Source organism: Limnohabitans sp. MMS-10A-192, from assembly GCF_003063335.1.
GTDB lineage: Bacteria > Pseudomonadota > Gammaproteobacteria > Burkholderiales > Burkholderiaceae_C > Limnohabitans_A.
Map to the genome: position 1 here is coordinate 110364 of NZ_NERX01000001.1, position 57671 is coordinate 168034.

Annotated in this window: 51 protein-coding genes (1 of these 51 only partly in view); 15 read left to right on the forward strand and 36 right to left on the reverse strand. The window is 61.6% G+C overall.

The window, feature by feature from the left end:
- Together B9Z43_RS00580 and lysS are read left to right on the forward strand one after the other, a co-directional pair.
- A protein-coding gene (locus B9Z43_RS00580; protein WP_108322237.1) for an LON peptidase substrate-binding domain-containing protein crosses the window boundary here: on the forward strand, positions 1-377 show its 3' portion. It extends 310 nt beyond the left edge of the window; the window shows 377 of its 687 coding nt (coding positions 311-687); the start codon falls outside the window, past its left edge; its stop codon occupies positions 375-377.
- Between the two features lie 88 nt (positions 378-465).
- Positions 466-2019: a lysine--tRNA ligase gene (gene lysS, locus B9Z43_RS00585; protein WP_108322238.1), complete on the forward strand. Its 1554-nt coding sequence runs from the start codon at positions 466-468 to the stop codon at positions 2017-2019.
- Between the two features lie 67 nt (positions 2020-2086).
- Here lysS and B9Z43_RS00590 read toward each other — a convergent pair whose 3' ends face one another.
- From B9Z43_RS00590 to B9Z43_RS00680, 19 genes are all read right to left on the reverse strand, one after another.
- On the reverse strand, positions 2087-2437 hold the full coding sequence (locus tag B9Z43_RS00590) for a hypothetical protein (RefSeq protein ID WP_233249948.1): 351 nt from the start codon (positions 2435-2437) through the stop codon (positions 2087-2089).
- 24 nt (positions 2438-2461) lie between these two features.
- Positions 2462-3547: a beta-N-acetylhexosaminidase gene (gene nagZ, locus B9Z43_RS00595; RefSeq protein WP_108322239.1), complete on the reverse strand. Its 1086-nt coding sequence runs from the start codon at positions 3545-3547 to the stop codon at positions 2462-2464.
- A 35-nt stretch (positions 3548-3582) separates the two neighbouring features.
- Entirely contained in the window at positions 3583-3981 is a 399-nt protein-coding gene (gene acpS, locus B9Z43_RS00600) for a holo-ACP synthase (RefSeq protein ID WP_108322240.1), read from the reverse strand.
- Positions 3978-4727 carry a pyridoxine 5'-phosphate synthase gene (locus tag B9Z43_RS00605; RefSeq protein ID WP_108322241.1) on the reverse strand — a complete coding sequence of 250 codons (750 nt, stop codon included), beginning with the start codon at positions 4725-4727 and terminating at the stop codon, positions 3978-3980. The genes acpS and B9Z43_RS00605 overlap by 4 nt, the downstream gene beginning before the upstream one ends.
- The gene (gene recO / locus B9Z43_RS00610) at positions 4724-5473 is read right to left on the reverse strand and encodes a DNA repair protein RecO (protein WP_108322242.1); all 750 of its coding nucleotides are present in this window, start codon (positions 5471-5473) and stop codon (positions 4724-4726) included. The genes B9Z43_RS00605 and recO overlap by 4 nt, the downstream gene beginning before the upstream one ends.
- 9 nt (positions 5474-5482) lie before the next feature.
- Positions 5483-6538: a GTPase Era gene (era, locus tag B9Z43_RS00615; RefSeq protein ID WP_199222223.1), complete on the reverse strand. Its 1056-nt coding sequence runs from the start codon at positions 6536-6538 to the stop codon at positions 5483-5485.
- Positions 6535-7239, reverse strand: coding sequence for a ribonuclease III (gene rnc / locus B9Z43_RS00620; protein WP_199222224.1), 705 nt, complete (start codon positions 7237-7239; stop codon positions 6535-6537). Before rnc ends, era begins: the two co-directional genes overlap by 4 nt.
- Before the next feature lie 7 nt (positions 7240-7246).
- The gene (lepB, locus tag B9Z43_RS00625) at positions 7247-8212 is read right to left on the reverse strand and encodes a signal peptidase I (RefSeq protein WP_108322244.1); all 966 of its coding nucleotides are present in this window, start codon (positions 8210-8212) and stop codon (positions 7247-7249) included.
- Positions 8212-10020, reverse strand: coding sequence for a translation elongation factor 4 (gene lepA, locus B9Z43_RS00630; protein ID WP_108322245.1), 1809 nt, complete (start codon positions 10018-10020; stop codon positions 8212-8214). The genes lepB and lepA overlap by 1 nt, the downstream gene beginning before the upstream one ends.
- Before the next feature lie 492 nt (positions 10021-10512).
- Entirely contained in the window at positions 10513-11985 is a 1473-nt protein-coding gene (locus B9Z43_RS00635) for a DegQ family serine endoprotease (RefSeq protein WP_108322246.1), read from the reverse strand.
- A gap of 53 nt (positions 11986-12038) precedes the next feature.
- A complete protein-coding gene (locus B9Z43_RS00640) occupies positions 12039-12530 on the reverse strand; it encodes a hypothetical protein (RefSeq protein WP_108418214.1) in 492 nt (163 codons plus the stop codon).
- A gap of 25 nt (positions 12531-12555) precedes the next feature.
- A complete protein-coding gene (gene fabF / locus B9Z43_RS00645; RefSeq protein ID WP_108322248.1) occupies positions 12556-13800 on the reverse strand; it encodes a beta-ketoacyl-ACP synthase II in 1245 nt (414 codons plus the stop codon).
- Positions 13801-13806: 6 nt separating this feature from the next.
- On the reverse strand, positions 13807-14043 hold the full coding sequence (gene acpP, locus B9Z43_RS00650; RefSeq protein WP_019427049.1) for an acyl carrier protein: 237 nt from the start codon (positions 14041-14043) through the stop codon (positions 13807-13809).
- Between the two features lie 63 nt (positions 14044-14106).
- Entirely contained in the window at positions 14107-14850 is a 744-nt protein-coding gene (fabG, locus tag B9Z43_RS00655) for a 3-oxoacyl-ACP reductase FabG (RefSeq protein ID WP_108322249.1), read from the reverse strand.
- Entirely contained in the window at positions 14847-15797 is a 951-nt protein-coding gene (fabD, locus tag B9Z43_RS00660) for an ACP S-malonyltransferase (RefSeq protein ID WP_108322250.1), read from the reverse strand. The genes fabG and fabD overlap by 4 nt, the downstream gene beginning before the upstream one ends.
- Before the next feature lie 79 nt (positions 15798-15876).
- Complete coding sequence (locus B9Z43_RS00665; protein WP_108322251.1) at positions 15877-16854, reverse strand: beta-ketoacyl-ACP synthase III; 978 nt, start codon at positions 16852-16854, stop codon at positions 15877-15879.
- The gene (gene plsX / locus B9Z43_RS00670; protein WP_108322252.1) at positions 16851-17915 is read right to left on the reverse strand and encodes a phosphate acyltransferase PlsX; all 1065 of its coding nucleotides are present in this window, start codon (positions 17913-17915) and stop codon (positions 16851-16853) included. The genes B9Z43_RS00665 and plsX overlap by 4 nt, the downstream gene beginning before the upstream one ends.
- 112 nt (positions 17916-18027) lie before the next feature.
- Positions 18028-18210: a 50S ribosomal protein L32 gene (rpmF, locus tag B9Z43_RS00675; protein WP_005794249.1), complete on the reverse strand. Its 183-nt coding sequence runs from the start codon at positions 18208-18210 to the stop codon at positions 18028-18030.
- Between the two features lie 139 nt (positions 18211-18349).
- Complete coding sequence (locus B9Z43_RS00680) at positions 18350-18895, reverse strand: DUF177 domain-containing protein (RefSeq protein WP_108322253.1); 546 nt, start codon at positions 18893-18895, stop codon at positions 18350-18352.
- Positions 18896-18921: 26 nt separating this feature from the next.
- Between B9Z43_RS00680 and B9Z43_RS00685 the strand changes: the two genes are divergently transcribed.
- Both B9Z43_RS00685 and B9Z43_RS00690 read left to right on the forward strand, forming a co-directional pair.
- Positions 18922-19542 (forward strand): Maf family nucleotide pyrophosphatase, encoded by a 621-nt coding sequence (locus B9Z43_RS00685; RefSeq protein WP_199222225.1) that lies wholly within the window; start codon positions 18922-18924, stop codon positions 19540-19542.
- Complete coding sequence (locus B9Z43_RS00690; protein ID WP_108322254.1) at positions 19539-20309, forward strand: SAM-dependent methyltransferase; 771 nt, start codon at positions 19539-19541, stop codon at positions 20307-20309. The genes B9Z43_RS00685 and B9Z43_RS00690 overlap by 4 nt, the downstream gene beginning before the upstream one ends.
- Positions 20310-20315: 6 nt before the next feature.
- On the opposite strand, the gene B9Z43_RS00695 is transcribed toward B9Z43_RS00690, so the two are convergent.
- The 4 genes from B9Z43_RS00695 to B9Z43_RS00710 are packed head-to-tail and all read right to left on the reverse strand — an operon-like array spanning position 20316 to position 23313.
- Entirely contained in the window at positions 20316-21302 is a 987-nt protein-coding gene (locus B9Z43_RS00695) for a S49 family peptidase (protein ID WP_108322255.1), read from the reverse strand.
- Between the two features lie 2 nt (positions 21303-21304).
- Positions 21305-21670, reverse strand: a complete 366-nt coding sequence (locus B9Z43_RS00700) for a Rieske 2Fe-2S domain-containing protein (RefSeq protein ID WP_108322256.1) — start codon at positions 21668-21670, stop codon at positions 21305-21307.
- A 13-nt stretch (positions 21671-21683) separates the two neighbouring features.
- Positions 21684-22352 (reverse strand): HAD family hydrolase, encoded by a 669-nt coding sequence (locus B9Z43_RS00705; protein ID WP_108322257.1) that lies wholly within the window; start codon positions 22350-22352, stop codon positions 21684-21686.
- On the reverse strand, positions 22324-23313 hold the full coding sequence (locus tag B9Z43_RS00710) for an RluA family pseudouridine synthase (RefSeq protein WP_233249950.1): 990 nt from the start codon (positions 23311-23313) through the stop codon (positions 22324-22326). Before B9Z43_RS00710 ends, B9Z43_RS00705 begins: the two co-directional genes overlap by 29 nt.
- A 593-nt stretch (positions 23314-23906) precedes the next feature.
- Here B9Z43_RS00710 and B9Z43_RS00715 point away from each other — a divergent pair.
- Positions 23907-26882 (forward strand): Rne/Rng family ribonuclease, encoded by a 2976-nt coding sequence (locus tag B9Z43_RS00715; RefSeq protein WP_108322258.1) that lies wholly within the window; start codon positions 23907-23909, stop codon positions 26880-26882.
- A 130-nt stretch (positions 26883-27012) separates the two neighbouring features.
- Here the strand turns inward: B9Z43_RS00715 and B9Z43_RS00720 are convergent, their stop codons facing one another.
- From B9Z43_RS00720 to hemC, 4 genes are read right to left on the reverse strand one after another with little or no spacing between them, the layout of a single operon-like run.
- Entirely contained in the window at positions 27013-28305 is a 1293-nt protein-coding gene (locus B9Z43_RS00720) for a heme biosynthesis protein HemY (protein ID WP_108322259.1), read from the reverse strand.
- Positions 28306-28310: 5 nt separating this feature from the next.
- Positions 28311-29351, reverse strand: a complete 1041-nt coding sequence (locus tag B9Z43_RS00725; protein ID WP_108322260.1) for a uroporphyrinogen-III C-methyltransferase — start codon at positions 29349-29351, stop codon at positions 28311-28313.
- Positions 29348-30139: a uroporphyrinogen-III synthase gene (locus B9Z43_RS00730; protein ID WP_108322261.1), complete on the reverse strand. Its 792-nt coding sequence runs from the start codon at positions 30137-30139 to the stop codon at positions 29348-29350. Before B9Z43_RS00730 ends, B9Z43_RS00725 begins: the two co-directional genes overlap by 4 nt.
- Positions 30140-30146: 7 nt before the next feature.
- Entirely contained in the window at positions 30147-31064 is a 918-nt protein-coding gene (gene hemC / locus B9Z43_RS00735) for a hydroxymethylbilane synthase (RefSeq protein WP_108322262.1), read from the reverse strand.
- A gap of 140 nt (positions 31065-31204) precedes the next feature.
- Here hemC and ppc point away from each other — a divergent pair, with 140 nt between their 5' ends.
- The 7 genes from ppc (at position 31205) to B9Z43_RS00770 (ending at position 40987) form a co-directional block, all read left to right on the forward strand.
- The gene (gene ppc, locus B9Z43_RS00740; protein WP_369910055.1) at positions 31205-34060 is read left to right on the forward strand and encodes a phosphoenolpyruvate carboxylase; all 2856 of its coding nucleotides are present in this window, start codon (positions 31205-31207) and stop codon (positions 34058-34060) included.
- A gap of 439 nt (positions 34061-34499) precedes the next feature.
- The gene (argH, locus tag B9Z43_RS00745; protein ID WP_108322263.1) at positions 34500-35948 is read left to right on the forward strand and encodes an argininosuccinate lyase; all 1449 of its coding nucleotides are present in this window, start codon (positions 34500-34502) and stop codon (positions 35946-35948) included.
- A 178-nt stretch (positions 35949-36126) separates the two neighbouring features.
- Positions 36127-36963 carry a class I SAM-dependent methyltransferase gene (locus tag B9Z43_RS00750; protein ID WP_158270039.1) on the forward strand — a complete coding sequence of 279 codons (837 nt, stop codon included), beginning with the start codon at positions 36127-36129 and terminating at the stop codon, positions 36961-36963.
- A gap of 97 nt (positions 36964-37060) precedes the next feature.
- Positions 37061-37549 carry a bacteriohemerythrin gene (locus tag B9Z43_RS00755; RefSeq protein WP_108322265.1) on the forward strand — a complete coding sequence of 163 codons (489 nt, stop codon included), beginning with the start codon at positions 37061-37063 and terminating at the stop codon, positions 37547-37549.
- 130 nt (positions 37550-37679) lie between these two features.
- The gene (locus B9Z43_RS00760) at positions 37680-38834 is read left to right on the forward strand and encodes an alpha-hydroxy acid oxidase (protein WP_108322266.1); all 1155 of its coding nucleotides are present in this window, start codon (positions 37680-37682) and stop codon (positions 38832-38834) included.
- Positions 38835-38949: 115 nt separating this feature from the next.
- Entirely contained in the window at positions 38950-40179 is a 1230-nt protein-coding gene (gene dinB / locus B9Z43_RS00765) for a DNA polymerase IV (RefSeq protein ID WP_108323019.1), read from the forward strand.
- A complete protein-coding gene (locus B9Z43_RS00770; RefSeq protein ID WP_108323021.1) occupies positions 40145-40987 on the forward strand; it encodes an enoyl-CoA hydratase-related protein in 843 nt (280 codons plus the stop codon). Before dinB ends, B9Z43_RS00770 begins: the two co-directional genes overlap by 35 nt.
- 246 nt (positions 40988-41233) lie before the next feature.
- Here the strand turns inward: B9Z43_RS00770 and polA are convergent, their stop codons facing one another.
- Complete coding sequence (gene polA / locus B9Z43_RS00775; RefSeq protein WP_233249951.1) at positions 41234-44092, reverse strand: DNA polymerase I; 2859 nt, start codon at positions 44090-44092, stop codon at positions 41234-41236.
- A gap of 96 nt (positions 44093-44188) precedes the next feature.
- On the opposite strand from polA, the gene B9Z43_RS00780 reads away from it, so the two are divergent.
- Together B9Z43_RS00780 and B9Z43_RS00785 are read left to right on the forward strand one after the other, a co-directional pair.
- Entirely contained in the window at positions 44189-45139 is a 951-nt protein-coding gene (locus tag B9Z43_RS00780; RefSeq protein WP_108322267.1) for a homoserine kinase, read from the forward strand.
- A gap of 12 nt (positions 45140-45151) precedes the next feature.
- The gene (locus B9Z43_RS00785; RefSeq protein ID WP_108322268.1) at positions 45152-45949 is read left to right on the forward strand and encodes a BPSS1780 family membrane protein; all 798 of its coding nucleotides are present in this window, start codon (positions 45152-45154) and stop codon (positions 45947-45949) included.
- Here the strand turns inward: B9Z43_RS00785 and B9Z43_RS00790 are convergent.
- Positions 45906-46382 carry a peptidylprolyl isomerase gene (locus tag B9Z43_RS00790; RefSeq protein ID WP_108322269.1) on the reverse strand — a complete coding sequence of 159 codons (477 nt, stop codon included), beginning with the start codon at positions 46380-46382 and terminating at the stop codon, positions 45906-45908. The two genes, B9Z43_RS00785 and B9Z43_RS00790, sit on opposite strands and share 44 nt — an antisense overlap.
- Positions 46383-46404: 22 nt before the next feature.
- Positions 46405-48864, reverse strand: coding sequence for a UvrD-helicase domain-containing protein (locus B9Z43_RS00795; protein ID WP_108322270.1), 2460 nt, complete (start codon positions 48862-48864; stop codon positions 46405-46407).
- Positions 48865-49075: 211 nt separating this feature from the next.
- Between B9Z43_RS00795 and B9Z43_RS00800 the strand changes: the two genes are divergently transcribed.
- A complete protein-coding gene (locus B9Z43_RS00800; RefSeq protein WP_108322271.1) occupies positions 49076-50053 on the forward strand; it encodes a GMP reductase in 978 nt (325 codons plus the stop codon).
- 267 nt (positions 50054-50320) lie between these two features.
- Here B9Z43_RS00800 and B9Z43_RS00805 read toward each other — a convergent pair whose 3' ends face one another.
- The 6 genes from B9Z43_RS00805 to B9Z43_RS00830 form a co-directional block, all read right to left on the reverse strand.
- Positions 50321-51052, reverse strand: coding sequence for a sulfite exporter TauE/SafE family protein (locus tag B9Z43_RS00805; RefSeq protein ID WP_108322272.1), 732 nt, complete (start codon positions 51050-51052; stop codon positions 50321-50323).
- A gap of 2 nt (positions 51053-51054) precedes the next feature.
- Positions 51055-51927 (reverse strand): alpha/beta hydrolase, encoded by an 873-nt coding sequence (locus B9Z43_RS00810; RefSeq protein ID WP_108322273.1) that lies wholly within the window; start codon positions 51925-51927, stop codon positions 51055-51057.
- 96 nt (positions 51928-52023) lie between these two features.
- The gene (locus tag B9Z43_RS00815; RefSeq protein WP_233249952.1) at positions 52024-54213 is read right to left on the reverse strand and encodes a TonB-dependent siderophore receptor; all 2190 of its coding nucleotides are present in this window, start codon (positions 54211-54213) and stop codon (positions 52024-52026) included.
- 69 nt (positions 54214-54282) lie between these two features.
- Positions 54283-55734, reverse strand: coding sequence for a DEAD/DEAH box helicase (locus B9Z43_RS00820; RefSeq protein ID WP_108322274.1), 1452 nt, complete (start codon positions 55732-55734; stop codon positions 54283-54285).
- A gap of 40 nt (positions 55735-55774) precedes the next feature.
- Positions 55775-56344: a dCTP deaminase gene (gene dcd, locus B9Z43_RS00825; protein WP_108322275.1), complete on the reverse strand. Its 570-nt coding sequence runs from the start codon at positions 56342-56344 to the stop codon at positions 55775-55777.
- 198 nt (positions 56345-56542) lie between these two features.
- Positions 56543-57640 carry a BMP family ABC transporter substrate-binding protein gene (locus B9Z43_RS00830; RefSeq protein ID WP_108322276.1) on the reverse strand — a complete coding sequence of 366 codons (1098 nt, stop codon included), beginning with the start codon at positions 57638-57640 and terminating at the stop codon, positions 56543-56545.
- Positions 57641-57671 lie beyond the last annotated feature (31 nt).

Here is a 57671-nt window from a genome sequence, read left to right on the forward strand (position 1 = left end):
TCCGCATTGAAGCCACGCAGCAGCGCAGCGACGGCCTGTGGTTGGGCCGGGTGCAATTCATGCCGCCCGAGCCCGCCGTGCAAGTGCCTGAAGACCTGCAACACCTGTCCACCCAAATGCACGAGGCCCTGACCCAGTTGAGCGCCCAGCCCAGCGTGGTGCCGCCATGGAACGAGGCCTGGCGGCTGCAGGACTGCAGCTGGCTGTCCCAGCGCTGGGGTGAGTTGCTGCCCCTGCCTTTGCAGATGAAATACCGCCTGTTTGCCCTGCAAGAGCCATTGATGCGACTGGAGTTGGTGGGCGATCTGGTGGCCCCGGCCGAACCATCCGCCAAGAACCCGAGCGGTCCCGGCGAAAAGCCCCCGGCAAACTCTTAAAATAGATAGCTTTGCGCCTTGGCGCAATCACAGTTCCCCGCAACCCCGGTTCAGGTGCACAGCGCACCCAGCCTAACCACCGCCCGCCATGTCCGATACGAACGCCAACGCCGCAGCCGCACCAGCCCCAGAAGATGAAAACCAGCTGATCGCCGAGCGCCGCGAAAAACTCAAGGCCATGCGCCAGGCGCAGGCCGACGGCAAAGGCGTGGCATTCCCCAACGACTTCAAGCCCGAGCACCACGCGGCCAACCTGCACCAGGCACACGGCGACAAAGTCGCCGAAGAACTGAACGGCGAAGGCGTGGCCAAGACCACCGCCAAAGTCGCAGGCCGCATGATGCTCAAGCGCGTGATGGGCAAGGCCAGCTTTGCCACGCTGCAAGACGCCACGGGCCGCATCCAGGTCTATGTGACCCGCGACGATGTAGGAGAAGACCTGTACGCTCTGTTCAAGCACTGGGACTTGGGCGATATCGTGGGCGTGGAAGGCCACCTGTTCAAAACCCGGACGGGTGAGCTGTCGATCCACGCCACCAGCATCCGCATGCTCACCAAGAGCCTGCGCCCCATGCCCGACAAGTTCCACGGCGTGGCCGACCAAGAGGTCAAATACCGCCAGCGCTATGTGGACCTGATGACCGACGAAGCCGCCCGCAAGCGCTTTGTGCTCCGCAGCAAGGCCGTGAGCGGCATTCGCGAATTCATGGTCCAGCACGGCTTTTTGGAAGTCGAAACGCCCATGCTGCACCCCATTCCCGGTGGTGCCAATGCCAAGCCGTTTGTGACGCACCACAACGCGCTGGACCAAGAGATGTTCTTGCGCATCGCGCCCGAGCTGTACCTCAAGCGCTTGTTGGTGGGCGGTTTTGAGCGTGTGTTCGAGATCAACCGCAACTTCCGCAACGAAGGCATCTCGGTGCGCCACAACCCCGAGTTCACCATGATGGAGTTCTACGCAGCGTACTGGAACTACCAGGACCTGATGGGCTTTACCGAAAGCCTGATCCGCGACGCGGCCATGACCGCTGCGGGCACGCTGGACCTGAGCTACAACGGCAAGCCGGTGGACCTGAACAAGCCTTTTGCCCGCATGACGATCCGCGAAGCCATCGTCAAGCACACCGAGGCGGGTGACAACGTGGACAACGCCGAATGGCTGATCAACGCCCTGAAAAAGCTGGGCATGAGCGAAGCCAAAGACAAGCTGTCCACACGGAGTCTCGCCAGCTTGCAGGTGTTCTACTTTGAGGAAACCGTGGAAGACAAGCTCTGGGAGCCGACCTTCATCATGGAGCACCCCACCGAAATCTCACCCCTGGCCCGTGCCAACGACACCCGCCCCGAAGTGACCGAGCGCTTTGAGCTCTACATCACTGGCCGCGAGTTCGGCAACGGCTTCAGCGAGTTGAACGATGCCGAAGACCAGGCCGCCCGCTTCCATGCCCAAGTGGCCGCCAAAGACGATGGCGACGACGAAGCCATGTACTACGACCACGACTTTGTGCGTGCCCTCGAATACGGCATGCCGCCCGCAGGCGGCTGCGGCATTGGCATCGACCGCCTGATGATGCTGCTGACCGACAGCGCCAGCATCCGTGACGTGATCTTGTTCCCTGCCCTGAGGCACGTGCAGGAATAAGCTCAGCGCACACACAAAAACAAACCCGGCCTGGGCCGGGTTTTTTCATGGGTGCATCTCTGCCTTATCAGCTTCGGCGTTCGGGTGGCTCACCATGTGGCAATCGCGGCGCGTCTTCGACCACCTCACGCACTTCGACATCAACCACCTGATCGTCGAAAGAGCGAGCCTGCGCACGGCCCCAAGCCTCTTCGGATCCGGGGGCGGTTTGCCCACGGAAACCGCCCTGGCCAAAGTTCTTGCGCATGGCACTGAACTGTTGCCAGACCATCACCACCTGCGGCTTGCGCCCAGTCAGCAGCCAGCGCAAGGTGGCCCACACAATGTATATGCCCAACGCCGCCACCAGGCCCAGCAAAAAGGCCAGGCCCATGAAGGTCATGAACAGGCGGAACACCCAAGTCAGCAAAGTGGCCACAAGTTTCTCTTTCTCAATACAACATCAAGGCAGGCGGTCAAGCGCCTGCATGTAATCGGCCGAGCGCACCAGCTCGTCCCAGGGGCGGGCGGGCGAGCGCGGCAGCAGGTTCAGGCGGCGCTCTTCACTGACCTCGTTGGGCTGCCATTGGCCTTTGACTTGTGCCTCGGCCAACTGGTCGAGCACTTCGTCGAGTTCTGCACCGCCATTCACCGCCGAGCGGTTGCACAGCAGCGCCAAGTCACAGCCTGCCTGCAGGGCAGTGATCACCGCCTCGGTGTAGCTGAGGGTGCGCCCGTCCATCTGGCGGGCGGCAGCCATCGACAGGTCGTCGGTGCAGACCACGCCCTGAAAGCCCAGCTGCGCACGCAGGATGTCTTGCAGCCAGCGTGGCGAAAAGCCTGCCGGGCGGCTGTCCACCTTGCTGTAGATCACATGGGCGGGCATCACCGCAGTGAGCACGCTGGTGAGCCAGCGGTAAGGCTGTGCATCGTCGGCCAGAATGGCTTTGAGGCTGCGCTTGTCCACCGGCAGCGCCACATGCGAGTCGGCCTTGACGGCCCCATGCCCGGGGAAATGTTTGCCGCAGTTGCCCATCCCTGCTTGCAAGAGGCCCTGCATCAGGCTGCGGGCCAGCAGGCTCACCACACGCGGGTCGCGGGCGAAGGCGCGATCACCGATGACGCCGCTTTCGCCATGGTCCAAATCCAGAACCGGGGTGAAGCTGAAATCGACGCCGCAAGCACGCAATTCGCTGGCCAGCACAAAGCCCGCCGAGGTGGCCGCTTCACAGGCTTTGAGCACGCCCGAGCCGGGCTGGCCTTTGTCGTCTTGCGACCACAACTCGCCCAAAGCACGCATGCTGGGCAAATGGGTGAAGCCGTCGGTGCGAAAGCGCTGCACACGCCCGCCTTCGTGGTCCACCGCGATCAAGAGGTCAGGACGGAGGCTTTTGATATCAGCACACAAGTCGGTGAGCTGTGCTCGGCTGTGCCAGTTGCGGCCAAACAAAATCATGCCACCGGTGAGGGGATGCGCCAGGCGGCGGCGGTCCACAGCCGTCAGGCTGTGGCCTTCGATGTCCAGAATGAGGGGGGCGTGGAGGCTCATGCGTGTCTCAGCAGTTCAGGGTCAACAAAGAAAAATCAAGAGGTCCGGGTTTCGACCACACAAAAACTCGCGGCGTATTCGGATTCGTCGGTCACCGTGATGTGGGCGCTCAGGTTTTTGGCTTCGAACCATTCTTTGAGCACCCCGTGCAAAACGATCACCGGCTGACCGCTGTGCAGCTTGCCTACTTCGCACAGCCGCCAGGTCATGGGCATGCGCATGCCCAAGCCAATGGCTTTGCTGAAAGCTTCCTTGGCCGAAAAGCGCGTAGCCAGGTAACGCACGCCCCGCTCGGGCCAACGCGCGCTGCGGGCCTTCCAGTTGGCCATCTCGGCATCGCTCAGCACCTTGGCGGCAAAGCGCTCACCGTGCCGATCCAGGCTGGCCTGGATACGGCGGATGTCGCAGATGTCGGTGCCAATGCCGTAGATCATTTTTTCAGGCCATCCAGATAAGCCTGCACGGTGGCGGCGTAACCGAGCTCCAGCGCATCGGCGATCAGGGCGTGGCCGATCGAAACCTCCTGCAAACCCTTCACCGCCGCCACGAAAGCGGGCAAGTTGTCGCGGTTGAGGTCATGCCCCGCGTTCAGGCCCAAGCCCACCTGGGTGGCGGCATCGGCGGCATCGGCATAGCGCTGCAACTGGGCCGCATTGTCTGGCGTGCCCCAGGTGGCCGCATAGGGCTCGGTGTACAGCTCCACCCGGTCAGCACCCACAGCGCGGGCTGCGGCCATCTGCTCAGGGATGGGGTCCATGAACAGGCTCACGCGCACGCCCAGCGCTTTGCACTCGTCGATCAATGGCTTCAAACGCTCAGCATCTTGCGGAAAGGTCCAGCCGTGGTCGCTGGTGAACTGGCCTTCGCTGTCGGGCACAAAGGTCACCTGGTGCGGACGCACGGTACGCACATGGTCCATCAAGTTGTGGAAGGGGTTGCCTTCGATGTTGAACTCGCGCTCGGGCCAGGCTCTCATCAACGCCGTCAGCTCGCTCACATCGCTGGCACGGATGTGACGCTCGTCAGGTCGGGGGTGGATGGTGATGCCCTGTGCACCCGCTTGCAGGCACAGCGCGGCCGCACGGGTCACGCTGGGGATGCCCAGGTGGCGCGAGTTGCGCAGCAGCGCGACTTTGTTGACATTGACCGACAGGGCCACGCGTGAGGCAGAAGTGTTCATAAGGTTTGCAGGTCCAGCATCATTTGACGGGTGCGCAAAGCGCCCACACCGCAATGGTAGTTGAGCATCAGGCGCATGGGGCGCTGCAATTGGACCAGCAAGTCCGCGCAGTCGCGCACCAAGGCGGTCATCGGGTTCGCATCGTCCAAAGCAGCTTGCAGCGCCAGCCACTGGCCGCCGGTCAAGGCGCTGCGGTCATCGGCGGGTACCCATTGCAGCCCGGCTTCAGGCACCAGGGCATAGTGTTCATCCGTCACCACGGCTTTGAGGGTCAGCGTCTGGGCATTGAGCGCTGGCAACAGGCCAATGTCCTTGAGCAAGATCAGCTCAAAGCCCCGCAAAGCCCATTGCAGGGCACTGGGCTCGCCACTGGCCAGCAGGCGCACGGCGGCGGCATAGACCTCGAACAAACGGGCATGCGGATCGTCACGCACCAGCAAACGCATGAGCAGTTCATTCAGGTAGTAGCCCGACAGCAGGGCCTCGCCCGTGGGCATCACATGGCCGCCCACCCATTCGGCCGACTTGAGGGTGCGGATGTCGCCATCGCCACCGAAGGTCAGCGACAAAGGCTGCAAAGGCAAGAGCACGGGGCGAAAGCTGGAGCTGGGGCGCTTGGCCCCTTTGGCCACCACCGCCACGCGGCCGTGGTGACGGGTGAACACCTCCAGGATCAGACTGGTTTCGCTCCAGTCGTAGCGGTGCAGCACATAGGCTGGCTCATCCGCGATCCTTAGGGTCGCCATGCTGGGTTTTTATTCGTAGCCGAAGGAGCGCACGCGGGCTTCATCGTCGGCCCAGCCAGAACGCACTTTGACCCACAGCTCGATGAAGACCTTGGCATCCAGCAGCTTTTCCAGTTCCATGCGGGTCTCGGTGCCGATGCGCTTGAGCTTTTCGCCCTTGTCACCGATCACCATGGCCTTGTGGCCCTCGCGCTCGACCACGATGGTGGCCGCAATGCGCAGCATGCGCTTGGAGGTGCGGCCTGGCTCTTCTTCGAACTTGTCGATCACCACCGTGGAGGTGTAAGGCAACTCATCGCCCGTCAGGCGGAACAACTTTTCGCGCACCATTTCGCTGGCGAGGAATTTCTCGCTGCGGTCGGTGAGTTCGTCTTCTGCGTGCCACCAAGCTTGTTCGGGCAAATACTTCTCGCAAATGTCCACCAAGCGCTCGATGTCTTTGGGCTGCTTGGCAGACATGGGCACAAACTCGGTGAAGGCGTGGCGCTCTTGCATCTCGCGCAACCAAGGCGCGATGTCGCCCCGGCGGTGCACGTTGTCGAGCTTGTTGGCCACCAGCAAGACCGGGATACCGGGCTTGAGCAGGGCCAACACCTTGGCATCGGCATTGGTGAAACTGCCCGCCTCCACCACGAACAGCACCAGGTCCACATCGCCCACAGCGCCCACCACGGTTTTGTTCAGCGACTTGTTGAGCGCCGTGCCATGGATGGTCTGAAAGCCGGGCGTGTCCACAAACACGAATTGGTTGGCCCCTTGCGTGCGGATGCCGGTGATGCGGTGGCGCGTGGTTTGCGCCTTGCGCGACGTGATGCTGATCTTTTGCCCCACCAAGGCATTGAGCAAGGTGGACTTGCCCACGTTGGGCTTGCCCACGATGGCGACCAGGCCGCAACGTTGACCTTCGACCGCCACAGGGGCCGCGATGGTCACAGCGGGCAAGGCGGCGGCTTCGCTGCTGTCACGCGGCTGAATGATCACGCCTGCGATTTGCACCGGGCGGCGCACGATTTGCTCGTGTGCTGTGCGTTCGGGCTCATCGCCCTGAATTTTGTCGGTGCTCATGCGGCGCTTTCTGATTTGAGGATTTTCAGCAGGGCTTCGGCCGCTGCTTGTTCTGCTGCGCGACGCGACGCGCCCGAGCCTTGTTGGGTTTGGCGCAATTCAGTCACTTCGCAAGAGACTTCAAACACTTGGCGGTGTGCGGCCCCCGAGGTGCCGATGACGGTGTATTTGGGCAAGGCCAGCTTGCGCCCTTGCAGCCACTCTTGCAGCTCGGTCTTGGGGTCTTTGCCCACGGCCTGCATGTCGGGTTTGATGTCGACCTTGGCAAACAAACGCTCGACCAGCGCTTGGGCGTCTTTGTAGCTGCCATCCAAGTACACCGCGCCGATGATGGCTTCCAGCGCATCGGCCAAAATGGACGGACGGCTTTGCCCGCCCGAGCGCATCTCGCCCTCGCCCAGTCGCATGACAGCCGACAGGTCCAGCGTCTTGGCCAGTTGGTGCAAGGTGTCTTGCTTGACCAGGTTGGCACGCACGCGGGACAAATCGCCTTCGGGCAAAGTGGCCAGCTGCGCATACAAGAGGTGTGCCACCGACAGGTTCAAGACCGAGTCACCCAAAAATTCGAGGCGCTCGTTGTGGTCTGCGCTGAAGCTGCGGTGCGTGACCGCTTGCTGCAACAAGCCGGGCTGGCGAAACGCATAGCCCAAGCGGATTTGCAGTTCAGACAATGCAGGAGAAACAGCGGATGTGATGGCCACGCTCACCTCAGTCAAAAGCGCCAATGCGCTTGAGGTTGCCAAAGTTCATCCAGACAAAAAAGGCTTTGCCCACGATGTTGGCATCGGGCACAAAGCCCCAATAGCGCGAATCCAAGGAGTTGTCGCGGTTGTCGCCCATCATGAAGTAATGACCGGCAGGCACCTTGCAACGCACACCTTCAACGGTGTATTGGCAGTTTTCGCTGTGCGGGAACGGGTCCACACCCGGCACAAAAGCCGGACGGTCGTTGTCCTGGATCGATTGGTGCGGTTTGCTGCCAAGCTTTTCGCTGAAGTGCTTGAAATACCGCATGGTCGAGTCGTCGAAATAATCGGGCAAAGCCTGGGTCTCGATCGGCTGGCCGTTGATGGTGAGCTTCTTGTTCAGATAGGCCACTTCATCGCCCGGCACACCCACCACACGCTTGATGTAGTCCACATTGGGCTTGGGTGGGTAGCGGAACACCATCACATCGCCGCGCTGCACGGGCGTGCCTTCGGTGAGTTTGGTGTTGGCCACCGGCAAGCGGATGCCGTAGTGGAACTTGTTGACCAAAATCAGATCGCCAATGTGCAGTGTCGGGATCATGGAGCCCGATGGGATCTTGAAAGGCTCAAACAAGAAAGAGCGCAAGATGAACACGACCACGATGACCGGAAACAGCCCTGCCGTCCAGTCCAGCCACCAAGGCTGCATCAGCAGTTTGTCACGCGCGTCCTGGGTGTTCGTGTCTACTTTCTCGATGCCGATTTTGGTCAGCTGAGCGCGGCGTGCTGCCGTTTGGGCTTCCACTTGAGCGGCGGCTTGTTCACGGCGCGGCAAAAACACGAAGCGTTCCGCCAACCAGTAAATACCGGTCACGACCGTGGCCAACAACAAGAGCAAAGCGAAATTGCCCTCGATGAAGCCCAGATACCAACCACCGGCATAGGCGACAAAAGCGGCCAACACCAAAGACGTTAAAAACTGCATCAATCTTCCACCTGCAAAATCGCCAAGAATGCCTCTTGCGGCACCTCGACAGAGCCAATCTGTTTCATGCGCTTTTTACCCGCTTTTTGCTTTTCCAGCAGTTTGCGTTTGCGCGAAATGTCGCCACCGTAGCACTTGGCCAGCACGTTCTTGCGCAAAGCCTTGATGCTTTCACGGGCAATGATGTTGGCGCCAATGGCGGCTTGAATCGCCACGTCAAACATCTGACGTGAAATGATCTCGCGCATCTTGGCAGCCACGGCACGGCCACGGTATTGGGCCTGCGTGCGGTGCACGATGATGGACAGCGCATCCACCTTCTCGCCGTTCAGCAAAATATCGACCTTGACCACGTCCGAGGCACGGAACTCCTTGAACTCGTAGTCCATCGAGGCATAACCCCGGCTGACCGATTTGAGCTTGTCAAAGAAGTCGAGCACGATCTCGCCCAGCGGCATTTCATAGGTCAACATGACCTGACGACCGTGGTACGCCATATTCATCTGCACACCGCGCTTTTGGTTGGCCAGTGTCATGACCGGGCCCACATAGTCTTGCGGCATGTACAGGTGCACTGTGACGATGGGCTCGCGGATTTCCTGCAGCTTGCCTTGGTCGGGCATCTTGGAGGGGTTCTCCACCATGATGACTTCGCCGTCCGGCTTGACCACTTGGTACACCACGCTGGGCGCGGTGGTGATCAGGTCCTGGTCGAACTCGCGCTCCAGGCGCTCTTGCACGATCTCCATGTGCAGCAGACCCAAAAAGCCGCAGCGAAAACCAAAGCCCAGCGCTTGAGACACTTCGGGCTCGTAATGCAGCGAAGCATCGTTGAGCTTGAGCTTTTCCAGTGCATCGCGCAGCGCGTCGTACTGGTTGGCTTCGGTCGGGTACAGACCGGCAAACACCTGCGGCTGAATTTCCTTGAAACCGGGCAGCGCGTCGGTGGCGGGGCCCAGGTTGTTGGGTAGCTTCTTTTCCAGCGTCACGGTGTCGCCCACCTTGGCCGCTTGCAATTCCTTGATGCCCGCAATGATGTAACCCACCTCACCTGCACGCAGCATTTGACGTGGCTCGTTGGCCGGAGTGAACACCCCCAAGCTTCCCGCTTCATAAACGGCATTGCTGGCCATCATGCGGATGCGCTCGTTCTTGAGCAGCTGGCCATCGACCACGCGCACCAGCATGACCACACCCACATAGCTGTCGAACCAGCTGTCGATGATCATGGCGCGCAAAGGTGCGTCAGGGTTGCCCTTGGGCGGCGGAACACGGGCCACCACAGCTTCCAGGATTTCTTCAATGCCCATGCCGGTCTTGGCCGAGCAGGGAATCGCATCGGTGGCGTCAATGCCGATCACGTCTTCGACTTCGGCACGCGCGTTGTCGGGATCGGCGTTGGGCAAGTCCATCTTGTTGAGTACGGGCACCACTTCCACACCCAGGTCGAGCGCGGTGTAGCAGTTGGCCACGGTTTGCGCCTCCACACCTTGGCTGGCGTCGACCACCAACAAGGCGCCTTCGCAGGCCGACAGCGAACGCGAGACTTCATAAGAGAAGTCCACATGGCCGGGCGTGTCGATCAGGTTGAGGTTGTAAATCTGACCGTCTTTGGCTTTGTAGTGCAGCGCAGCGGTCTGCGCCTTGATGGTGATGCCGCGCTCTTTCTCGATGTCCATCGAGTCCAGCACTTGGGCTTCCATGTCTCGGGCTTCCAGACCTCCACAACGCTGAATCAAGCGATCGGCCAGCGTGGATTTGCCATGGTCAATGTGCGCAATGATCGAAAAATTTCTGATGTGATTCATCAACGAAGGTCTGCAAGTGTTTGAGGATCAAGGATCCGGAAAAGAAAAAAGGGCGCGTCTTTGGATGACGCGCCCTGAACCAACAATCTATGGCAACTGCGATAGTTGGGACTTCATTGTAGGCAAATTGCCCCATTCGTACAGCCCCAAAATCGCCTCAGACCGGTCGTTGCTGCTTTGCAACATGAAATTTATCCACAACTTATTCACAAGCTACCGAATACTTCGAGGAACAACTTGTGGAAGGTCTGTGCATGAGCGGTGGATTCTTTTGGGGAATCTCGCATCGTGAATTCGAACCTGCCTGATATGCCATGAATTCATGGTCAAGACGTCTGATTTTATCCAAATTCGTTATGAGAACCCATAAAAGTTAGCATTTACCCACATTCAATCACCCCAATCGGCATCTGAAAAATAATTCGCAGGACCGCCATGGGGTGATCAATAACCCAGCAAAGCGGCGGGGCTCTTGACAAGTCCGCCACCCGCTCACTTACCGGGTCGGATCAACACATATTGGGCACCATCACCCCGGCGGATCAACAGACTCACAGGGCGGCTCTTGTCGAGTTTACTGACCACCGACTCGAACTCTTTCACGCTGGCCACTTCCATATTGGCCACCGCCAGGATCAAATCGCCCTCCTGAATGCCTGCACGGGCTGCCGCATCGCTGGCACTGTCCACGACCACACCACCGCGAACACGCGACTCTTTCTTCTGCGCTGCCGTCAAGTCACTCACCACCAAGCCCAGAGTGGCGGCTTTGGTTGGGGCTGTTTTCTTCTCGGCCGCAGACGCCTCGGTTTTATCGGCTTCGATCTCAGCCACCGTGATGCTCAGGTCCTTGCTGCTGCCTCGGCGGAACACGGTGATGGGCGCACGGGTGCCCGGTTGGGTGTTGCCCACCCAGCGGGGCAGGTCCGCCATCTTCTCGATCGGCTTGCCATCAAATTTGGTGATGATGTCGCCTGCTTCGATGCCTGCCTTGTCAGCCGGTGCACCCTCTTCCACACCGCGCACCAAGGCCCCCTGGGCTTTACCCAGGCCAATCGACTCGGCCACCTCTTTGGTCACGGGCGCAATTTGCACGCCAATCCGACCGCGAGTCACTCGGCCACTGCTGCGCAGCTGCTCACTCACACGCACCGCCTCGTCCATGGGGATCGCAAAAGAAATGCCCATGAAACCACCGGAGCGTGAGTAGATCTGGCTGTTGATGCCCACCACTTCGCCGCGCATATTGATCAGCGGCCCCCCCGAGTTGCCGGGGTTGATGGCGACATCGGTTTGGATGAAGGGCAAGTACTCGCCCGTGTCACGCTGCTTGGCACTGACAATGCCTGCGGTGACGGAGTTTTCAAGACCGAACGGCGAACCAATGGCCATGACCCATTCACCCACCTTGAGGCGACTGACGTCGCCCACTTTGACGGCAGGCAAGCCCGAAGCCTGGATTTTCACCACCGCCACATCGGAGCGTTTGTCAGCGCCCACGATGCGGGCCTTGAACTCCCGTTTGTCGGTCAGTGTCACCATCACCTCATCGGCGCCTTCCACCACATGGGCGTTGGTCATGATGAAGCCGTCCGAACTCAAAATGAAGCCCGAGCCCACGCCACGAGGTTGCGACTCTTCTGGCGCCTGAGGACGATTGGGTTTGGGCGACTGCCGAGGCACGTTCGGCAAAGGCATGCCAAAAAAGCGACGGAAGAGTTCTTGCATTTCTTCATCGGTCGCACCCGATCCCGCCGCATTGGCGCGCACCTTCTCAAGCGTTCGGATGTTCACCACAGAGGGCCCCACCTGCTCGACCAATTCGGTGAAGTCAGGCAGCCCCCGCACCACGGGCTGCGCGCTTTGTGCCATGGTCACACCAGGCCCCCAGCAGGCCACTGCGCCCAGCAACGTTGCAGCCCCCACAAAAGAGACTGCGCACTTTCTCAATGCCATTTTCAACATCGGTACATCCCTTGATCTGAAGTCATACAAGCGCATCCAAGACCGCTGGTGTCTCAAATGATCATGGGCCATTGAGGTTGGTCTGAAGTCATCCCATTGCCCAGTGGGCGCGAATATACAGCGCAACGAAAACCATGCCAAGCCAAGGGCATGTCGGTCTGTCTGACGATGGCAATGCGAGGCCAGGCATTGTGCGTTTCCAACGCGTCTGCCATGCGGTAGGACAACCACATGTACCGACCACCATCGAGCAGCAGGCTTAATCGAACCACGCGCTCTTGCATGTGTCCGTCTCGCCAACTCCAGCCATCCCCGCACCAGCCCAAATGGCCTTGCGCCGAAGATTCTCTCGCTTCGAGGCTCAAAGCCAAGGTGCTCGAGACAGCCCAAACTGCCCACGCACCCCAAACAGTCAGTCCCTCGGCACCGCTCGTGGCCTGCCAGCACAGCAAGCCCACAGCACCGGTCAGCGCCAACACAGCAATACAAGGGACGCCCCAAACAAAACGCCCCACCGGATAAATCACAGGTGGGGCGTTGTGCATGGTGGTGACCTTGCTGGAAGGCTCGTCAGATGCGTTTGAACACCAAAGAGCCGTTCGTGCCACCGAAACCGAAGTTGTTCTTCAGGGCCACATCGATTTTCACATCGCGTGCCGTGTTGGCACAGTAGTCCAGATCGCACTCGGGGTCGGGGTTGACCAGGTTGATGGTTGGCGGCACTTTTTGATGGTGCACAGCCAACACCGTGAACACGCTCTCAATGCCACCCGCTCCACCCAAGAGGTGACCCGTCATGGACTTGGTCGAGCTGACCAAAGTTTTGTAAGCGTGCTCGCCCAACGCCGCCTTGATGGCATTGGTTTCGTTGATGTCACCCAGCGGTGTGGAGGTGCCGTGCGCGTTCAGATAATCGATCTGATCAGTGTTGACACCGGCATTGCGCATGGCATTGATCATGGCGCGGCGGGGGCCGTCCATGCTGGGCGCGGTCATGTGACCTGCGTCAGCGCTCATGCCATAGCCACCCAGCTCGGCGTAGATCTTGGCGCCACGGGCTTTGGCGTGTTCGTACTCTTCGAGCACCATCACGCCAGCGCCTTCGCCCAACACAAAACCGTCACGGTCTTTGTCCCAAGGACGCGATGCTGCTGTAGGGTCGTCGTTGCGGGTCGACAAGGCGCGCATGGCGGCAAAGCCACCGACACCCAGCGGAGACACGCAAGCTTCAGAGCCACCGGCCACCATCACATCCGCATCGCCGTATTCGATCAAACGACCGGCTTCGCCAATGCTGTGCAAACCTGTGGTGCAAGCGGTCACAACAGCCAAGTTGGGGCCTTTGAAACCACTGCGCATCGACACATGGCCCGAGATCATGTTGATGATCGAGGCTGGGACGAAAAATGGGGAAATGCGACGTGCACCGCGCGCCGTGTATTCGGTGTGGGTGTCTTCGATCAGCGGCAAACCGCCAATGCCCGAACCGATCACCACACCGATGCGGCAAGCCTCTTCTTCACTCAGCGCCTCGCCCGTAGGCAAGCCTGAATCTTGAATGGCCTGGGCTGCGGCAGCGATACCCAAGTGAATAAAGCGGTCCATCGTCCGCGCCTCTTTGGCGGAGATGTAGGACTCGAGATCAAAGTTTTTGACTTCACCCGCAAACCGACAGGCTATGGCTGAAGCATCAAAACGTGTGATCGGACCAATGCCGGACTGACCGGCAAGCAGGTTGGACCATGCATCGGCGACCGTGTTGCCCACGGGGCTGACGCATCCCAAACCCGTGACAACAACGCGGCGCCGGGTCATCGTCGATCAGGCCTTCTTGCTTTGGGCGTAGTCGATCGCAGCTTGCACCGTGGTGATTTTTTCTGCGTCTTCGTCAGGAATCTCGATGCCGAACTCGTCTTCGAGTGCCATCACCAGTTCCACTGTGTCCAAGGAGTCGGCACCCAGATCGGCCACAAAGGCTTTTTCGTTGGTGACTTGTGACTCTTCAACGCCGAGTTGTTCAGCAATGATTTTCTTGACACGTGCTTCGATATCGCTCATGGGGTCCCTCTGAGGGTTGTGAAAAATGAAGATTTTACCTGTCCGGAAGGGGTTTCCGGAAAATCAGGCCATGAACATGCCACCATTGACATGCAATTCTTGTCCGGTGACATAGCCCGCGTGCTTTCCGGCCAGGTAGGCCACGGCATGCGCGATGTCTTCGGGTTTGCCCAAATGGCCCAGAGGAATCTGGCCCAGCAAGGCTTTTTGTTGTTCTTCGGGCAAGCTGGCGGTCATGTCGGTTTCGATGAAACCGGGGGCCACGCAGTTCACGGTGATGTTGCGGCTGCCCAACTCTCGGGCCAGCGCACGGGTCATCCCCGCCACACCGGCCTTGGCCGCTGCATAGTTGGCTTGGCCAGGGTTGCCCGACGCGCCCACCACGCTGGTGATGCTGATGATGCGGCCATAGCGCTGCTTCATCATGGGGCGGATCACGGCGCGGCTCATGCGGAACACGGCCTTGAGGTTGGTGTCCAGCACCGCATCCCAGTCGTCGTCCTTCATGCGCATGGCCAGGGTGTCGCGGGTGATGCCCGCGTTGTTGACCAGCACCTGCAAGCCGCCGTGCTCCTTGACGATGGCGTCGATCAGGGCTTCGCCTGCCGCGGCGTCGTTCACATTCAAATTGGCACCCCGGCTGCCTGGAAAGGCCGACAGCGCTTGGCTGATCTTGGCTGCGCCGTCATCGCTGGTGGCGGTGCCAATGACCACAAAGCCTTGTTGTGCCAGATGCAGGGCAATGGATGCGCCGATACCGCGCGAGGCGCCTGTGACCAGTGCAATGTGTTTTGGTGTTTCACTCATGCGAGCAGTCCTTTCACTTCAGCCAGGGTGGCGGGGTCGTACAGCGCCACGCCGGTCAATTCAGCGTCAATGCGCTTGGTCATGCCCGCCAGCACCTTGCCGGGGCCGCATTCGACCAGCGTAGTCACGCCACGGGCCTTGATCGCCTGTACGCACTCGACCCAGCGCACCGGGCCAAAGGCCTGGCGGTACAGCGCATCGCGGATGCGGTCGCCGTCGGTTTCGATGGCCACATCGATGTTGTTGAGCACCGGAATTTGCGGGGCGCCCAGCGTCAGGGTGGCCAATTTTTCGCGCAGCTTTTCAGCGGCTGGTTTCATCAGGCTTGAATGGAACGGGGCCGACACGGGCAAGAGCAGCGCACGCTTGGCGCCCATGCCCTTGAGCACTTCGCAGGCTTTGTCCACCGCGGCCTTGCTGCCCGCGATCACGGTTTGCGCCGCGTCGTTGAAGTTCACGGCCTCGACCACTTCGGCGCTGCCTGTAGCAAATGTGGCCTGGGCTTCTTGGCAACCAGCAATGACTTTGTCCGAGGCCAGACCCAAAATCGCGGCCATCGCGCCCACGCCCACCGGCACGGCTTCTTGCATGGCGGCAGCGCGCAGTCGCACCAGCGGCGCAGCTTGCGCCAGCGTCAAAACACCCGACGCCACAAGAGCGCTGTACTCGCCCAGCGAGTGCCCCGCCACCACGGACGGCTTGGCGCCACCTTCGGCCAGCCAAGCGCGGTAAGCGGCCACGGCCGACACCAGCATCACAGGTTGGGTGTTGGTGGTCATGGCCAGCGCTTCTTTGGGGCCTTCGTGGATCAGTTTGGCCACGTCTTCGCCCAAGGCGTCAGAGGCTTCTTGAAGGGTTTCAAGCACCACGGGGTGGTCGCCCCAAGCATCCAGCATGCCCACCGATTGGGAGCCCTGGCCGGGAAAAACAAAAGCAAATGTGGTCATGTGCAAATTTTGTATCGGGAAAGAATACGGGTGAGCGTGCCGCGCATCGCTGACCCGGGCCTGTCAAATCAACCGCGGATCAATAACGCAAGAGCACCGAGCCCCAGGTGAAGCCGCCACCCACGCCTTCGAGCATGAGGGTCTGGCCGCGCTGGATGCGCCCGTCGCGCACGGCGGTGTCCAGCGCCAGCGGGATCGAGGCCGCCGAGGTGTTGCCGTGTTGATCCACCGTCACGACCACCTTGTCGGCAGTCATCTTGAGCTTCTTGGCCGTGCTTTGCATGATGCGGATGTTGGCCTGGTGCGGGATCAGCCAGTCGATGTCGGCATCGGTCAGATTGGCCTTGGCCAGGCTGGCACGGGCGGTTTCTTCGAGCACGCCCACAGCCAGTTTGAACACAGCCTGACCGTCCATCTTGAGCACCGGATCACCGAGGATGCCGCCTTTGTTGACGTGCCCGGGCACGCACAAAATGTCTTTGTATTTGCCATCGGCGTGCAAGTCGGTGGCCAAAATGCCGGGCTGGTCTGAAGCCTCAAGAATGACTGCGCCTGCGCCATCACCAAACAGCACGCAGGTGGTGCGGTCCTTGAAGTCAAGGATGCGGCTGAACACTTCCGAGCCGATCACCAGCGCGCGCTTGGCCGAGCCGGACTGAATCATCGAATCGGCAATCGTCAACGCATAAATGAAGCCGCTGCAAACGGCCTGCACGTCAAACGCCGGACAACCGGCGGTGCCCAGCTTGTGCTGCACCATGGTCGCCACCGATGGAAAAACCATGTCGGGGGTCGAGGTGGCGACGATGATCAGATCGAGTTCATCGGCCGCAATGCCTGCGGCCGTCAAAGCCTTTCGGGCGGCTTCGGTGGCCAGATCGCTGCTGCCTTGGGTATCGGCCGCAAAGTGACGCGCCCGGATACCGGTGCGCTCGACGATCCAGTCGTCGGAGGTTTCGACGCCTTGTTGCGCCAATTCGGCAGCCAAGTCGGCGTTGGTCAGGCGTTTTTCTGGCAGGTAACTGCCAGTGCCCAAGATGCGGGAGTAAATTCTCATGGTGTGGTGACCGCTGGTTCTGCCCGATCCGCTTGCACGCCCATCAACAAGGGGGCCGCATGCGCGATGCGTTCACGAACGCGATCCAGCAATTGGTTTCGGGCTGCATCATAAGCCCGGTTCAGGGCGGTTTCAAAAGCGACCTCATCGGCCGAGCCATGGCTCTTGAACACCAAACCACGCAAGCCCAGCAGGGCTGCACCGTTGTAGCGGCGATGGTCTACGCGATTTTTAAATGCAGATAAGACCGGATAAGCCAAAATTGCTGCGATTTTCGTGAAGATGTTGCGAGAGAACTCGGTTTTCAGAAAACCACCAATCATGGTGGCCAAGCCTTCGCTGGCTTTCAAGGCCACATTGCCCACAAAGCCGTCACAGACCACGATGTCGACCGTGCCCTTGAAAATGTCGTTGCCTTCCACGTTGCCATGGAAATTCAAATCACCGGCGTTGCCTGCAGATCGCAGCAATTCACCCGTTTTTTTGATGATTTCATTGCCTTTGATGGCCTCTTCACCGATGTTGAGCAAGCCCACCGTGGGGTTTGACTTGTCTTGCAACACCGAAACCAGGGCCGAGCCCATCACCGCAAACTGAAGCAAGTGTTCTGGCGTGCAGTCGACGTTGGCGCCCAAATCGAGCATGGTGGTGCCACCGCCCTTGAAGTTGGGCATCTGCCCAGCAATGGCGGGACGGTCGATGCCGTCCATGGTTTTGAGCACATAGCGGGCAATGGCCATCAATGCACCGGTGTTGCCCGCAGACACGGCGGCACCGGCTTTGCCATCGCGCACCTGCTCGATGGCCACGCGCATGGACGAGTCTTTTTTCTTGCGCAAGGCAATTTCCAGTGGATCATCCATCTCCACCACTTCGGTGGCGGGCACCACTTGGGCACGCGGATCGGACAAACCACTCAAAGCCTCAGGGCGACCCACCAAGAGCAAACGGGCATCGGGGTGAGTCGACAGGAAACGACGGCACGCGGCCAGCGTGATGCTTGGGCCGTGGTCACCGCCCATGCAATCGACTGCCACAGTGATCGGGGTGGACGAGGTCATGGAATCCTTGGACTCAAAACGAGAAAATACAAATCAAAAGCCACAAAAACAAAAGCCCGATGCTACTTTAAAAGTAGCGCCGGGCCTCTTGAGGCTTCAGGGCTGACGCCGATCAGGCTTCGGACTTGTTTTTCAGCACTTGGCGACCGCGGTAAAAACCGTTGGGGCTGATGTGGTGACGCAGATGAGTTTCACCTGTTGTTGGCTCGACAGCGATGCCTGGCACATTCAGGGCATTGTGCGAACGGTGCATGCCGCGCTTGGAAGGCGATTTTTTGTTTTGCTGAACAGCCATGATGGCTCCTTGGAAGCTTGTGGAGGCCGCGCAAATACAACGCAGCTTCTGGTTGATAACAGTGTCACTCAGAAGAGAACTGAGCGAAGCCATCGATTATAGCCTAAGCTGAAGCACTTGGCCAGCCAGTTCAAAAAGATCAGGACTTGCCTGTTTTCAAGCCCGCCAGCACGCCGAACGGATTGGGTTTGACCGCAGCGGTCTCGAACTCGGAGTCCACCGCCGACATGGGGACGGTTTTCGGGCAGACCTCATGCAAAGGCACCAAGGGCAAAGACAAGATCAGCTCATCTTCCACCAAGGCCAGCGCATCAAAGTCACGGCTGATGACCAAAATATCTTCTTCAGCCTCATCGTCCAGCGCGGCGGCCGTGGCTTCATCCGCCACAAAACGGAAAGAACGCTCTGCCTCCACCGTCTCCAGCACGGGGGTCAGACAACGCTGGCACTGCATGGGCAAAGCCACCGAAGCTTGTAAATCCAGCCAAACCTGATCGGCACCCCCTGACTGGGGCACCAAACGGCCTTGCAAGCGCCAAGCCACCAGCCCAGCCTGCAGATCACCCGCGACTTGCTCATCGAGCAGGCGAGGCAAAGCGCTCAGGGGCGACTGACCTTCAAGGCTTGCGCCGTCACGCGCAAAGGCCACGACATCCAGATGTGAGGGGTCCAACTTTTTTTCCATACCCGCAGTGTAAGAGAATCACCCCCATGAGCATTTCTGCAAGCCCCCCTGTTTTGAACTCCACCGAAACCCGCCCCGTGGTGCTGGGCTCCACCTCGCGCTACCGTCGCGAACTGATGGAGCGCTTGCGCATCCCGTTTTCAGTGGCTGCCCCCGACGTTGACGAAACCCCTGCAACCGGTGAATCGCCCCGCGATCTGGCCCTGCGCCTGGCCCTGGCCAAAGCCAAAGCCGTGGCAGCCCAACACCCCGAATCGGTGGTGATTGGCTCCGACCAGGTGGCCGATCTGGCCGGGGTGCCTTTGGGCAAACCCGGTGAACATGCCCGCGCCGTGCAGCAATTGCGGCAGATGCGTGGCCAAACCGTGGTGTTTCAAACCGCCTTGGCCGTGGTGTGCCTGGCCACCGGCTTTGAGGCGGTGGACCTGGCCGCTGTGCGGGTGGTCTTTCGCGACCTGAGCGACGACGAGATCGAGTCCTACCTGCAAGCCGAAAAACCTTATGACTGCGCAGGCAGCGCCAAAAGCGAAGGCTTGGGCATTGCTTTGCTCGAATCCATCGACAACGACGACCCCACCGCGCTGATCGGCCTGCCCCTGATCCGCACTGCACGCCTGCTGCGCCAAGCTGGAGTGAAACTGCTGTGAACGCACCGACAAGCCAAGGCCGCCTGTACCTGGTGCCCACCCCGCTGGATTTTGGCTGCGCCGAGCAAGCCCCGGTCAGCGATGTCCTGCCCGTCAGCACGCTGGCCATCGCCGCCAGCTTGCAGCACTGGGTCTGCGAAAACGCCAAAAGCACCCGCGCCTTCCTCAAGCGCGTGGGTGAATCTCATCCTTTGGTCGCGCCCCTGGCCGAACAACAGATCACCGAATTGCCGCGCCATGTGCACAAAAAAGGCGATCACCAATCGGGATTTGATGGCAAACCCTTGCTGGCAGCGGCGCTGAAGGGGCACGACATCGGCCTGATCAGCGAAGCGGGCATGCCCGCCGTGGCCGACCCGGGCAGCTCGGTGGTGCGGGCTGCGCACGATCTGGGTTTGACCGTGATCCCCTTGGTGGGCCCTGTCTCTTTGCTCTTGGCCCTGGCCGCCAGCGGGCTGAACGGCCAAAACTTTGCGTTTGTGGGCTACCTGTCGCAAGACGCGGGGGAGCGCTCTGCACGCCTGAAACAGCTCGAATCACTGGCCCACAAAACAGGCCAGACACAGCTGTGGATTGAAACGCCTTACCGCAATGCCGCCATGCTCAGCGGCTTGCTGCAAAGTTTGCAAGGCGGCACCCGGCTGGCCATTGCCAGCGGCTTGACGCTGCCCTCGGCACGCATCCAGAGCCACACCGTGGCCCAATGGAAAAAGGGCCTGCAAGGCCCTGATGGTCACACGCCCGCGGTCTACGCCATCGGGCCTTGAGCAGGTTCAGCGCAAGGCTGAGCCCATGCGCAGGGCGTGCACCGCGCCCTCGCCCACCGCAGCGCCAAAGCGCTTGGCCAAGCGCTCGGCCACGTTTTCATGACGGGAATAATCAATCACCTCGGGGGCCTTGACCACATCGCGCGCTACACCGTCCAGACTGCCCAGGGCGTCGGCCAGGCCCATGTCCACCGCCTGCTGACCACTCCAGAACAAGCCACTGAACATTTCAGGTGTTTCTTTCAAACGCTCACCCCGGCCCTGGCGCACCACCTGAATGAACTGCGAGTGGATCTGATCGAGCATGGCCTGGGCGTGTTTGCGCTGGGCTTCGGTTTGAGGGCTGAAGGGGTCCAGAAAACCCTTGTTGGCACCCGCCGTCATCAAGCGGCGCTCCACGCCCAGCTTGTCCATCAAACCCGTGAAACCAAAACCATCCATCAAGACGCCGATGCTGCCCACGATGCTGGCCTTGTCGACAAAAATCTTGTCGGCGGCGGCGGCGATGTAGTAAGCGGCTGAAGCACACGACTCCTCCACCACCACGTAAATCGGTTTCTTGTGCAGGGCTTTCAGTCGGCGAATTTCATCGTTGATCAAGCCCGCCTGAACAGGGCTGCCGCCGGGCGAATTGATCAACAAGACCAAGGCCTGTGAGCCTGAGTCTTCCAGCGCACTGCGCATGGAGGCCATGACGTTCTCGGCACTGCCATCGCCTTCCGAGCCGATTTCGCCCTTGATGGCCACCATGGCCGTGTGCGGCATGCTGGGGCTCATGGCTGGGGAGTTGTAGCTGAACATTTGCCAGGCGATCACACCAATCAAGAGCAACCAGACCAAGCGCAGGCCCACTTTCCAACGGCGTGCCGCTTTTTGCTCTTCCAAGGTGGCAAAGGCCAGCGCCTCCAAAGTACGGCGTTCCCAGCTGCGCTCTGCCGAGGGCATCGCATCGGCTGAAGCGTTGGTGAACAAGGGCTCGCGGGGTTCTTGCATGGTCAAAATTCAACAGGTTTCAAGTTGTAGGCAGTATGCCAGTGAACCACGCCGTCCCGCTCTGAAAGGTCTATTTTCACAAGGCCCCCGCGGCAGGGTCCGCCGGAACACGCGCCCGTGTCTGGCTGGTAGGTGGCGCCATGGGTGGCACACATCAGCCAGCGGCCGGTGTTGTCAAAAAAGCGGTCCGGCTGGTAGTCCATCTCCATCGCCACATGGGTACAACGGTTCAGGTACGCATGCACCTCACCTTGGTAGCGGATGGCAAAAGCCCGACAAGTCTGCCCGGCATACACAATGTCAAAGGGCACGGCGCGCCCCCCGTTGACCAGGTCCGCGCTGTTGCACAAAGGGATCACCGCATCCATGACCGCTCCAGTCTCAAGCGTGTTGCAACAACCAGTCGTGCAGATCCTGCACGCTGTGCGCCACATGACGAGGCTTCAAGACATGAAAAGCATCGGGCTCATGGGCACCATAACTCACGCCCACACTGGCGCAGCCCGCATTCAAGGCCATCTGCAAGTCGTGTGTCGTGTCACCGATCATCAAGGTGCGCTCGGGCTCCACGCCAAACTCGCGCATCAGCTCGTGCAGCATCAGGGGGCTGGGCTTTCCCGCCGTCTCGTCGGCCGTGCGTGAGCCATCGAACACTTCGCGCAACTCGACATCGCGCAAAGCCTCGTTCAGGCCATGGCGGCTCTTGCCGGTCGCCACCGTGAGCCAATGGTGCCGCGCCTTGAGCGCGTGCAGCAAAGGCAAGACACCCTCAAACAGGCTGATGTCGTTTTGGTGCGCAATGTAGTGGTGGCGGTAACGCTCGCCCAGAGCCGGGTATTTTTCGGGGGGCACATCGGGCGCGGCATGGGCCAGCGCAGGCATGAGCGCCATGCCGATCACATAAGAGGCAGCTTCGCGGGTGGGCTCCTGCCCGCCCACATCGACCACCGCCCGCTGGATGCAGCGTGTGATGATGGCCGTGGAGTCAAACAGCGTGCCGTCCCAATCGAAGGCGATCAGGTCAAACTGACGGGGTCTTGAGCTGGGCATGGTCAACGTAGGCTTTCAATTCAGGGGGCAGATCGGCTTGCAGGGCCACCCGTTCGGCCGTGGCCGGATGGTTGAACTGCAAACGCCAGGCATGCAAGAACATGCGCTTGAGGCCCTGCTTGGGCAGGACCTTGTTCCATTCAAAGTCACCGTATTTGTCGTCCCCGGCAATCGGGTGGCCATTGCTGGCCAGGTGCACACGGATCTGGTGGGTACGCCCGGTCTTGATGGTCACCTCCAGCAGCGTGGCGCCCGCCAGCCGCTGGGACACCTTGACCAAAGTGATCGAGCGCATGCCGTCGGGGTCTTCGGGCGTGGTCACTTTGACGCGGCGCTCCCCATCAGGCAACAAGAACTTGTGCAGCGGCTGGTCAATCACCTTGAGCTTGGCGGGCCATTCGCCTTTGACCAGCGCCAAATAGGTCTTGCCGGTCTCGCGTTCACGGAACTGGTCTTGCAGGTTTTTCAGGGCGCTGCGCTTTTTGGCCACCAGCAAAATCCCGCTGGTGTCGCGGTCCAGCCGATGCACCAGCTCCAACAGCTTGGCCTGGGGCCGGGCCTGGCGCAATTGCTCGATCACCCCAAAGCTCACCCCCGAGCCCCCATGCACCGCCACCCCGGCCGGTTTGTCGATGGCCATCAGGCTGTCGTCTTCCAAAAGCACCGGAAACTCACGCCCCGGGGCGGGTCGGGCGGCCTTTTCGGCCACTTTTTCAGAAATGCGCACCGGCGGCAGGCGCACCTCGTCCCCGATTTCAACCCGGGTCTCGGCCGAGGCGCGGCCTTTGTTGATGCGAACCTCGCCACTGCGGATGATCCTGTAAACGTGGGTTTTGGGCACCCCTTTGAGTTGGCGCATCAAGAAATTGTCCAGACGCTGACCGGCAGATTCCTCGTCCACCAACAACCATTTGACGGCGGGCGACGCAGCAGCGGTTTGGGCCCCTATAATGTGATTCACTGGCAATTGGCTGTAAGTGGTTGATTCAAATGGAAATGAATTCCTGAGGACAGGAGTTTAGTCCACCACCACCGCGCCAAACCAGATGGTCGATGCCACCCCCGGCACGATTTGCAGACTGAAGGCCAACGCCGACAGTGGCCAATCGCCCCGAAGGGTTGGGCCGACGCCCAGAAACCCAGATACGGAATACCCCAAGTTCAGCAGCCCCAGAGGGCTGCTGGACGGATCAAAGCGAGATGTTTGTGTTGTTCGGAACTTTGTTGATGTGCTTGGAGTGGCTCACGAAGCCAGGCTCCACCGCGACGCAATGTGCCCGACAGTTTGTCTTGGACACCGGGGGAAGCCCCCGGCAGTGGACGAATCTCTGCACGACTTTCCACTCGCCCCATCCACGCGCCACGATCCCCATTCCTGTGCTCACGCGCAGCTGAATGTCGGACACCTTCGGCAATTCCCTTCGTTTCAGGCGTCAGCTCCGGCAACGTGGGCTTTGAGGTTCTCAGGAACCCGAAGCCGGTTGTGTAAACAGGCCCCAGTCAGCGGACTATTTTTCGCACTGGAGCCGACACTGATAAGAGAAGGAACGCATCATGAAACGGATGCTCATCAACGCCACGCAGGCTGAAGAACGCCGCCTGGCCATCGTCGACGGACAAAAACTCCTCGACTACGAAATCGAAATCGAAGGCCGCGAACAGCGCAAGGGCAACATCTACAAAGCTGTTGTGACCCGCGTCGAGCCCTCGCTCGAAGCTTGCTTCGTCGACTACGGCGAAGACCGCCACGGCTTCTTGCCTTTCAAGGAAATCTCGCGCCAGTACTTTGCTGAAGGCGTGTCCGTCAGCCAAGCCCGCATCAACGATGTGATCCGCGAAGGCCAGGAACTGATGGTCCAGGTCGAAAAAGAAGAACGTGGCAACAAGGGCGCTGCCCTGACCACGTTCATCTCGCTGGCTGGCCGCTACGTGGTGCTCATGCCCAACAACCCCCGTGGTGGTGGCGTCAGCCGCCGCATCGAGGGCGATGACCGCGCCGAGCTCAAAGAAGCGATGGACCAGTTGGAGTACCCCAAGGGCATGTCCATCATCGCCCGCACCGCAGGCATCGGCCGCTCCGCGCCCGAGCTGCAGTGGGACCTGAACTACCTGCTCAAACTCTGGACCGCGATTGACGGCGCTGCCCAGGGCAAAGGCGCCTTCCTGATTTATCAGGAGTCGAGCCTGGTGATCCGCGCCATCCGCGATTACTTCAACAATGACATCGGCGACATCCTCATCGACACCGACGACATCTACGAACAAGCTCAGCAGTTCATGAGCCACGTGATGCCCGAGTTCGCGCCGCGCGTGAAGCGCTACCGCGACGACGCGCCGCTGTTCAGCCGCTTCCAGATCGAGCACCAGATCGAATCGGCCTATGCACGCACCGTGCAACTGCCTTCGGGCGGCGCCATCGTGATCGACCACACCGAAGCCTTGGTGTCGGTGGACGTGAACTCGGCCCGCGCCATCAAGGGCGGTGACATCGAAGAGACCGCCACCCGTACCAACCTGGAAGCCGCCGACGAAGTGGCCCGCCAGATGCGCCTGCGCGATTTGGGCGGTCTGATCGTGATCGACTTCATCGACATGGAAGAGTCCAAGAACCGCCGCGAAGTGGAAAACCGCTTGCGCGACGCCTTGCGCCAGGACCGTGCCCGCGTGCAGTTCGGCACCATCAGCAAATTCGGCCTCATGGAAATGAGCCGCCAGCGCTTGAAGCCTGCCCTGTCCGAAGGTGCATCCATCCCCTGCCCACGTTGCGGTGGCGCTGGCCACATCCGCGACACCGAGAGCTCGGCACTGCAAATTTTGCGCATCATCCAGGAAGAGTCCATGAAGGACAACACCGCCGCCGTGCACGCGCAAGTGCCCGTCGAAGTGGCCGCCTTCCTGCTCAATGAAAAGCGTCCCGAGATCGCCAAGATCGAATTGCAACAACGCATCAGCGTGCTGCTGGTGCCCAACAAGTCGCTGGAAACCCCTCACTACAAGCTCGAGCGCTTGAAGCACGACGACCCGCGCCTGGACCGCATCGAAGCCAGCTACAAGATGGCCGAGATCGTCGAAGACGCGACCACCGTGACCCGTCGTTCGCAAGAGCCCACCAACAAGCAGACCCCGGTCATCAAGGGCGTGCTGCCCGATGCACCGGCCCCTGTGGCACCGGTCAAGGTGGAAGCACCCGTTGCAGCCAAGCCTGCCAAAGCCGCCGCACCTGTGAAGGCTGCGGTTGCCAGCGGTGGCTTCTTCGGCTGGCTCAAGAGCCTGTTCGGTGGCAGCACCGAAGAAGCCAAGCCCGCAGTGGCTGGCAAGAAAGACGAGAAAACCCGCGAAGGCCGCAACGGAGAGCGCAACGGTGAACGCCGTGAGGGTGGTCGTGATGGCCGCCGTGGTGGTCGTGATGGCCGCCGTGGCGAGCGCACAGAGCGCCCCGAAGGCGTTCAAGGCGAAGGCCGCGCACCACGCGAAGGTGGACGCCGTAGCGAAGGCCGCAACGAAGTGCGCGATGGTGAAGGCCGTCCAGCACGCGGTGAGCGCGCCGAGCGCCCCGCCGGTGAACGCCAGCCCCGCGAAGGCCGCCGCGAGCGCGGTGACAACAACCGCAACGAGGCCCCTGCCGAGTTGGCCGCCGATGGCACCGAAGTGCGCACAGAGCGCGCACCCCGCGCCGAGCGTGGTGAACGCGGCGAAGGCCGTCGTGAGCGTGGCGAAGGCCGTGGCGAGCGCGGTGAAGGCCGCCGTGAACGTGGCGAGCGCCGCAACAACGACAAGGCTCCTGGCGAGCTGAACACGGCCGAAACGGCTGTGGTCGCAGAAGGCCAGGAAGCGGTCACCGACGAGAACGCGACACCCAACGAGAACAACGGCGAGCGCCGCGAACGCCGCTCACGCGACCGTTATGGCCGCGACCGCCGCGAACGCAATGGCGAGCCACGCCAGGACAACGGCAACGAAAACGCCTTGGCCGACAACGCGGCACCCGTGGAAGAAGCCAGCGGCGAAGACCGCCCTGCACCACGCTCTTACTTTGAGCGTGCGCAACAAGCGGCTGCAGAAGCTGCGCCACAAGCCTCGGCCCCGGTCGCTGAAGTCGCCCCTGCTGCTGCAGTGGCTGCTGCGCCCGTGGTCGCACCCGTGGCCACACCCGTGGTTGTGGCCGCAGAAGTGGCAGCGCCGGTGATCACGCATGTGACGGCAGCTCCCGCTGCTGCGCCTGTCGCAGAACCGGCAGCCGCACCTGTGGCCCAAGCTGTGGCCACACCCGCCGCGGCAACAAGCAGCCTGCCCAAAGTGGCCAGCTACCAACTGCCGCTGAACAGCCTGCAAGAAGTTGCACAAACCTCTGGCTTGGTCTGGGTGAACTCTGACGCCGACAAGATTGCAGCCGTTCAAGCCGCCATCGCTGCCGAACCCAAGCCTGTGCACGTCCCACGCGAGCGTCCACCTGCGGTGGTCGTCAACGAAGGTCCTCTGGTTCTGGTGGAAACACGCAAAGACCTGAAAGACATGAACTTGCCGTTCTGAGGACAGGCCAAGCGCTGATGCGTTCACCCCGGACTGGATCCGGGGTACCGTGTCAAACAGCTTGGATTCCGGATGCAGTCCGGGACAACAACCGAACCCCAGGGTTCGGTTTTTTTATGCCTGAATTGAATCAGGCGCTCACCAGCGCCGCCTGCTTCCAGGCCTGTGCAGCTTGAACAGCATCGGCTCGCTGCTCGGCCAGCTCGGCCAAGGCACGCCAGGAGCGGCGCAGCAAAACAGGATCTTCCAAACCTTTGACGGCCTGTGCCAACAGGAGCTGGGCTTTCCCCCACAACTGATGGCGCATGCAGACCATGCCGGCCAGATACTGCAAGTTCGGATCACGCGGCTGAGCCTGCTGCGCAGCTTCAATGCGCGCCAACCAAGGACGCGCATCGGCTGTCGATGGATCGGTCAAACTCGTTTCGATCGCCCGCACCACGCGAACCACCTGATCGGGCGTCCAGCCCATCTGTGGCGATTGCAAAGGCATCCACAACGCCTGCAACCAGGGTCGGACCACCGCAGCCGAGCCCCCCAGACGCATGAAACGCATGGCCACTTCGGCCGCCACATCAGGCATGCCGCGTTGCGCTGGGGTCAAGCCTTGCCACATGCGCAACACCGCATCAGCGTCATGCAAATGCACAAGCCAGTTCATGATCAAGCCGCGCACCAGACTCTCGGCAGCCGCGGGCGTGAATGCACGGTGCTTGGCCAGCAACACCGCTGTGTCCAATGCCATTGCAGGTTGCCCGGCCAAACGGGCTGCCTTCAACTTCAAACGCATGGCCACCATGCGACGACCCACCGCAGGCGGCAGCTCCTTCAGGCGATCCAGACTGGCATCGGCATCGCGGTCGTCCAGCAACCAACGCGCCGCACGCAACTGAGCACCTTCGGTCAGGGTCTGACGCTCTTGCGACGTCCCCACCTGTGCTTGCACAACCGCCTGTGCCAAATGGTGTTGCCGCAAATCCTTGTCTTGCAATGCGTGTGCAGACTCGGCCGCCATGATGTGCGAGAGGGTCCGCAAAGACACCGCATGGTCCAGTTTCAAACCGGCTGCCTGCATCAAGGCTTCTTTTTCGAGTGCGGTTTGCGCAGACTTGCGGGCGCGCAAAAAGCGCCCCGCCATGAAGTGGCTGATGGCGTCCAGCAAGGCCGCATGGGCAGCCCGCTCTTTTTGCTGCAAGCGCCAGCGTTGCGCTTGCTTGGGCAGGGCAAACAAAGCGGCCAAGGCCTGCTGCGCCACCACCACCAACAACACCACCGAGACAAAGATCAGCAGCACCAGGTTGAGCGACATGTCCACCCGGTAAGGCGACAGGAACAAGGTCACCGTGCCTTGGTTGTTGCCCGCCAACCACGCGCCCGCCGCGGCCAGCGCAAACAAACTGAGGAGCCAAAGAGCTGCACGCATGGGGCTTACCTTCCTGCCGCAGCGGTGGACAAAGCGCTCAGCGACGCCTCCAGACGAGGCGGCTCGCCTGCTTTCATCTGCAGACCTGCCTGCTCCAGCAAATCAAGCATCTGCGTGGTTTTGCGCGACGATGCATCGGCATAACGCCGCACCATGACTGCCGCTGAGCCCAGGTCGTTGCGTGCTGCGTCTTTTTGGCGGGCCAGCAAACCCAGGCGCGCATTGAGCAATTTGAGTTTCAAGTTCTCGCGAAAGAAGAACCCTTGCTCGGGTGAGAGCAAGGCCGCCTCGGGCGAGTCGATCCGGCTCACGCGCACCAAGTCTCGCAGCTGTTGCCCAAACCGGTTCAGGCCTGCCATCCACCAGGAGGGGGCGACGGGTGCACCCTGCGCATCCACCTTGACAGGCAGCGCACTTTGACTGGGCAACAATTGATTGGCCAAAACCAAGCCATCCACCAAGGCCACGCCTTCGTCGAGTTTGATCAGCAAGCCGGGCAAATCGAACACCTGGGCCGCACTCAAGCGCTCCAGGTCTTTTTCGAGGGCCCGCAACACCGGCGCCAAGCGCGGTTGCGCAGCACGTTGCACGCGCTGCTGCGCGGACTTGAGCGCGGCCAGCAAAGGCTCCATGCTGCCCGTCAACTGAGCTTGTTGCTGGGCCATGCGCAAAGCGGCATCGATGTCCACCACCAGGTTTTCGTCGCGCGAGCGCGAGAGGCTTTGCATCAGCTCTTCGAGCTGGCTGCGCTGCAGGGCCACCTCGCCCAGACGGGCCTCGACCAAGCCCAGCCGCGCTGCACTGTCTTTGACGGTGTCCTGCGCCTGTTTGGCCCACGCTTTGGCCTCAAGCGACTGTTGACCCGCATCGGCACTTTGGCGGGCCAGCTGCTCCTGAATGCGTGCCAGTTTTTGCCACAGTGCCACCGACACCAGCAAGGCCAAGGCAGCCACGCCCAGCGCCAGCCAGATTTTCCACGGCCGCAGCAAAGGGGCTGCGGGCGCAGAGGGTTCAGAAACTGGGGCGTTGTCGGGCATGGAAGTCATGAAAGTGATTTTATAGACAAGGCCTGCGCACTCAGTGCTGCTGGCGCCAGTTCAACATGGCCCCAACCGGCTTGGCGCAAGCGCTCGGCAATGCGCGGATGGGTGGCCAAGGCGCGCGCTTGGGACAGGTCCAAGCGCGGGCAAGCCTGCGTCAGGTGCAGCGCCGCTTCGGAACTGCTGAACAGCCACCAACTGCCATCGTGCATGGCCCGCTCGGCACGCGCTTGCTGGGCAGGCGACAAAAGCGGCGCACGCCGCACATAAGCCACCGCCTGCAATACCTGCAAGCCCACTTCTTCGAGTTGCTGCGCCAGCCAATCGCGCCCGGCCATCTGGCCCTGCGCGTCGGCCCCCCGCACGATCAGCACACGGACCGGGCTTGGCGCCTGCGCGGCACGGACGCGTTCAGCGACCACGGTCCAAAGGGCTTCTGAGTCAAACTGGCTTGAATCGGCCGGGGGGGCATCGATCTGCTGCGCTGGCCAGCCCGCCGCCAACAAGGCCGCCTGCGTGCCTGGCCCTGTGGCCCAAGCGCGGCAGGCATGCACATCCAGACCACCCGGCTGAGCCGCCATGAAAAACCGCACGGCATTGGCGCTGACAAACATCACCGCCAGACACGTCGGCACTTGCTGCCAGGCCGTCTGCAAAGCCGCCGCATCCGGCAAGGCTGAAATGTCAATCAACGGGAAAGCCTCGGCCTGCACACCTTCGGCTTGCAAGGCCTGCACCCAAGGCCCTGCCTCGCGCTCGGGGCGGGTGACCAGGATGGCAGGCTCGGCCACCATGTGCGCCTTAATGCGCGCCGCCCTGCTGCAGCGCCTGCGCCACGCGCAGGCCCAAAGCCTCGGCAGCGGTCAAATCGGTCGCGGTGATGTCCGAGGCCGCCGTCACCAAAGTGGTGTCGCCTTGCGGATCGCCCCAAGCGGCTTGCAACTTGAGCGCGCCGCCGTCCATGACCGCATGCGCGGCCAAAGGCATGGAGCAGTTGCCGCCCATGGCGCGGCTGACCGCGCGTTCGGCGGCCACACGTTGCCAGGTCACGCTGTCGGCCAAGGGGGCCAGCAAGGCGCGCAAATCGGCACGGTCGCTGCGGATCTCGATGCCCAAAGCGCCCTGGCCTGCGGCCGGCAGCATCTCGGTGGTTTCAAAAATGTGTCGAATGCGATCGGTCAAGCCCAAACGCTTGAGGCCAGCAGCGGCCAACACAATGCCTGCGTATTGGCCTTCATCGAGCTTGCGCAGGCGAGTGTCGAGGTTGCCGCGCAAGGGCTCGATCTTCAAATCGGGGCGCAAAGCGCGCAGCAGCACGGTACGGCGCAGGCTGGAGGTGCCGACGACTGCGCCTGGCGGCAAGTCTTCCAGGCGGGCGTATTGCGACGACACCCAGGCGTCTCGTGGGTCTTCGCGTTCCATCACACAGCCCAGCTCAAAGCCTTCGGGCATGTCCATGGGCACATCTTTGAGCGAATGCACCGCGATGTCGGCACGGCCTTCTTGCAAGGCCACTTCCAGCTCTTTGACGAACAAGCCTTTACCGCCCACTTTGCTCAAACTGCGGTCCAGGATCTGGTCGCCCTGCGTGGTCATGCCCAGCAGTTGCACCGTGCAACCCAGGCCCTCCAGCAAGGCTTTGACATGCTCAGCCTGCCAAAGCGCCAAACGGCTTTCACGGGTAGCAATCACGATGGCGGGGGAAGAAGTCAAAGACACGTTGAATTTCTCTGAAAAGAGGCTTCATCAAGATGAAACCCGTTGGTAATTTACAGGGGCTGGCCGATGCTAGCATGAGGCACAGCGTCACAAGCGCTGCACACCCCTTGCCGAACCACCCCTTCACCGCACACCTCTCGATGAAACAGGCCTCCAAAGACACCGCCGCCGCGCCCGCCCAATCCACCGCTCGCGCTAGCAAAACCGACAAGCGCGACAGCGAACGCCCATTGGTCGAAGACATTCGACTCTTGGGCCGCATTCTGGGTGATGTGATCCGCACGCAAGAAGGCCCTGAGGCTTATGAGTTGGTGGAACAAATCCGCAAGCTGTCGGTCGCTTTCCGCCGTGACGCCGACCACGAAGCCGACAAGGCGCTGAAAAAACTGCTCAAAGGCCTGCCCGGCGACCGCGCCGTGAGCGTGATCCGCGCTTTCACCTATTTCTCGCACCTGGCCAACCTGGCCGAAGACCGCCACCACATCCGCCGCCGCGCCCTCCACGAACGGGCAGGCCACACGCAAGAAGGCAGCATCGACGTGGCGCTGCAGCGCCTGCGCTGGGCGGGCATCACGCCCAAAAGCATCTCGGACATACTGGCCACCAGCTATGTCTCACCCGTGCTGACGGCCCACCCCACCGAAGTGCAGCGCAAAAGCATTTTGGACGCCGAGCGCGACATCGCCCACCTGCTGACCGAGCGCGACGCCATCAAGGCCCGCGCCGCTGCGGTCAACGCCGCCAAAGACGCGTTGACGCCCAAAGAGCTGGCCGCCAACGAGCAACAAATCCGCGCCCGCGTGATGCAGCTGTGGCAAACCCGGCTGCTGCGCTTTACCAAGCTCACCGTGGCCGACGAGATCGAAAACGCGCTGAGCTATTACGAAGCCACCTTTTTGCGCGAAATCCCCAAGCTCTATGCCGAGCTGGAACAAGCCCTGCCCGGCCAACCGATTGCCAGCTTTTTGCGCATGGGCCAGTGGATCGGTGGCGACCGCGATGGCAACCCCAACGTGACCGCGCCCACGCTGGAACACGCCCTGACCCGCCAAAGCGATGTGGCCCTGCGCCACTACCTGACCGAAGTGCATTACCTGGGCAGCGAGCTGTCGCTGTCGGCCATGCTGGTGCCTTTTGGCCCCGACATGCTGGCCCTGGCCGAGCGCTCGCCCGACACCAACGAACACCGCCAGGACGAGCCCTACCGCCGGGCCCTCACCGGCATCTACGCCCGCTTGGCCGCCACGCTCAAAAACCTGACCGGCGGTGATGCCGCACGCCACGCCGTGGCCCCGCAAAACCCCTACGCCAGCGCCCAAGAATTATTGACCGACTTGCGCGTGATCGAAGCCTCGTTGTGCAGCCACCATGGCGAAGCCGTTGCCGCCCAGCGCCTGCACCCGCTGATCCGTGCTGTGGAGGTGTTTGGCTTTCACTTGGCCACCGTGGACCTGCGCCAAAGCTCGGACAAACACGAAGAAGTCGTGGCCGAACTGCTGACCACCGCACGCGTGGAAAAAAATTACAGCCAACTCGACGAACACGCCAAACAAGCCCTGCTGCTGGGACTGCTCAACGACGCACGCCCCTTGCGCGTGCCCGGTGCCGACTACAGCGAGCATGCCGTGTCGGAGCTGGCGATTTTTGAAACCGCCCAACGCATGCTGAGCACCTTTGGCCAGCAGGCGATTCGCCACTACATCATCAGCCACACCGAAACCGTGAGCGACTTGCTGGAGGTGCTGCTGCTGCAAAAAGAAGTGAGCCTGATGCGCGGCACGCTGGACGGCGAAGCGCACAACGACCTGATCGTGGTGCCGCTGTTCGAGACCATCGAAGACCTGCGCAACGCCGCCCCCATCATGCGCGACTTTTACGCCCTGCCCGGCGTGGCTGGCTTGATCCAGCGCTCGGGTGGCGAGCAGGACATCATGCTGGGCTACTCGGACAGCAACAAAGATGGCGGCATCTTCACCAGCAACTGGGAGCTGTACCGCGCCGAGATCGCGCTGGTGGAATTGTTCGAGAAACTCGAACGCAGCCACGGCATCACCTTGCGCATGTTCCACGGCCGGGGCGGCACCGTGGGCCGAGGCGGTGGCCCCAGCTACCAGGCCATCCTGGCGCAGCCACCGGGCACCGTGCGCGGACAGATCCGCCTGACCGAGCAAGGCGAAGTCATCGGCGCCAAATTCGCCAACCCCGAAATCGGCCGCCGCAACCTGGAAACCCTGGTCGCCGCAACACTCGAAGCCACGCTGCTACAACCCACCAAGCCCGCCACACGGGCGTTTTTGGACGCCGCCGCCGAATTGTCCGAAGCCAGCATGGACGCCTACCGTGGGCTGGTGTACGACACGCCGGGCTTCACCGACTACTTCTTTGGGGCCACACCGCTGAAAGAACTGGCCCAGCTGAACATCGGCTCACGCCCCGCTTCGCGCAAGGCATTGGAAAAAATCGAAGACCTGCGCGCCATTCCGTGGGGCTTCAGCTGGGGCCAGTGCCGCCTGACCTTGCCCGGCTGGTTAGGCTTTGGCTCGGCCGTGCAAGCCTTTCTGGACAAGCCCGACGCGGCCGAGCGCAAGGCTGCGCTGGCCTTATTGCAAAAGATGTACCGCCAGTGGCCGTTTTTCCGCACCCTGCTGTCCAACATGGACATGGTGCTGGCCAAAAGCGACCTGGCCTTGGCCTCGCGCTACGCCGAACTGGTCAGCGACAGCCGCCTGCGCAAAAAGATCTTCACCGCCATCGAAGCCGAATGGCACCGCACCGCCGACGCGCTGGCCCAGATCACCGGCGAGAAGAACCGTCTGGAAAGCAACCCGGCTCTGGCCCGTTCCATCCGCCACCGCTTTCCGTACATCGACCCGCTGCACCACCTGCAAGTCGAGCTGATCCGCCGCTACCGCGCAGGCTTGGCCGACGAGCGGGTGCAGCGCGGCATCCACATCTCGATCAACGGGATCGCAGCGGGGCTGAGGAATACGGGTTGAGCATTTTTAACAAAGAGTCTCTAGCCGTATTACGCTGCCCAAACAGGGTCGGACGGAGTCCATTGAAAAAATGCGACCTCAACGCGCTCTGTCGCGCTGCGGCGCAGCGTTATTGATCCGCCCCATGGAAATTTGAAAATATCGGGGCGAATTTGCAACTTCTGTCGACCCGAAATTGCTTTAGCTGTCATCCCGGACTTGTTTTACCTGTCATCCCGGACTTGATCCGGGATCCACTGCACACAGCTGGCATTTGCAAAGGGCATCGCTGCACACTGGATCCCGGGTCTTCGCCCGGGATGACAAAACAGGGGATGCGCTGACATGTCAAGTTCATCGGGCCAGATCTGTAGTCGGTTGGCGTTACCCATCATCCGCCAAGCTCGGATCGGAGGCCCAAGCCAGGCCACGGCGCCTGCACCCGATAAAATCGGGGGCTATGACAAACCAACTCGACAAAAAATCCCAAGCCTGGTCCGCGCTCTTTTCTGAACCCATGAGCGAGTTGGTCAAGCGCTACACCGCCAGCGTGTTCTTTGACAAGCGCCTGTGGCAAGCCGACATCACCGGCAGCCTGGCCCACGCCGAGATGCTGGCCGCGCAAAACATCATCGGCGCCAGCGACCTGGCCGACATCCAACGCGGCATGTCGCAAATCACCCAAGAGATCGAATCCGGCGCTTTTGAGTGGAAGCTCGACCTGGAAGACGTGCACCTGAACATCGAAGCGCGCCTGACCCAGCTGGTGGGCGATGCGGGCAAGCGCCTGCACACCGGCCGCAGCCGAAATGACCAGGTCGCCACCGACGTGCGCCTGTGGTTGCGCAGCGAAATGGACCTGATCATCGATTTGCTGGTGGACCTGCAAAAGTCGCTGGTCGATGTGGCCGAGCAAAACGTCGAAGTCATCCTGCCCGGCTTCACCCACTTGCAAGTGGCCCAACCCGTGAGCTTTGCGCACCACCTGCTGGCCTATGTGGAAATGTTTGCCCGCGACGCCGAGCGCATGGGCGACGTGCGCCGCCGCACCAACCGCCTGCCCCTGGGCAGCGCTGCTTTGGCCGGCACCACCTACCCGCTGGACCGCGAACGCGTGGCCCGCTCTCTGGGCATGGTCGATGAGCAAGGCAACCCACAGGTCTGCCAAAACAGCCTGGACGGCGTGAGCGACCGCGACTTCGCCATCGAATTCACAGCCGCCGCTTCGCTGTGCATGGTGCACATCAGCCGCTTCTCTGAAGAGTTGATTTTGTGGATGAGCCAGAACTTCGGCTTTGTGCGCATTGCCGACCGCTTCACCACCGGCAGTTCCATCATGCCGCAGAAGAAAAACCCCGACGTGCCCGAGCTGGCACGCGGCAAGACCGGCCGTGTGGTCGGTCACCTGATGGGCTTGATCACCCTGATGAAAGGCCAGCCGCTGGCCTACAACAAGGACAACCAAGAAGACAAAGAGCCGCTGTTTGACACGGTGGACACCCTCAAAGACACCTTGCGCATCTTCAGCGAAATGGTGGGCGGCCAGGTCAACCCGGCCACGGGCCAAAAAGAAGGCGGCATCACGGTCAACGCTGCGGCCATGGAAGCCGCTGTGAAAAAGGGCTATGCCACCGCGACCGATTTGGCCGACTACTTGGTCAAAAAAGGCCTGCCCTTCCGTGACGCCCACGAAGTGGTGGCCCACGCCGTCAAAACCGCGCAAGGCCTGGGTGTGGACCTCTCAGAGCTGCCGCTGGAAACCCTGCAAAAGTTCGACAGCCGCATCGAAGCCGATGTGTTTGGCCCGCTCAGCCTGCAAGGTTCGCTGAACGCCCGCAACACGCTGGGCGGCACAGCGCCTGCGCAGGTGCGGGTGCAAATTGCGCGTCACCGGGTGCGCCTGAGCTGATCGTTCTGGCGTTCTGATCAAGGGCAGCCGCTGAATGCGCGCTGCCCTTTTCTTTTGGGTGCGCGCCCACACAGACCGGCCACGCCAGAACAGCAAAACTGCCTTCCTTTTTGCACAACAAAAGACGCCTCGTCGCTGGCTTTCGCCGCACCAAGGCCGGGCCACAAGGAGGCGCACCATGGAATTTCGGACCGGGTCCACGGACTTTGACTCGCTGGAGGCCTTGCCTCGTACCTTGTTGATTCCCTTGTCTGCGCGGGCGCATGGGCCCCGGATTTTTCCATCACTGAACCCCGAAGACCAATACGCAGAAGCACTGCTGGCAGCCGCAGGCATTGAAGCCAAGACCACCGCCGCCGATGCGCCCGTGATGCTGAACGTGTTGTGGCGAACGCAATTGATCAAGCGGCTTGGGCAAGCTTTTTTTGAACGTCACCCACGCAGCACCGGGGTGAACCTCGGCTCGGGTCTGGCGCACTACTTTCAGTGGTTGGGCAATGGCCACAACAGCTGGGTCGACACCGACTTGCCCGAGGTGATCCGTTTGCGGCAATCGCTGATCCCCCAAACCTCAAAGCATTGCCACAACACGGCACTGGACCTGAAGAAACCCGGCTGGTGGCAGCACTTGAAGTCCCACACAAGCGAAAACGGCCGTCCATTGCTGCTGGTGTGTGAAGGCGTGTTGATGTACCTGAGCGCATCGCAAGTCCGGGCGCTGTTGCGGGAAATTGGCGACAACGCCCCGGAGGGCTCCGAGCTGCTGGTGGACTTCATCTCGCCTTGGGGGGTCCAATTGCAAACCCATTGGGCGCCAGACATGCCCCCCTTTCAATGGGGGGCTCACAACGCGATGGACATCGCACGGATGCATCCGCGACTGGAGTTGATGGCCCAACACAGCGTGGCCGAGGCTTATGGCTGGGGCGCCAGCTGGGCAGAACTGTGCTGGCGTCCATGGACCGGTGGCACCTTGTATGGCTTGGCCCGCCTGCGCGTTGGCGAGCCCGGTTAGCACGTGCGACAGCCCTGCCCAGCAGGGCTGCGGCGGTATCCGCGATAATTTGGGACCCCAACGCCCAGCAGGGCGCCCACGCAACCCATTGAACGCCATGACCACTGCCGCCCCCACCCTGATGCCCTGGACCGAATCCCTCACCACAGGCGACGCCCGCATGGACGAGACCCACCAGGAGTTTGTGGACATGATCAACCAGATCCTGGCCACGCCCGAGGACGAGCAGCTGCCGGTCTACAAAGAATTCTTGAACCACACGGTCGAGCACTTTGCCCAGGAAGAGCGCTGGATGCTGGCCACCGGCTTTTCGGCCGACAACTGCCACGCCGAGCACCACGCCACCATTTTGGAGACCATGCGCGTGGTGGAAGCCCACTACCTGGACACAGACAAACAGATCATCACCCGCATGGCCGAGGCGCTGGCCGAATGGTTCCCAGGCCACGCCAACAGCATGGACGCGGGCCTGGCGGCGCACCTGAAATCGGTCGGCTTTGACAGCGTAACCGAAACCCTGGCCGACCCATCGGCCATCAAAAACGTGACCATGTCGGGCTGCGGCAGCGTCAGCTGCACCAGCTAAAACCCCCTTGGGGCTTGGGCGGCCCCAAGAAATTTCAAAGCGGCTGTCCCAAGTTTCACAGCCGCCAAGCCGCTGGGCGGCTAGGATGCCTGTTGATTTGAACAACTGACATCCTTTCGGAGACTGACCCATGCCCGTGATCACCAACATCGAAGACCTGCGCGTTCTGGCCGAAAAGCGCGTGCCGCGCATGTTCTACGACTACGCCGACAGCGGCTCTTGGACCGAGGGCACCTACCGCGCCAACGAAAGCGACTTCCACAAGATCAAGCTGCGCCAGCGCGTGGCGGTGAACATGGAAAACCGCACCACGGCCACAAAGATGGTCGGCATCGATACCAAGATGCCCGTGTGCATCGCCCCGGTGGGCCTGACCGGCATGCAACATGCTGATGGTGAAATGCACGCGGCCATGGCGGCCAAAAAATTCGGCATCCCTTTCACGCTGTCGACCATGAGCATCTGCTCCATCGAAGACATCGCAGCGCACACGCAAGCGCCCTTCTGGTTCCAGCTGTACATGATGCGCGACCGCGAGGCCATGGCCCGCATGATCGACCGCTGCAAGGCCGCCAACGTGAGCGCCCTGGTGCTTACGCTCGATTTGCAAGTGATCGGCCAACGCCACAAAGACCTGAAAAACGGCCTGACCGCACCACCCCGCCCCACGATTGCCAACATCATCAACCTGATGACCAAGCCGCGCTGGTGCTTAGGGATGGCGGGAACCAAGCGCCATACCTTTGGCAACCTGGTCGGCCACGTCAAGGCCGTGACCAACATGAAGTCACTGGCTTCGTGGACCAACGAGCAGTTTGACCCGACGCTCAACTGGGACGACATTGCGTGGGTCAAAAAACAATGGGGCGGCAAACTGATTTTGAAGGGCATCATGGACGTGGAAGACGCCAAGCTGGCCGTGGCCAGCGGGGCTGACGCCATCGTGGTCAGCAACCACGGCGGCCGCCAGCTCGACGGCGCTCCCAGCAGCATCGAAGCCCTGCCCGCCATCGTCGCGGCCGTGGGCAGCCAGATCGAGGTCTGGATGGACGGCGGCATTCGCAGCGGCCAGGACGTTTTGAAGGCCTGGGCGCTGGGTGCCAAAGGCACCATGATCGGCCGCGCCATGGTCTATGGCCTGGGTGCCATGGGCGAGGAAGGTGTGAGCAAAGCTTTGCAAATCATCCACAAAGAGCTGGACGTGACCATGGCCTTTTGCGGCCACACCGATATTCAAAACGTCAACACCAACATCTTGTTGCCGGGCACTTTTCCGAAGGCTTGATGAGGCCCATTTCACCGCACTCCGGGCGCGACGTGCTTGCAGCTCGCGCTATGCTTGTCGTGTGAGCACGTCGCCCCCATCCATCACCCCCATCCGCCGGATCGCCCACCTCGACATGGACGCGTTTTACGCGTCCTGCGAGCTGCTGCGCTACCCGCAGCTCAAGGGGCTGCCGGTGGTCATCGGCGGCGGACGCCGCAAAGAGGACGACCTGCTGGGCAAGCTGCAAACGGCCTACCCAGATGACGAATGGACCGAAGAAAACTTTGCCGAGCGGCTGGGTGAGATTCCGCTCGACTTCTTCCCCCGCATCGAGGGCTACACCGGCCGAGGCGTGATCACCACCGCCACCTATGCGGCCAGGCAGTTTGGCATTGGCTCGGCCATGGGCCTGATGAAAGCGTCCAAGCTGTGCCCGCAGGCCATTTTGTTGCCGGTGGACTTTGAGCGCTACCGGCATTACTCGCGCACCTTCAAGGCCATCATCACCGACATCGCGCCCCTCATGCAGGACCGGGGCGTGGACGAGGTCTACATCGACTTCACCGACGTGCCCGGTGGCCAGCGCGAGGGCGGTCGGGTGTTGGCGCGTTTGATCCAGAAAAGCATTTTTGACGCCACGGGTCTGACCTGCTCTATTGGCGTGGCACCCAACAAGCTGATCGCCAAAATGGCCAGCGAGTTCAACAAACCGAACGGCATCTCCATCGTGCACGAGGACGAGCTGCAAACCCTGATCTGGCCGCTGGCTTGCCGCAAGATCAACGGCGTGGGCCCCAAGGCCGATGAAAAGCTCCAGGGCTTTGGCATCCACACCATTGGCGAGCTGGCAGCGCGTGAACTGCATTGGCTGATTGAAAATTTTGGCAAAAGCTACGGGGCTTGGCTGCACGAAGCGGCCTGGGGCCGCGACGACCGCCCAGTGGAGACGGAGAGCGAACCCGTCAGCATGAGCCGCGAAACCACCTTTGAGCGCGACCTGCACGCCGTGCGCGACCGCGCCGAGCTGAGCGCGGTGTTCACCCGCCTGTGCGAACAAGTGGCCGCCGACCTGAAACGCAAAGGCTACGAAGGCAAAACCATCGGCATCAAGCTGCGCTACGACAACTTTCAGGCTGTGACGCGTGACCAAACCCTGACCGAATACACCGCCGACGCCAAACAGATCCGCCAGATCGCAGGCCAATGTCTCAAGCGCGTGGACTTGTCACGCCGCCTGCGCCTATTGGGCGTGCGGGTGGGCTCGCTGGTCAAAGCGGGGACAGCGCCCGCAGGTGCAGAGCGTTACCCTTTGCCACAGGAGACCAACCATGGACAAACTGAGCTGCTTTTCCCTGACGACTGAGGGCCACATTGCCCACCTGGTGATGAACCGCCCCGAGGCGATGAACACCATGCACCCGACCTTCTGGCGCGAGCTGCACGAGGTGCTGAGCGACATCCACAAAGCGGGCACGGCGCGGGCGCTCGTGATCTCCAGCACGGGCAAACACTTCAGCGCCGGCATGGACCTGCAAACCTTTGGCAGCGCCATTCAAATGGACGACAGCAGCGCCGAAGGCCGCTCGGCCGTGTACGACCTGCTGACCGACATGCAGCACACCTTCACCCTGCTCGAAGAGCTGCGCATCCCGGTCATTGCGGCCATCCACGGCGGCTGCATTGGCGGCGCGGTGGACATGGTCACCGCCTGCTGCATGCGCTACGCCTCGGCCGACGCGTTCTTTTGCATCCAGGAAATCAACATCGGCATGGTGGCCGACGTGGGCACCTTGCAGCGCCTGCCCAAGCTGCTGCCCATGGCCTTGGTCAAAGAGCTGGCCTACACGGGCCGCCGCCTGAGTGCCGACAAGGCCCTAGCCCACGGCTTGGTGAACGAAGTGCTGCCCACCCACGAAGCCACCGTGGCCGCCGCCCTGCAAGCGGCCAAAGAAATCGCGAGCAAACCGCCCGTGGCCATCTGGGGCACCAAGCAAGTGCTGCACTACGCCCGCGACCACAGCACCGAAGACAGCCTGCGCCACATGGGCTGGCTGCAAGGCGCGATCTGGAGCAACGCCAACGTGCGCGAAGCGATCAGCGCGTTTCAGCAAAAACGCGAAGCGAACTTCGCGCCACTGCCGGCGCTCAAGGGGTTCAGGGAATTCGGCTGAGTCCAGCCTCAGCCATGACTGACACGCTGGTCCGTCATCGCGAGCGAAGCTTGGCGATCCAGTCTCAGAACCAGCACTGCAACTGGATTGCCGCGTCGCTGCGCTCCTCGCAATGACGGCTTACGCCGCTGCACACCTCACGATGACGGCTTAAGCTGTTGTAGGCCTCGCGATCAGGGCTTGCGCTGCGGCGCTTCTGGCCATGACGGCTTGCGTTGCCGCACTGCTGGCAATGACCACTCATGCTCAGTGCGCCTGCTCCCAGTTGGGCCCAAAGCCCACTTCGGCCAAGAGAGGCACCTTCAGGTCGGCCACACCGGCCATGATGCGCGGCACCTCGGTGCGCACCCATTCGACTTCTGACTCGGGCACCTCGAACACCAGTTCGTCGTGCACCTGCATGATCACTTTGGTCGCCTTGCCTTGTTCGTCCAGCGCCTTTTGCACCGCGACCATGCTCAGCTTGATCAGGTCGGCGGCTGTGCCCTGCATGGGCGCGTTGATGGCGGCTCGCTCGGCCCCGGCGCGGCGTGGGCCGTTGGGGCTGTTGATCTCGGGCAGCACCAGGCGGCGGCCAAACACGGTTTCCACATAACCCAGCGCCTTGGCCTGTTCGCGGGTGGCGTCCATGTAGTGCTTGACCCCGGCGAAACGCTCAAAGTAGCGGGTGATGTAGTTCTTGGCGGCGGTGTTGTCGATGCCCAGCGCCTTGGCCAAGCCAAACGCGCTCATGCCGTAAATCAGGCCAAAGTTGATGGTCTTGGCGTAGCGGCGCTGCTCGCTGCTCACCGTGTCGGGCGTTGCGCCAAACACCTCGGCCGCTGTGGCCTTGTGCACGTCCAGGCCTTCATGGAAGGCTTTGAGCAAAGCCGGATCGTCGCTCAGGTGCGCCATGATGCGGAGCTCGATCTGGCTGTAGTCGGCGCTGGCGATCACGCAGCCTGCGGGGGCCACAAAAGCTTCGCGCACTTTGCGCCCTTCGGCGGTGCGCACCGGGATGTTTTGCAGGTTGGGCTCGTTGCTCGACAAGCGGCCGGTCACGGCCACGGCCTGGGCGTAGTTGGTGTGCACACGACCGGTGCGCGGCAAGGCCAGCTGGGCCAGCTTGTCGGTGTAAGTGCCTTTGAGTTTGGACAGGCTGCGGTGCTCCAGGATGCGGGCGGGCAGCGGGTAGTCTTCGGCCAGTTTTTCCAGCACTTCTTCGTCGGTGCTGCGCGCGCCGGTGGCGGTTTTCTTGATGACGGGCAGGCCCAGCTTGTCAAAAAAGATCTCGCCCAGCTGCTTGGGGCTGGCCAGGTTGAAGGGCTGGCCCGCGATCTCGTAGGCTTCGGTTTCGAGCTGCACGATGCGCTCGCCCAGCGCCTGGCTTTGCGCGGCCAGGGTTGGCGCGTCGATCAGCACACCATTGCGCTCGATGCGGTACAGCGCTTCGCTGGTCTTGATTTCGAGGTCGTACACATATTTGAGCCCCGCATGCGCTTCGATCTGCGGCCACAGGGCCAGATGCACGTCGAGGCATTGGTCCGAGTCTTCGCACGAATAGTGCGCGGCCTTGTCCACATCCACCTGCGCAAAGGGGATCTGGTGCGCGCCCTTGCCGCACAGGTCTTCGTAGGTCACGCCCCGGCGGCCCACATGGCGCTCGGCCAGGCTGGAGAGGCCGTGCGGCTTGTGCACTTCGAGCACGTAGCTTTCCAGCATGGTGTCGTGCGCGTAGCCCTGCACCTCGATGCCGTGGTTGGCGAACACGTGGCGGTCGTATTTGATGTTCTGGCCCAGCTTGTGGCGGGCTGGGTTTTCGAGCCAGGGCTTGAGCTTGGCGAGCACCTCGGCCAGCGGCAATTGCTCGGGCGCACCGGGACCGTTGTGGGCCAGCGGAATGTAGGCCGCCTCGCCGGGCGTGACGCTCAGCGAGATGCCCACGATCTCGGCGCGCATGGCGTCGAGCGAGGTGGTTTCGGTGTCGATGGCGGTGAGCGGGGCTTGCTCGATGCGGGCCAGCCAAGTGTCGAACGCGGCCCAGTCAAGCACCGTGTCGTATTTCAAATCGCCTTGCACGGCGCTGGCGGCGCTGTCCAAGGCGGGCAAGGTCGCAGGTTCATCGGCAGCGGCTTGGCCAAACATGTCGTCCATGCCCGTGTCTTTGGGCTTGGCCGTTTTGGCTTTGGGCGCAGGCGCGGGCACAGCCCCACCCATCGACTGCACCAAGCCCTTGAAGCCGTAGGTTTGGTAAAAATTGAGCAGTTTGTCTTTGTCGGGCGCGTGCAGGTGCAGGCTGGCGAGAGACGGCAAATCGGGCACCCAGCCGTTCAGGTCGCAATCGGTTTTCATGGTCACCAAGGCGCGGCCCTTTGGCAGCCAGTCCACCGCCTGGCGCAGGTTTTCGCCCGCCACGCCTTTGATGTCGTGCGCGTTTTCCATCAGCTTGTCGAGCGAGCCGTATTCCATCAGCCACTTGGCCGCCGTCTTGGGGCCGACCTTGGCCACGCCGGGCACGTTGTCTACCGTGTCGCCCACCAGGGTTTGGTAGTCGATCATGAGCGACGGCGGCACGCCAAACTCGGCCGTGACCCCAGCCACATCGCGCACCTTGCCGTTCATGGTGTCGATGATGGTGATGTGTTCGTTGACCAACTGACTCAGGTCCTTGTCGCCGCTGGACACCGTGACCTGGATGCCCTGCTGCGCGGCCACATGCGCCAGTGTGGCGATCACGTCGTCGGCCTCCACACCCGGCACGTCCAGCACGGTCCAGCCCATCAGGCGCACCAACTCGTGGATCGGCTCGATCTGCGTGCGCAGATCGTCGGGCATGGGGCTGCGGTTGGCCTTGTACTCGGGGTACATCTCGTCCCGAAAGGTTGGGCCCTTGGCGTCAAACACGCAGGCCGCATAGACGGCGGGCACATCCTTGCGCAGCCGCTCCATCATGTTGATCATGCCGCGGATGGCCCCGGTGGCGGGGCTCGTCGGGTCGCCTGGCACGGCCCGCAGGTCGGGCATGGCATGGAAGGCGCGGTACAGGTAGCTGGAGCCGTCGACCAGCAACAAGCTGGGTTGAATGGACACTGGGGCGGCTGCGGTTTCGGGGGTGTTTTCGCTCATCCCCCGATTGTGTACCGGGATAAAGCCCTTTCTTGCCCCTCTACAATCGACACTTTCCCATCCGGTCAGCCCTCTGGCCCCCTCACAAGCTCTCCCATGGCGGTATTCACCGAAGTCTCCGAGTCCCAAGCGGCCCAACTCATGCAGTCCCTGAACCTGGGCGAACTGACCGAATTGCGCGGCATTGAGGGCGGCATCGAAAACACCAATTACTTCGCCACGACAACCGAAGGCGCGTACGTGCTCACCCTGTTCGAGCGCTTGACCCAGGAACAACTGCCTTTTTATCTGTTCCTGATGAAGCACCTGGCCGGGCGGGGCATTCCGGTGCCCGACCCGGCGGCCAACCGCGATGGCGACATCCTGCACACCGTGAGCGGCAAACCCGCTGCCGTGGTCAACAAGTTGGTTGGCAAGAGCCAGCTGCAACCGCAGGCCGTGCACTGCGCTGCCGTGGGTGACATGCTGGCGCGCATGCACCTGGCGGGGGCCGACTACAACCGCAGCCAGCCCAATCTGCGCGGTCTGCCCTGGTGGAACGAGACCGTTCCGGTGGTGCTGCCCTATCTCCATGATGCCCAAGCGGCCCTGCTGCGCAGCGAACTGGCCTACCAAAACCACATCGCCGCCAGCTCCGCTTACACCGCCCTGCCGCGTGGCCCTGTGCATGCCGACCTGTTCCGTGACAACGTGATGTTCGATGGCGAGCAGTTGACAGGCTTCTTCGATTTTTATTTCGCGGGCGTGGACACCTGGTTGTTTGACTTGGCCGTGTGCCTGAACGACTGGTGCATTGACCTGGCCACCGGCCTGCACGATGCGCCACGCACCCAGGCCATGCTGCAGGCTTACATGGCCGTGCGCCCCTTGAGCGCGGCCGAGCGCGCTTTGCTGCCTGCCCTTTTGCGCGCAGGGGCTTTGCGCTTCTGGATCTCGCGTTTGTGGGACTATCACCTGCCGCGTGAAGCTTCCATGCTCACGCCACACGACCCCACCCATTTTGAACGGGTGTTGCGCGGGCGCATTGCGCAAGCCGTGACGCTCTGATCCACTGACCACATGCAACTGAACATCGTCCCCGCACGCACTGGCCTGAACTGGGCCCGCCAGGGCATCCGCACCTTCTGGCGCCAGCCCCTGGCCCTGTCGGGCCTGTTTTTCTTGTTCATGGCGGTGGTCTCGCTGGTGTCCATCGTGCCGCTGCTGGGCGGGGCTTTGGCTCTGGTGCTGCTGCCTGCGCTGACGCTGGGCATGATGGCCGCCACCGAAGTGGCCGAAGACCAGCGCTTTCCCATGCCAGGCCTGCTGTTTGCGGCCCTGAAATCGGGCCCTCAACGCAAAGCGATGTTGCAGTTGGGCGCCTGGTACGCGGTGGCGTTCCTGCTCATCATGGGCATTTCAGCGTTGGTCGATGGCGGCACCTTTGCACAGGTTTACCTGACGGGTGCCAACATGAGCCCCGAAGTGGTCAATTCGGCTTCTTTTCAGGCCGCGCTGTGGGTGTCCATGGTGCTGTACATCCCGCTGGCCATGATGTTCTGGCACGCGCCAGCACTGGTGCATTGGCAAGGTGTCAGCCCCGTCAAAAGCCTGTTTTTCAGCTTTGTGGCTTGTGCCCGCAACCTGCGCGCCTTCATGGTTTACGTGGCAGTCTGGTTCGGCCTCTTCGTTGCCGTGGCCACCGTGTCCATGCTGGTGACCAGCTTGCTGGGCGATCCCAGCTTGCTGATGGCCATTTTGATGCCCGCCGGACTCATGGTCGCGGCCATGTTTTTCACCTCGATGGTGTATTCCGTGCGGGACTGTTTCCAGGTCAGTGGTGGTGACCGTGCGCCCCGTGCGCATGACGGTGCGTGACTTCATCGGCTGAAGCGGCACGCACTTCCAACACCTTGAGGCTCAAGCTCAGGTTCTGACCGGCCCAGGGGTGGTTGCCATCCAAGATGACCTGGTCGCCCTTGACCTTGATGACAGTGAAGACGTGCTCTTGGCCTTCGGGTGTGCGGCCGCGCAGCTGACCGCCCACTTTCACGCCTGGTGGGAAATCTTTCTTGGCGATGGTCTGCACCAGCGTCTCGTCGCGCTCACCAAAGGCATCGGCTGCGGCCAAGTTCAAGGTGGTCTCAAAGCCCACGTCCTGGCCTTCCAGCGCTTCTTCGATCTTGGGCAGGGTGTTCTCGTAGCCGCCATGCAAATACGAGGTGGGCTCTTGCGCCTTGTCCAGCAACTGGCCTTGGGCGTTCACCACTTTGTAGTGCATGGTGACGACGGTGTCTTTTCCAATTTTCATGGGGTTCTTTCTTTTCAAAAAATCAAACAAGGGTCAGTTTGGCCACGCTCAGCGCCAGCCATTTCACGCCGTGGCGCGGGAAATTCACCTGGGCACGCGCATCGACACCGACCCCCTCCACCGCCAGCACTTTGCCTTCGCCAAACTTGGTGTGAAAGACTTGCTTGCCAGCGGTGATGCCATGCTCGGGCGCGGCTTTTTGCACCGGCACGGGCGGGCTCTTGTAGGTCTCGGTGCTGAGGCTGCTTTGGCCCCAGGCCGGACGGGCGTGGCGGTTTTGCGCCGGAGTTTGGCCCCAAGCGCCGCCCCCGCCAAAACCACCGCTGCCACTGCTGGAGCCCAAATTGGAGAATCCAGCATTCTTGGGGGTCACCCACTTCAGGCATTCTTCGGGCAACTCGTCCAGAAAACGGCTTTTCAGGTTGTAGCGGGTCTGGCCGTGCAACATGCGGGTTTGCGAATGGCTCAGGTACAGGCGCTTGCGGGCGCGGGTGATGGCCACGTACATCAGGCGGCGCTCCTCTTCGAGGCCGTCAAAGTCGTTCATGGCGTTTTCATGCGGGAACAGGCCCTCTTCCAGACCGGTGATGAACACCGCGTCAAATTCCAGGCCCTTGCTGGCGTGCACCGTCATGAGCTGCACCGCGTCTTCACCGGCCTGCGCCTGGTTGTCGCCCGCCTCCAGTGACGCGTGGGTCAGGAAGGCCGCCAGCGGGCTCATGGTCACACCGTCTTCGCTGAATTCGTCGGTCAAACCATCGTCATCGCGAGGACCGACGGGACGTGGCGATCCAGCACTGGACTGCCACGCTTCGCTCGCAGTGACGTTCATGTTCAGCCCCTGGCTGGTGGGGCTTTGAGACAAGCTCTGCGGCAGGGCCACAGCGCTGCGTCCAAAACCTTCTTGCGTCACAAAGCTCTCGGCGGCGTTGACCAATTCTTCCAAGTTCTCCACGCGGTCCGCGCCTTCTTTTTCAGCACGGTAGTGGTTGACCAAGCCGGTCTTGTCCAACACCAAGTCGATGATCTCGCGCAAGGTCATGCCCTCGGTCTGCTCGCGCAACACATCGACCATGGCTACAAAGGCGGCCAGATTGGCCCCGGCCTTGCCGGTGGTGGCGCTCACGGCGTCGTGCAGCGAGCAGCCTGCGGCACGCGCCGCGTCTTGCAATTGCTCGATGCTGCGGGCCCCGATGCCGCGTGGCGGAAAGTTGACCACCCGCAAAAAGCTGGTGTCGTCGTTGGGGTTCTCCATCAGGCGCAAATAGGCCAGCGCGTGCTTGATCTCGGCGCGCTCAAAAAAGCGCAAACCGCCATACACGCGGTATGGGAATCCGGCGTTGAACAACGCGGTTTCGAGCACCCGGCTCTGCGCGTTGCTGCGGTACAGCAGGGCCACCTCCTTGCGCTCAAAGCCATCTTGTTTGACCAACTGGCGCAGCTCTTCCACCAGCCATTGCGCCTCGGCAAAGTCAGACGGCGACTCCACCACCCGCACCGGCTCGCCAGCGCCTTGGTCCGTGCGCAGGGTTTTACCCAAACGGGTCTTGTTGTGGCTGATCAGGTGGTTGGCCGAATCCAGGATGTTGCTGAAGCTGCGGTAGTTCTGCTCGAGCTTGATCTGGTGCTGCACCTGAAACTCGCGCACAAAGTCGGCCATATTGCCCACCCGCGCACCCCGGAAGGCATAGATACTCTGGTCGTCGTCGCCCACGGCCAAAATCGCACACTCGCCCCCCTCACCCGGCAAGCCCGCCAGCTGCTTGAGCCAAGCGTATTGCAGCTTGTTGGTGTCCTGAAACTCGTCCACCAAGATGTGGCGAAAGCGGCGGCGGTAATGCTCGCGCACATGCACGTTGTCGCGCAGCAGCTCATACGAGCGCAGCATCAGCTCGCCAAAGTCCACCACGCCTTCGCGCTGGCATTGCTCTTCGTAGAGCTGGTACAGCTCCACCTTGCGGCGGGTCTCGTCGTCGCGCACCGTCACATCGCCGGGGCGCTGGCCGTCTTCCTTGCAGCCCGAGATGAAATACTGCAACTGCTTGGGCGGAAAACGGTCTTCGTCCACATTGAACTGTTTGCACAGGCGCTTGACGGCCGACAGCTGGTCTTGTGTGTCCAAAATCTGAAACGTCTGCGGCAAACCCGCCAGCTGGTAATGCGCCCGCAAAAAACGGTTGCACAGCCCGTGGAAGGTGCCGATCCACATCGCATTCACATTCACCGGTAGCATGGACTGCAGGCGCAGCTTCATCTCTTTGGCGGCCTTGTTGGTGAAGGTCACCGCCAAAATGCCGCCGGGCGAGACCTGCGAGGTCTGCAACAGCCAAGCGATGCGCGTGGTCAGCACCCGCGTCTTGCCCGAACCCGCCCCCGCCAGGATCAGCGCATGCTCGGGCGGCAAGGCCACGGCCCGGTGTTGCTCCTCATTGAGCTGGGCGAGCAAGGGGGAAGAAGTGTTCGGGGAGGTGTCTGACAGCATAGGGGGAGATTGTAGGAGCCGCAGGTGCGCCGACACCCCAAAACAAGCCGTCAGGGAATGCGGGTAGAATCAGACACCGGGCCCAAGATTCTTGCGCCCGGTTTTTTTTGCCCTGAATCTGCAATGGGTTCACTTCAGGGGCCAGAAAACCGGCCAGGCCAAGCGCTCACTCGTTCTTTCAACGAATCCTTTTTTGGAGCTTGGTTTTCTCATGGAAATTTTTGACTACGACAACATCCTGTTGCTGCCACGCAAGTGCCGCGTGGAGAGCCGTTCCGAGTGCGACGCAGGCGTCACCTTGGGCAGCCGCACCTTCCGCCTGCCGGTGGTGCCCGCCAACATGAAAACGGTGATCGACGAAAAGATCTGCCTGTGGATGGCGCAAAACGATTACTTCTACGTCATGCACCGCTTTGACCTGGACAACGTCCAGTTCGTGCGCGACATGCACGCCAAGGGCGTGTATGCCTCCATCTCGCTGGGCGTGAAGGCCCCCGACCGCGCCACCGTGGACGAGTTGGCCGCTGCTGGCTTGGTGCCCGAGTACATCACCATCGACATCGCCCACGGCCATGCCGACAGCGTGCGCGACATGATCGCCTACATCAAGGGCAAATTGCCCACGAGCTTTGTGATCGCAGGCAACGTGGCCACGCCCGAAGCTGTGATCGACCTGGAAAACTGGGGCGCGGACGCGACCAAAGTGGGCGTGGGCCCCGGCAAGGTCTGCATCACCAAGCTCAAGACCGGTTTTGGCACGGGCGGCTGGCAGCTGTCGGCGCTCAAGTGGTGCGCCCGCGTGGCGACCAAGCCCATCATTGCCGACGGCGGCATCCGCAGCCACGGCGACATCGCCAAGAGCATCCGCTTTGGCGCCAGCATGGTCATGATCGGTTCGCTGTTTGCAGGCCACGAAGAGTCGCCCGGCAAGACCGTCGAGGTCGATGGCGAGCTGTTCAAGGAGTACTACGGCTCGGCGTCTGACTTCAACAAGGGCGAGTACAAGCACGTCGAAGGCAAGCGCATTCTGGAGCCCGTCAAAGGCAAGCTGGCCAACACCCTGATCGAGATGGAGCAAGACGTGCAAAGCTCGATCAGCTACGCCGGTGGCACCAAGCTGATGGACATCCGCAAGGTGAACTACGTGATCCTGGGCGGCGACAACGCGGGTGAACACCTGTTGATGTAAACCCATTGCTGCAGGCCTCTGTCATACCGGGCTTGACCCGGCATCCGGGGCTGCACTGGCCTCTCTGTCATACCGGGCTTGACCCGGTATCCATTGCCCGCTTCTTCCCTCTTTGTCATGCCGGACTTGATTCGGCATCTATGGTTATTTCGCGCGTGGACCCCGGATCAAGTCCGGGGTGACAAAGTCAAGTTCGGGTTAACAGTCAAGTCCGGGGTAAGGAAAACAGGCCCTGGTCTGGGCCAAGGCCATCGAGCGACGAGCCGTTCATCGCAAAGCGCGCAGCGCCAGCATCAAGCCGCTGACCACCAGCAGGCCGCAGATGATCTGGCGCAAGCGTGGCACCGGCACCCGGTGCGCCACGCGGTGGCCCAGCCACACGCCCAGCAAAGCCACGCCGATGAGCACAGCCCAGCGCTGCCAGAGCACCGCGCTGCTCAGGCGCCCTTCCCAGGCCATGCCAGCCAACACGGTGCTGGCGGCCACGGTGATGATCATGGGGATGCTGGCCCGCACTTGCTGCACGTCGCTCAGGCGGCGGCTGAGCCAGGCCACCACCAAGGGGCCAGCGGTGCCGAAAATCAGCTCCACCACGCCAATGGCGGTGCCCACAGGCCCCGCCCACAGCGGCGCAGGATGGCGGACATGCGCCGCTGCAGGGCGCAGCGCGTTCACGCCCACGCCAGCCACATACAGACCCAACACCAGCAAAGGCCAGCGTGTCTGCAGGTGCTGCATCAACCACAAGCCCAGCAAGGTGCCCGCCAGCAGGCCGGGCAGCAGGCGGCGCAGTTCACGCCACTGCACTTGTCGCCAATTGAGTCCGCTGTGAAAGGCCGATGCGGGCACGTCCATCAGCAAGGTCATGGCCACCACTTCGGGCAAGGGCCATTGCCAGGCCAAAAGCGGCACGATGACCAGGGCCGAACCAAAGCCCGTCAGGCCAAGCACGGCATAGCCCAGCAAAACCACCCCCATGGGGTAGAGCCACTCCTGCACGTTCAAACGGGCAGCTCGATCAGGGCTTGGGCCAGGGCATGCAGTCGGCTGCCAGGTCGGGTCAGGTCGGTCACCACGCTGAAGTGGTTCAGGCCAGGCAGTTCTTCACAGACCGGCACGGTCTTGGGACCCCAGACCTGTTGAATCAGGCGGTTGTGGCGCAAGAACTCGGGGCTCTCGTCACCACCCACCACGGTGTAGAGCACGCCCTTGGTGGGGCGTTGCCATTTGGCGGGGCTGGCCATGCGCACATGGGCCGGGGTGATGCGCAAATCGGGCTGCACAAACGGGGTCTTGCGGATCGGCTCCAGGTCGTACAAACCCGAGATGGACATGGTTTTGCGCACCAGGCCCGCGGGCAAATCGCGGCCGACTTTTTTCCAGTCGCACGCCAGCAGCATGGCCGCCAAGTGACCGCCCGCCGAATGGCCGATCACGCTGATGTTGCTGCGGTCACCACCGTGCTCGCCAATGTGGCGCCAGACCCAGGCCAGCGCCCGGCTCATTTGCAAGGCGATGTCGGGAATCGTCACCGGCTGAGTTTCGGTGCCGGGGCACAGGTCGTAGTTGACCGCCACCACGCAGGCGCCCATGCCCTGCAAGGCCGGGGCCACAAATGAATGGTCGGCTTTGTCCAGGCTGCGCCAATAGCCGCCGTGGATGAACACCACCACGGGTGCGCCCGGGCGGGGCGCGGGAAACACGTCCAGCATCTCCAGAGGGCCATCGCCAAAGCGCAGGTCCAGCTGGGGCTTGAGGGACTGACGCGCCTCTTCAGAAGCTGTACGCCAGTGCGCAAAGTGGTCGACAAAGTCCGGCACCAAGGCACGGTTGTTGTACATGGTGTTGTGCCATGCAGCGTCTTTGAGGGCCATGGGGTGTCTCCTGAAAAATCAATGCCGCCATCTTGGCACAGCCCCTGCAACGCGCCTGCCCAATGCGGGACAGACACCGCAGCGGACTGCTTCGGATCAGATCTTCATTTCCAGGCGCAGCTGCACCACACGCCAGTTGGATGTGCTGGTGCGGGCCACCTCGGAAACGCTGTTCCCGATATAGCTCGTGCCGGTCACGTAGTCTCGCGGGGTGAGGTTGCTCACCGTCAAGCGCAAGCCGGTGTTGGCCGACAGCTTCCACAGGCCATACACGTCCAGCACCTGCTTGGTGCCTTGGTAGGCCCATTGCTGTTCACTGCGGCGGGTGTCGTAATCGGGGTTCCAGTTGAAGTTGCCCCCCAGGGTCAAGGGCAGTCCACGCAAACGGTAATCAGCGCCCAAGTTGGCGGTCATGCTGGGTTGTTGGTCCAGCCGGTTGTCCGGCCCGGGCACTTGCAAGACCTTAGAATGAAAAAAACTCACGTTGCTGCGAATGTCTATCGGCAAAGCCTCCGCCCAAGCCTGGTCCAGGCGGAACTTGGCCTCCAGCTCCAGCCCTTGGGTGACGGCATCGCCCACGTTCAGAGGTGTGGAAACCCATTTGCCCGTGCTCTGATTGAAGGCGGTGGCGTAACGGATCAAGTCGCTGATGTTGCGACGAAAGACATTGGCGCTCAAGACACCCCCGCCGGCAAGATACCGTTCGAAAGCCACATCGATGCCGGTGGCCAATTCGGGGCGCAAATCAGGGTTGCCCACGCGGTCAGGACGTGTGGGGCTGTTGGTCTCGCGAGACGGCACGTAACGCGCCACCAGGTTGTACAGCGTGGGCGTTTTGTAGCTGCGCGTCAGACTCATGCGCACTTGGTCGCGCTTGTCGGCATCGGGCTTCCACACGGCGTGCAGTAACGGCGTCCAGACCGAACTGTGGTTGGACTTGAAACCCTGCTCGTTGGTGCCCTCGGTCACGATCGATTCGTAACGCAACCCCCCATGCGCTGACCAGTTGGAATTGATCTTGAATTCATCTTGCGCATAACCGGCCCAGCGGAAAGTGCGGGCTTGCAGATCGCCGCCGTCTTCTGAAACAGCCGCATTGGCCGCCTCCACTCGGCGTACACCTTCCAGCTCAAGACCACTCACAACCTGGTGCCCATTGGCCATGGCACGGGTCCACTTGCCGTTGAGGCTGTAGGAGCGGTCCTCAAAATTCTGGGTCTCGAAGGTATTGAGCAACAAAGGCGTGGTCGCCCCGGTTTGATCGAAGCGGTAATCGTAGTTGGACTGTCCCAGACCAAAGCGCAGCTCCAGGCGGTCATCGGCCGACAAGCGCTGAGCCCACTGGCCGTTCAGGCGACCCATCGAATAAGTGCTGCGGTTTCGGGTGTTGGCTGCATCCGACAGCATCGCCGAGCCACCGGCGAGTTGGCTCGAGCGGATCGTCCCCAGCGCCTCGTACTCGGAGTGGATCAAAAATGGCGTCAGCGTCAGGCTTTTGCCCTGCTCACCGCGCCACTGCAAGCGGGCATTGGCATGGATGGCCTGACGTCGCCCCACGGACTGGACATCCCTGACACGCTGATCGTCACCGGGTTCGGCATCGGTGACGGTATGGTTCACCTCAGGCCGCTTCTGGTCCATGGCCGACAAGGTGAACGTGCCCGCGAGTGGCTCGGCCTTGAGGTTGTGCACCCAATTGACTTGGGTGGAGCCTTCACCGTGCTCCTGAGTCCGGGTGATCTTCAGGTCATCCGGATTGGCCTTTTGACCCTCGCGCAAAACAATGTTGATGGTGCCCGCAATGGCGCGTGCACCCGTTTCGGCGGTGGGGGCGCGCAAAATTTCAATCCGCTCGACCTGCTCAGGCGTGAGGGAGTCGATGGAAAAACCGGGCGGCACACGCTCACCGTCCATCAGGATCTGGGTATAGCCGCCACCCAGGCCGCGCATGCGGATCGCACCACCACGCCCGGGCGCGCCGCCAATGGTCACACCCGGCAAACGCTTGAGCACTTCGCCCAAGGTGGCGTCGCCTTGTTTTTCGATCTCTTCACGGCCAATGACGATCTTCGCCGCAGTGGATTCACGGCGGACTTCGGTGTCGTTGTTGCGGTTGCTGCGGATCTCGATGCGCCCCAAATCGGTGGCGGGCGCGGTCTGGGCCATCGACAAGGCCGGTACGCACACGCAGCCCGCCGCCAGCCAATGCCCCATCAAAGGCTTGAGGAGCGAGATCAACGCGGCACGGCCGGGCTTGGAGAAAGGGGGGTTTTTGAAATCACGCATGGGGGCGATTTTGACAGCGCTCGGCCCATGCGATTTGAAGCCCGGGTAAAGACCGGGCTTCGGTGGCGATCATTCGCCGGTTTTGAACAGCGCAGCCACCTTGCGCTTGGGCTTGATGTTGGCCGAAATCGACGAACGGGGCGTCTTGGGTGCGGCCGACTCCCAGCTGGGCGCTGCATCGGCTGCAGGGGCCTCATAGGGCTTCTCAAAGAAGGGATCGCGGTTGACCGGTGCGGGACGGAAGCCGCCACGGCGCTCACGCGGTTCGATGGCATCTCTCGGGTCGAACTCTTCACGGCGGCGGCCTTCGTAGGCACGGCCACGCGGACGCTCGTCCGAACGCTCACGGTCAGTGCGCTCGCCACCCATGCGCGAACGCTCGTCGAGCTGCAGAGTTTCCACCTCCAGCTTTTTCTTGATCAGCTTTTCAATGTCGCCCACCAAGCGTGTATCGGAAGGGCTGACCAAGGTCACGGCCAAACCAGACGCACCGGCGCGGCCCGTGCGGCCAATGCGGTGCACATAGTCTTCGGCGTTGAAAGGCACGTCAAAGTTGAACACGGCAGGCACGTCCTTGATGTCCAGACCGCGCGCGGCCACATCGGTACACACCAGCAAATCGACTTCGCCTTTTTTGAACGCTTCCAAAGCCTTCAATCGCTCGTCTTGGCTCTTGTCGCCGTGCAAAGCCGCTGTGCGCAAGCCTTCACGCTCCAAAGAGCGGGCCAAACGGCCGCAACCGAGCTTGCTGTTCACAAAGATGAACGCTTGCTTGATGCCGCGATCGGTCAACACCTTGCGGATCACGCGGCGCTTGTCGTCGTCTTGGGCTGCGTAAAAACGCTGCTCGACGGTGGAGGCGGTTTCGTTCGGGCGTGCCACCTCGATGGTGACCGGGTTTTGCAAATAGCTGCCCGCCAAGCGCTTGATCTCGGGCGAGAAGGTGGCCGAGAACAGCAAGGTGGTGCGCTGCTTGGGCAAGAAGCTCAAAATGCGCTGCAAATCGGGCAAGAAGCCGATGTCCAGCATGCGGTCGGCTTCGTCCAGCACCACATATTCGACCTGGTTGAGCACCGCGTTCTTGGCTTCGATGTGGTCCAGCAAACGGCCAGGCGTGGCGACCAGCACTTCGACGCCTTTTTTGAGCTCCAGGGTCTGGGGCTTCATGTCCATGCCGCCAAACACCACCGCGCTGCGCAGCTGGGTGTACTTGGCGTACATCTTGATTTGTTGGGCCACCTGATCGGCCAGCTCGCGTGTGGGTAAGAGCACCAAAGCGCGCACAGGGTGGCGCGCTGGCGAGGTGGAGGGGTTTTCGTGCTTGAGCAGGCGTTGCAGCAAAGGCAGCGAGAAAGCCGCCGTTTTACCGGTGCCGGTCTGGGCTGCGCCCATCACATCCTGGCCTGTCAACACCACCGGAATGGCTTGGGCCTGGATAGGGGTCATGGATTCGTAGCCCATTTCGGCCACGGCTCGTGCCAGCGTGGGCGCCAGCGATAAATTGGAAAAAGAGTCGGTCATTAACCTGCTATTGTCGCATTTTGGGCTGACGCCCCAAAAATCAGGTCTTGGGCAGTGTCACGCCCACCTGACCCTGGTACTTGCCACCCCGGTCTTTGTAGCTGGTCTCGCAGACTTCGTCGCTCTCAAAGAACAGCACTTGGGCGCAACCTTCTCCAGCGTAAATCTTGGCCGGCAGGGGCGTGGTGTTGGAAAACTCCAGCGTCACATAGCCTTCCCACTCGGGCTCGAAGGGGGTCACGTTCACGATGATGCCGCAACGGGCATAGGTGCTCTTGCCCAGGCAGACGGTCAGCACATTGCGGGGGATGCGGAAGTACTCGACGGTGCGGGCCAGCGCAAAGCTGTTGGGCGGGATGATGCAGACATCACTGTGGATGTCCACAAAGCTCTTTTCGTCAAAGTTCTTGGGGTCCACCACCGTGCTGTAGATGTTGGTGAAGACCTTGAACTCGGGCGCACAGCGGATGTCATAGCCGTAACTGCTGGTGCCGTAGCTCACGATTTTCTCGCCAGCGGCGTTCTGACGGATCTGGCCGGGCTCGAACGGCTCGATCATGCCGGTTTGCTCGGCCATGCGGCGGATCCATTTGTCGCTCTTGATGCTCATGGTGCGTCCTTTGATGATGGGCTTGATTTTAGTGGCGATCCAGCCCAGTCAGCGGGACACGGCTGGATAGCCACGTCGCGAAGCTGCTGGCGATGACCGCTTCTCGTCATCGCGAGCGAAGCGTGGCGATCCAGTACATGAAAGAGCGCTGCAACTGGATCGCCACGTCGCTTCGCTCCTCGCGATGACATTCAAGCCTCAACGCGAAACCTTGCCCTGCACGCCTTGCACCAGGTAGTTCATGCCCAGAATCTGGGCGTCGCTCAGGCTTTGGCCTGCAGGCAAGATCTCGCGACCTTCGTTGTCGGTGATCGGGCCAGCAAAAGGCAGCAATTTGCCCGAACCCACGAGCTTTTGCTTGGCCAATATTTCGTCTTGAACGTTCTTGGGCACCTTGGGGCCAAAGTCGCCGACGCGGATCATGCCATCCTTGACACCACCCCAGACGCTGCCCGAAGTCCAGCTGCCGTTCATGGCCGCCTTGACGCGTGCGGTGTAGTACTCACCCCACTGGTGCGTGACCGCGATGATCTGCGCATCCGGGCCGGTCTTGCGCATGTCCGAGTGGTAGGCCACTGCCATCTTGCCGCGCTCTTGTGCAGCGGCCATCACGGCGGTCGAGCCGGTGTGAAAAGCGATCACATCGACATCCTGGTTGAACAAAGCCATGGCCGCTTCACGCTCTTTGGGTGGATCGAACCAAGCGTTGAGCCAGACCACCTTGACGATGGCCTTGGGGTTGACCGAGCGCATGCCCAGCGTGAAGGCATTGATGCCCTGCAGCACCTCGGGAATCGGAAAACCCGCCACATAGCCTGCCACGTTGGACTTGGTCATGCGCCCGGCAGCAATACCCGCCAAGTAGCGGCCCTCGTAATAGCGGGCGTTCGAGGCCGACACGTTGGGTGCGGTCTTGAAACCGGTGACCGACTCGAACTTCACATTCGGAAAGTCCTTGGCCACCTTGAGCGTGGGCTCCATGTAACCAAAGCTGGGGGTGAAGATGATCTGGTTGCCCTGCTGGGCCAGGTCGCGGATCACGCGCTCCGCGTCAGCGCCCTCCGCCACATCGGCCACAAAAGTGGTCTTGACCTGATCGCCCAAAGCCTTTTCAACCGCCTTGCGACCCTCGTCGTGCTGCTTGGTCCAGCCCGCCTCGGTGATGGGGGAGACATAGACAAAACCAGCCTTGATGGGCTCGGTGAGTTTGCCGGGAGTTTGCGCTGGGATTTGAGCCTGTGCGGCCGAAAGAAAAAAGCAGGCGGCCACGAGCGTGGCTGCGAGGTTTTTATACATGGTAGTCCTCTACATGGCCCCGGTGATACAC

Bases quoted from the DNA above. Each gene is read 5' to 3' on its own strand.
- B9Z43_RS00795 (WP_108322270.1), bottom strand. From the start codon at position 48,864: ATGCTGTCAGACACCTCCCCGAACACTTCTTCCCCCTTGCTCGCCCAG.
- lysS (WP_108322238.1), top strand. From the start codon at position 466: ATGTCCGATACGAACGCCAACGCCGCAGCCGCACCAGCCCCAGAAGAT.
- B9Z43_RS00715 (WP_108322258.1), top strand. From the start codon at position 23,907: ATGAAACGGATGCTCATCAACGCCACGCAGGCTGAAGAACGCCGCCTG.
- fabG (WP_108322249.1), bottom strand. From the start codon at position 14,850: ATGAGTGAAACACCAAAACACATTGCACTGGTCACAGGCGCCTCGCGC.
- B9Z43_RS00605 (WP_108322241.1), bottom strand. From the start codon at position 4,727: ATGAACACTTCTGCCTCACGCGTGGCCCTGTCGGTCAATGTCAACAAA.
- B9Z43_RS00830 (WP_108322276.1), bottom strand. From the start codon at position 57,640: ATGTATAAAAACCTCGCAGCCACGCTCGTGGCCGCCTGCTTTTTTCTT.
- lepA (WP_108322245.1), bottom strand. From the start codon at position 10,020: ATGAATCACATCAGAAATTTTTCGATCATTGCGCACATTGACCATGGC.
- acpP (WP_019427049.1), bottom strand. From the start codon at position 14,043: ATGAGCGATATCGAAGCACGTGTCAAGAAAATCATTGCTGAACAACTC.
- B9Z43_RS00815 (WP_233249952.1), bottom strand. From the start codon at position 54,213: ATGCGTGATTTCAAAAACCCCCCTTTCTCCAAGCCCGGCCGTGCCGCG.
- B9Z43_RS00685 (WP_199222225.1), top strand. From the start codon at position 18,922: ATGAGCATTTCTGCAAGCCCCCCTGTTTTGAACTCCACCGAAACCCGC.
- B9Z43_RS00720 (WP_108322259.1), bottom strand. From the start codon at position 28,305: ATGCGTGCAGCTCTTTGGCTCCTCAGTTTGTTTGCGCTGGCCGCGGCG.
- plsX (WP_108322252.1), bottom strand. From the start codon at position 17,915: ATGACCTCGTCCACCCCGATCACTGTGGCAGTCGATTGCATGGGCGGT.
- B9Z43_RS00780 (WP_108322267.1), top strand. From the start codon at position 44,189: ATGGCGGTATTCACCGAAGTCTCCGAGTCCCAAGCGGCCCAACTCATG.
- B9Z43_RS00820 (WP_108322274.1), bottom strand. From the start codon at position 55,734: ATGACCGACTCTTTTTCCAATTTATCGCTGGCGCCCACGCTGGCACGA.
- B9Z43_RS00705 (WP_108322257.1), bottom strand. From the start codon at position 22,352: ATGCCCAGCTCAAGACCCCGTCAGTTTGACCTGATCGCCTTCGATTGG.
- B9Z43_RS00640 (WP_108418214.1), bottom strand. From the start codon at position 12,530: ATGCACAACGCCCCACCTGTGATTTATCCGGTGGGGCGTTTTGTTTGG.
- B9Z43_RS00730 (WP_108322261.1), bottom strand. From the start codon at position 30,139: ATGGTGGCCGAGCCTGCCATCCTGGTCACCCGCCCCGAGCGCGAGGCA.
- ppc (WP_369910055.1), top strand. From the start codon at position 31,205: ATGAAACAGGCCTCCAAAGACACCGCCGCCGCGCCCGCCCAATCCACC.
- B9Z43_RS00725 (WP_108322260.1), bottom strand. From the start codon at position 29,351: ATGACTTCCATGCCCGACAACGCCCCAGTTTCTGAACCCTCTGCGCCC.
- recO (WP_108322242.1), bottom strand. From the start codon at position 5,473: ATGGCGACCCTAAGGATCGCGGATGAGCCAGCCTATGTGCTGCACCGC.
- B9Z43_RS00785 (WP_108322268.1), top strand. From the start codon at position 45,152: ATGCAACTGAACATCGTCCCCGCACGCACTGGCCTGAACTGGGCCCGC.
- B9Z43_RS00695 (WP_108322255.1), bottom strand. From the start codon at position 21,302: ATGCAAGAACCCCGCGAGCCCTTGTTCACCAACGCTTCAGCCGATGCG.
- acpS (WP_108322240.1), bottom strand. From the start codon at position 3,981: ATGATCTACGGCATTGGCACCGACATCTGCGACATCCGCCGTATCCAG.
- B9Z43_RS00700 (WP_108322256.1), bottom strand. From the start codon at position 21,670: ATGGATGCGGTGATCCCTTTGTGCAACAGCGCGGACCTGGTCAACGGG.
- fabD (WP_108322250.1), bottom strand. From the start codon at position 15,797: ATGACCACATTTGCTTTTGTTTTTCCCGGCCAGGGCTCCCAATCGGTG.
- dinB (WP_108323019.1), top strand. From the start codon at position 38,950: ATGGACGCGTTTTACGCGTCCTGCGAGCTGCTGCGCTACCCGCAGCTC.
- B9Z43_RS00810 (WP_108322273.1), bottom strand. From the start codon at position 51,927: ATGGCCCTCAAAGACGCTGCATGGCACAACACCATGTACAACAACCGT.
- fabF (WP_108322248.1), bottom strand. From the start codon at position 13,800: ATGACCCGGCGCCGCGTTGTTGTCACGGGTTTGGGATGCGTCAGCCCC.
- B9Z43_RS00790 (WP_108322269.1), bottom strand. From the start codon at position 46,382: ATGAAAATTGGAAAAGACACCGTCGTCACCATGCACTACAAAGTGGTG.
- B9Z43_RS00760 (WP_108322266.1), top strand. From the start codon at position 37,680: ATGCCCGTGATCACCAACATCGAAGACCTGCGCGTTCTGGCCGAAAAG.
- B9Z43_RS00665 (WP_108322251.1), bottom strand. From the start codon at position 16,854: ATGAGAATTTACTCCCGCATCTTGGGCACTGGCAGTTACCTGCCAGAA.
- B9Z43_RS00800 (WP_108322271.1), top strand. From the start codon at position 49,076: ATGGAAATTTTTGACTACGACAACATCCTGTTGCTGCCACGCAAGTGC.
- lepB (WP_108322244.1), bottom strand. From the start codon at position 8,212: ATGCAGTTTTTAACGTCTTTGGTGTTGGCCGCTTTTGTCGCCTATGCC.
- era (WP_199222223.1), bottom strand. From the start codon at position 6,538: ATGAGCACCGACAAAATTCAGGGCGATGAGCCCGAACGCACAGCACAC.
- argH (WP_108322263.1), top strand. From the start codon at position 34,500: ATGACAAACCAACTCGACAAAAAATCCCAAGCCTGGTCCGCGCTCTTT.
- dcd (WP_108322275.1), bottom strand. From the start codon at position 56,344: ATGAGCATCAAGAGCGACAAATGGATCCGCCGCATGGCCGAGCAAACC.
- B9Z43_RS00635 (WP_108322246.1), bottom strand. From the start codon at position 11,985: ATGTTGAAAATGGCATTGAGAAAGTGCGCAGTCTCTTTTGTGGGGGCT.
- rpmF (WP_005794249.1), bottom strand. From the start codon at position 18,210: ATGGCTGTTCAGCAAAACAAAAAATCGCCTTCCAAGCGCGGCATGCAC.
- polA (WP_233249951.1), bottom strand. From the start codon at position 44,092: ATGAGCGAAAACACCCCCGAAACCGCAGCCGCCCCAGTGTCCATTCAA.
- B9Z43_RS00755 (WP_108322265.1), top strand. From the start codon at position 37,061: ATGACCACTGCCGCCCCCACCCTGATGCCCTGGACCGAATCCCTCACC.
- nagZ (WP_108322239.1), bottom strand. From the start codon at position 3,547: ATGAGCCTCCACGCCCCCCTCATTCTGGACATCGAAGGCCACAGCCTG.
- B9Z43_RS00750 (WP_158270039.1), top strand. From the start codon at position 36,127: ATGGAATTTCGGACCGGGTCCACGGACTTTGACTCGCTGGAGGCCTTG.
- B9Z43_RS00680 (WP_108322253.1), bottom strand. From the start codon at position 18,895: ATGGAAAAAAAGTTGGACCCCTCACATCTGGATGTCGTGGCCTTTGCG.
- B9Z43_RS00770 (WP_108323021.1), top strand. From the start codon at position 40,145: ATGGACAAACTGAGCTGCTTTTCCCTGACGACTGAGGGCCACATTGCC.